The 57346-nt window shown below is 64.5% G+C and carries 51 protein-coding genes, 1 tRNA gene and 1 pseudogene (1 of these 53 cut by a window edge); 26 read left to right on the plus strand and 27 right to left on the minus strand.

The window, feature by feature from the left end:
* Nucleotides 1-540: 540 nt before the first annotated feature.
* A pseudogene (locus AC0L3A_RS25175) lies at nt 541-1022 on the minus strand (response regulator).
* Nucleotides 1023-1700: 678 nt separating this feature from the next.
* Between AC0L3A_RS25175 and AC0L3A_RS25180 the strand changes: the two are divergent.
* The 3 genes from AC0L3A_RS25180 (at nt 1701) to AC0L3A_RS25190 (ending at nt 3305) form a co-directional block, all read left to right on the plus strand.
* Complete coding sequence (locus AC0L3A_RS25180; protein ID WP_198288260.1) at nt 1701-2399, plus strand: Crp/Fnr family transcriptional regulator; 699 nt, start codon at nt 1701-1703, stop codon at nt 2397-2399.
* Between the two features lie 156 nt (nt 2400-2555).
* Complete coding sequence (locus tag AC0L3A_RS25185; RefSeq protein ID WP_035995376.1) at nt 2556-2933, plus strand: Hpt domain-containing protein; 378 nt, start codon at nt 2556-2558, stop codon at nt 2931-2933.
* Nucleotides 2934-3056: 123 nt separating this feature from the next.
* Nucleotides 3057-3305: a hypothetical protein gene (locus AC0L3A_RS25190; protein WP_007598946.1), complete on the plus strand. Its 249-nt coding sequence runs from the start codon at nt 3057-3059 to the stop codon at nt 3303-3305.
* Between the two features lie 83 nt (nt 3306-3388).
* On the opposite strand, the gene AC0L3A_RS25195 is transcribed toward AC0L3A_RS25190, so the two are convergent.
* Nucleotides 3389-4000: a LuxR C-terminal-related transcriptional regulator gene (locus AC0L3A_RS25195; RefSeq protein WP_007598945.1), complete on the minus strand. Its 612-nt coding sequence runs from the start codon at nt 3998-4000 to the stop codon at nt 3389-3391.
* Between the two features lie 340 nt (nt 4001-4340).
* Between AC0L3A_RS25195 and AC0L3A_RS25200 the strand changes: the two genes are divergently transcribed.
* A complete protein-coding gene (locus AC0L3A_RS25200; RefSeq protein ID WP_473255391.1) occupies nt 4341-5504 on the plus strand; it encodes a hypothetical protein in 1164 nt (387 codons plus the stop codon).
* A 545-nt stretch (nt 5505-6049) separates the two neighbouring features.
* Entirely contained in the window at nt 6050-7258 is a 1209-nt protein-coding gene (locus tag AC0L3A_RS25205; RefSeq protein WP_007598940.1) for an EAL domain-containing response regulator, read from the plus strand.
* A 20-nt stretch (nt 7259-7278) separates the two neighbouring features.
* On the opposite strand, the gene AC0L3A_RS25210 is transcribed toward AC0L3A_RS25205, so the two are convergent.
* Nucleotides 7279-8133 carry an NAD(P)H-dependent oxidoreductase gene (locus AC0L3A_RS25210; RefSeq protein WP_007598938.1) on the minus strand — a complete coding sequence of 285 codons (855 nt, stop codon included), beginning with the start codon at nt 8131-8133 and terminating at the stop codon, nt 7279-7281.
* Nucleotides 8134-8225: 92 nt separating this feature from the next.
* Here AC0L3A_RS25210 and AC0L3A_RS25215 point away from each other — a divergent pair, with 92 nt between their 5' ends.
* Complete coding sequence (locus AC0L3A_RS25215) at nt 8226-9161, plus strand: LysR family transcriptional regulator (protein WP_007598937.1); 936 nt, start codon at nt 8226-8228, stop codon at nt 9159-9161.
* 18 nt (nt 9162-9179) lie between these two features.
* Here the strand turns inward: AC0L3A_RS25215 and AC0L3A_RS25220 are convergent, their stop codons facing one another.
* From AC0L3A_RS25220 to AC0L3A_RS25230, 3 genes are all read right to left on the minus strand, one after another.
* The gene (locus AC0L3A_RS25220) at nt 9180-10040 is read right to left on the minus strand and encodes a DMT family transporter (RefSeq protein ID WP_007598935.1); all 861 of its coding nucleotides are present in this window, start codon (nt 10038-10040) and stop codon (nt 9180-9182) included.
* Between the two features lie 182 nt (nt 10041-10222).
* A complete protein-coding gene (locus tag AC0L3A_RS25225; RefSeq protein WP_007598933.1) occupies nt 10223-11203 on the minus strand; it encodes a Bug family tripartite tricarboxylate transporter substrate binding protein in 981 nt (326 codons plus the stop codon).
* Between the two features lie 94 nt (nt 11204-11297).
* On the minus strand, nt 11298-12938 hold the full coding sequence (locus AC0L3A_RS25230) for an FAD-dependent oxidoreductase (RefSeq protein WP_035995374.1): 1641 nt from the start codon (nt 12936-12938) through the stop codon (nt 11298-11300).
* A 113-nt stretch (nt 12939-13051) separates the two neighbouring features.
* Between AC0L3A_RS25230 and AC0L3A_RS25235 the strand changes: the two genes are divergently transcribed.
* On the plus strand, nt 13052-13963 hold the full coding sequence (locus tag AC0L3A_RS25235) for a LysR family transcriptional regulator (RefSeq protein WP_007598929.1): 912 nt from the start codon (nt 13052-13054) through the stop codon (nt 13961-13963).
* A gap of 44 nt (nt 13964-14007) precedes the next feature.
* Here the strand turns inward: AC0L3A_RS25235 and AC0L3A_RS25240 are convergent.
* Together AC0L3A_RS25240 and AC0L3A_RS25245 are read right to left on the minus strand one after the other, a co-directional pair.
* A tRNA-Ser gene (locus AC0L3A_RS25240) sits at nt 14008-14097 on the minus strand.
* Between the two features lie 490 nt (nt 14098-14587).
* Nucleotides 14588-15736 carry an ROK family protein gene (locus tag AC0L3A_RS25245; protein WP_007598928.1) on the minus strand — a complete coding sequence of 383 codons (1149 nt, stop codon included), beginning with the start codon at nt 15734-15736 and terminating at the stop codon, nt 14588-14590.
* 334 nt (nt 15737-16070) lie between these two features.
* On the opposite strand from AC0L3A_RS25245, the gene rplU reads away from it, so the two are divergent.
* The 3 genes from rplU (at nt 16071) to AC0L3A_RS25260 (ending at nt 17573) form a co-directional block, all read left to right on the plus strand.
* Nucleotides 16071-16460 (plus strand): 50S ribosomal protein L21, encoded by a 390-nt coding sequence (gene rplU / locus AC0L3A_RS25250; RefSeq protein WP_007598925.1) that lies wholly within the window; start codon nt 16071-16073, stop codon nt 16458-16460.
* A gap of 97 nt (nt 16461-16557) precedes the next feature.
* Nucleotides 16558-16827 carry a 50S ribosomal protein L27 gene (rpmA, locus tag AC0L3A_RS25255; protein WP_007598923.1) on the plus strand — a complete coding sequence of 90 codons (270 nt, stop codon included), beginning with the start codon at nt 16558-16560 and terminating at the stop codon, nt 16825-16827.
* Nucleotides 16828-16979: 152 nt separating this feature from the next.
* A complete protein-coding gene (locus AC0L3A_RS25260) occupies nt 16980-17573 on the plus strand; it encodes a GNAT family N-acetyltransferase (protein WP_007598921.1) in 594 nt (197 codons plus the stop codon).
* A gap of 169 nt (nt 17574-17742) precedes the next feature.
* On the opposite strand, the gene AC0L3A_RS25265 is transcribed toward AC0L3A_RS25260, so the two are convergent.
* The gene (locus AC0L3A_RS25265) at nt 17743-18657 is read right to left on the minus strand and encodes a DMT family transporter (RefSeq protein ID WP_007598919.1); all 915 of its coding nucleotides are present in this window, start codon (nt 18655-18657) and stop codon (nt 17743-17745) included.
* 273 nt (nt 18658-18930) lie between these two features.
* Here AC0L3A_RS25265 and AC0L3A_RS25270 point away from each other — a divergent pair, with 273 nt between their 5' ends.
* From AC0L3A_RS25270 to AC0L3A_RS25280, 3 genes are all read left to right on the plus strand, one after another.
* Nucleotides 18931-19410, plus strand: coding sequence for a MaoC family dehydratase (locus tag AC0L3A_RS25270; RefSeq protein ID WP_007598918.1), 480 nt, complete (start codon nt 18931-18933; stop codon nt 19408-19410).
* A 202-nt stretch (nt 19411-19612) separates the two neighbouring features.
* A complete protein-coding gene (gene obgE / locus AC0L3A_RS25275; protein WP_219681802.1) occupies nt 19613-20653 on the plus strand; it encodes a GTPase ObgE in 1041 nt (346 codons plus the stop codon).
* Between the two features lie 221 nt (nt 20654-20874).
* A complete protein-coding gene (locus AC0L3A_RS25280) occupies nt 20875-22509 on the plus strand; it encodes an alkaline phosphatase family protein (protein WP_007598913.1) in 1635 nt (544 codons plus the stop codon).
* A gap of 135 nt (nt 22510-22644) precedes the next feature.
* Here the strand turns inward: AC0L3A_RS25280 and AC0L3A_RS25285 are convergent, their stop codons facing one another.
* A complete protein-coding gene (locus tag AC0L3A_RS25285; RefSeq protein ID WP_473255392.1) occupies nt 22645-23610 on the minus strand; it encodes a Bug family tripartite tricarboxylate transporter substrate binding protein in 966 nt (321 codons plus the stop codon).
* Between the two features lie 161 nt (nt 23611-23771).
* Here AC0L3A_RS25285 and proB point away from each other — a divergent pair, with 161 nt between their 5' ends.
* The 10 genes from proB (at nt 23772) to AC0L3A_RS25335 (ending at nt 33425) form a co-directional block, all read left to right on the plus strand.
* Complete coding sequence (gene proB / locus AC0L3A_RS25290) at nt 23772-24893, plus strand: glutamate 5-kinase (protein WP_007598911.1); 1122 nt, start codon at nt 23772-23774, stop codon at nt 24891-24893.
* A 146-nt stretch (nt 24894-25039) separates the two neighbouring features.
* Nucleotides 25040-26335, plus strand: a complete 1296-nt coding sequence (locus AC0L3A_RS25295) for a glutamate-5-semialdehyde dehydrogenase (protein WP_007598910.1) — start codon at nt 25040-25042, stop codon at nt 26333-26335.
* A 20-nt stretch (nt 26336-26355) separates the two neighbouring features.
* On the plus strand, nt 26356-27000 hold the full coding sequence (locus AC0L3A_RS25300; protein ID WP_007598907.1) for a nicotinate-nucleotide adenylyltransferase: 645 nt from the start codon (nt 26356-26358) through the stop codon (nt 26998-27000).
* A 238-nt stretch (nt 27001-27238) separates the two neighbouring features.
* Nucleotides 27239-27595, plus strand: coding sequence for a ribosome silencing factor (gene rsfS / locus AC0L3A_RS25305; RefSeq protein WP_007598906.1), 357 nt, complete (start codon nt 27239-27241; stop codon nt 27593-27595).
* Nucleotides 27596-27691: 96 nt separating this feature from the next.
* Nucleotides 27692-28174: a 23S rRNA (pseudouridine(1915)-N(3))-methyltransferase RlmH gene (gene rlmH, locus AC0L3A_RS25310; protein WP_007598905.1), complete on the plus strand. Its 483-nt coding sequence runs from the start codon at nt 27692-27694 to the stop codon at nt 28172-28174.
* A 33-nt stretch (nt 28175-28207) separates the two neighbouring features.
* The gene (locus AC0L3A_RS25315) at nt 28208-29554 is read left to right on the plus strand and encodes a murein hydrolase activator EnvC family protein (protein WP_007598903.1); all 1347 of its coding nucleotides are present in this window, start codon (nt 28208-28210) and stop codon (nt 29552-29554) included.
* Entirely contained in the window at nt 29551-30906 is a 1356-nt protein-coding gene (locus AC0L3A_RS25320; RefSeq protein WP_007598902.1) for a S41 family peptidase, read from the plus strand. The genes AC0L3A_RS25315 and AC0L3A_RS25320 overlap by 4 nt, the downstream gene beginning before the upstream one ends.
* Before the next feature lie 143 nt (nt 30907-31049).
* The gene (locus tag AC0L3A_RS25325) at nt 31050-32282 is read left to right on the plus strand and encodes a divergent polysaccharide deacetylase family protein (RefSeq protein WP_007598901.1); all 1233 of its coding nucleotides are present in this window, start codon (nt 31050-31052) and stop codon (nt 32280-32282) included.
* Between the two features lie 75 nt (nt 32283-32357).
* On the plus strand, nt 32358-32861 hold the full coding sequence (locus tag AC0L3A_RS25330; protein ID WP_007598900.1) for an RNA pyrophosphohydrolase: 504 nt from the start codon (nt 32358-32360) through the stop codon (nt 32859-32861).
* Nucleotides 32862-32924: 63 nt separating this feature from the next.
* Nucleotides 32925-33425 (plus strand): RNA pyrophosphohydrolase, encoded by a 501-nt coding sequence (locus AC0L3A_RS25335; RefSeq protein WP_007598899.1) that lies wholly within the window; start codon nt 32925-32927, stop codon nt 33423-33425.
* Nucleotides 33426-33502: 77 nt separating this feature from the next.
* On the opposite strand, the gene AC0L3A_RS25340 is transcribed toward AC0L3A_RS25335, so the two are convergent.
* From AC0L3A_RS25340 to AC0L3A_RS25365, 6 genes are all read right to left on the minus strand, one after another.
* The gene (locus tag AC0L3A_RS25340; protein WP_007598898.1) at nt 33503-35134 is read right to left on the minus strand and encodes an adenylate/guanylate cyclase domain-containing protein; all 1632 of its coding nucleotides are present in this window, start codon (nt 35132-35134) and stop codon (nt 33503-33505) included.
* Nucleotides 35135-35286: 152 nt separating this feature from the next.
* A complete protein-coding gene (locus tag AC0L3A_RS25345; RefSeq protein WP_007598897.1) occupies nt 35287-35694 on the minus strand; it encodes a F0F1 ATP synthase subunit epsilon in 408 nt (135 codons plus the stop codon).
* 86 nt (nt 35695-35780) lie between these two features.
* Complete coding sequence (gene atpD / locus AC0L3A_RS25350) at nt 35781-37223, minus strand: F0F1 ATP synthase subunit beta (protein ID WP_007598896.1); 1443 nt, start codon at nt 37221-37223, stop codon at nt 35781-35783.
* 52 nt (nt 37224-37275) lie between these two features.
* Entirely contained in the window at nt 37276-38151 is an 876-nt protein-coding gene (locus AC0L3A_RS25355) for a F0F1 ATP synthase subunit gamma (protein ID WP_007598895.1), read from the minus strand.
* A gap of 153 nt (nt 38152-38304) precedes the next feature.
* Entirely contained in the window at nt 38305-39834 is a 1530-nt protein-coding gene (gene atpA / locus AC0L3A_RS25360) for a F0F1 ATP synthase subunit alpha (protein ID WP_007598893.1), read from the minus strand.
* Nucleotides 39834-40394, minus strand: a complete 561-nt coding sequence (locus AC0L3A_RS25365; protein ID WP_007598889.1) for a F0F1 ATP synthase subunit delta — start codon at nt 40392-40394, stop codon at nt 39834-39836. The genes atpA and AC0L3A_RS25365 overlap by 1 nt, the downstream gene beginning before the upstream one ends.
* Nucleotides 40395-41040: 646 nt before the next feature.
* Between AC0L3A_RS25365 and AC0L3A_RS25370 the strand changes: the two genes are divergently transcribed.
* Nucleotides 41041-41550 (plus strand): septal ring lytic transglycosylase RlpA family protein, encoded by a 510-nt coding sequence (locus tag AC0L3A_RS25370; RefSeq protein ID WP_007598887.1) that lies wholly within the window; start codon nt 41041-41043, stop codon nt 41548-41550.
* Nucleotides 41551-41575: 25 nt separating this feature from the next.
* On the opposite strand, the gene AC0L3A_RS25375 is transcribed toward AC0L3A_RS25370, so the two are convergent.
* Nucleotides 41576-43786, minus strand: coding sequence for a primosomal protein N' (locus tag AC0L3A_RS25375; RefSeq protein ID WP_007598886.1), 2211 nt, complete (start codon nt 43784-43786; stop codon nt 41576-41578).
* Between the two features lie 111 nt (nt 43787-43897).
* On the opposite strand from AC0L3A_RS25375, the gene AC0L3A_RS25380 reads away from it, so the two are divergent.
* Both AC0L3A_RS25380 and AC0L3A_RS25385 read left to right on the plus strand, forming a co-directional pair.
* Nucleotides 43898-44863, plus strand: coding sequence for a tyrosine recombinase XerC (locus AC0L3A_RS25380; protein ID WP_007598884.1), 966 nt, complete (start codon nt 43898-43900; stop codon nt 44861-44863).
* Nucleotides 44864-44963: 100 nt separating this feature from the next.
* The gene (locus AC0L3A_RS25385; protein WP_007598882.1) at nt 44964-45554 is read left to right on the plus strand and encodes a DUF4337 domain-containing protein; all 591 of its coding nucleotides are present in this window, start codon (nt 44964-44966) and stop codon (nt 45552-45554) included.
* 104 nt (nt 45555-45658) lie between these two features.
* On the opposite strand, the gene AC0L3A_RS25390 is transcribed toward AC0L3A_RS25385, so the two are convergent.
* The 10 genes from AC0L3A_RS25390 to zapE form a co-directional block, all read right to left on the minus strand.
* Entirely contained in the window at nt 45659-46189 is a 531-nt protein-coding gene (locus AC0L3A_RS25390) for a hypothetical protein (RefSeq protein ID WP_007598880.1), read from the minus strand.
* A gap of 33 nt (nt 46190-46222) precedes the next feature.
* Nucleotides 46223-47620 (minus strand): dihydrolipoyl dehydrogenase, encoded by a 1398-nt coding sequence (gene lpdA / locus AC0L3A_RS25395; RefSeq protein WP_007598879.1) that lies wholly within the window; start codon nt 47618-47620, stop codon nt 46223-46225.
* A 56-nt stretch (nt 47621-47676) separates the two neighbouring features.
* Entirely contained in the window at nt 47677-48438 is a 762-nt protein-coding gene (locus AC0L3A_RS25400; protein ID WP_088941101.1) for an SDR family oxidoreductase, read from the minus strand.
* A gap of 52 nt (nt 48439-48490) precedes the next feature.
* Nucleotides 48491-49735 (minus strand): 2-oxoglutarate dehydrogenase complex dihydrolipoyllysine-residue succinyltransferase, encoded by a 1245-nt coding sequence (gene odhB / locus AC0L3A_RS25405; protein ID WP_473255393.1) that lies wholly within the window; start codon nt 49733-49735, stop codon nt 48491-48493.
* A 182-nt stretch (nt 49736-49917) separates the two neighbouring features.
* Complete coding sequence (locus tag AC0L3A_RS25410; protein ID WP_473255394.1) at nt 49918-52887, minus strand: 2-oxoglutarate dehydrogenase E1 component; 2970 nt, start codon at nt 52885-52887, stop codon at nt 49918-49920.
* A gap of 137 nt (nt 52888-53024) precedes the next feature.
* Complete coding sequence (sucD, locus tag AC0L3A_RS25415) at nt 53025-53909, minus strand: succinate--CoA ligase subunit alpha (protein ID WP_354169817.1); 885 nt, start codon at nt 53907-53909, stop codon at nt 53025-53027.
* 34 nt (nt 53910-53943) lie between these two features.
* Nucleotides 53944-54423 (minus strand): DUF1579 family protein, encoded by a 480-nt coding sequence (locus AC0L3A_RS25420; protein ID WP_007598873.1) that lies wholly within the window; start codon nt 54421-54423, stop codon nt 53944-53946.
* Between the two features lie 4 nt (nt 54424-54427).
* A complete protein-coding gene (sucC, locus tag AC0L3A_RS25425; protein WP_007598871.1) occupies nt 54428-55624 on the minus strand; it encodes an ADP-forming succinate--CoA ligase subunit beta in 1197 nt (398 codons plus the stop codon).
* 217 nt (nt 55625-55841) lie between these two features.
* On the minus strand, nt 55842-56810 hold the full coding sequence (gene mdh / locus AC0L3A_RS25430) for a malate dehydrogenase (protein WP_007598869.1): 969 nt from the start codon (nt 56808-56810) through the stop codon (nt 55842-55844).
* Nucleotides 56811-57072: 262 nt separating this feature from the next.
* A protein-coding gene (zapE, locus tag AC0L3A_RS25435) for a cell division protein ZapE (protein WP_007598866.1) crosses the window boundary here: on the minus strand, nt 57073-57346 show its final stretch. 911 nt of this gene lie beyond the right edge of the window; only the last 274 of its 1185 coding nucleotides appear in the window; the start codon falls outside the window, past its right edge; its stop codon occupies nt 57073-57075.

Here is a 57346-nt window from a genome sequence, read left to right on the forward strand (position 1 = left end):
ATGTTATCCAGGATCTTGGCGTTGTTCGGCTCCTGCTCGAACTTCACCAGCTGATTGTCCACGGTGTCCAGGCTCTCGCTGGTTTCCGTCAAAAACTCCCGCAACAGATCATCCATGAGCTACGCCTTACTGACCTGGATCTGGACCTCGACACCCGAGCCGCGCTGGCATGAACGGAAGTCCCCACCTTGGATCGTTAGACATCCCCTTTCACGGTCCCGTTAATTTCATCCTCCGTGCTAATACGGATATTGAAGACAAGTTTGCCGTTCGACTGCAGGCGACAGCGTTTTTCGGCAAAACCGGCCCCACGCCGCAACCGCGAGACGCGTTAGGTGAACGTGCCGATAACAGCGGGACCAGGCGCGCGGGAAAGCCCTGCTCGTGAAGGACGATATGCGCGGTCTTCGCGGAATTGTATCGAGCCGCCTGCAAGCCGCGGCAGTCTCGCCACGTTCGCTTGGTGCTTTGCCGGGATACGCAAGACCCGCATTTGCGGTAAACGAACCGTTACCCGTGTCCACTGCGGCCGGTGCCGCGCTAACCCAGGCGCGCGGCCGAGGCAAGGTCGCCGTGGGGACGGTGCTCCGCCAGGCAATCGTTGATGGCGGCGAGCAGCGCGTGCGGCGTGAACGGCTTGCGCAGACAGCGCGCCGCACCGAGCTCCAGCGCCATCCGGAGGAAATCGGGGGCAGGCGAATTCAGATTTGCGAACGCGTAGCCGGACATCGCGATCAGCGGAACGGCTGGCGCCCGCTCGTGGAAGATCCTGACCGATTCGAACCCGCGCTTGTGCGGCATGAAAATATCGATGATCATCAGATCGAACTGCTCGTGTTCGAGCGCGCGAAGTCCGGCTTCCCCCCTTCGGCGATCGTCACCCGAAAATCGTTGCGCTGGAGATAGACCTCGATGGCCATGCAGACCATCGGGTCGTCGTCGACGACGAGAATATGGCGCAGACTTTCTGTCCCCGTTTGAGCTTCCCGATTCGGCGATTCAATAATTGAACCGTGGCGCACGCCTTTCTCCTTTGCTCGAGAAATGAACTGTTGAGAATGTCGTTGCCGGCGCGAGGAAGACGATGGACGCGGAATCTGCGGCCACGCGGCGCCAAGGTTCAAAACAATGTTTGAGAATTGCAGGCACTCGTCCGACCAACGAGGGTGCACGGGTCGACCGGCGTCCGATGGCAGCGCGGATGCAATGCTTCCGGCTCATGAAGGCCCCTTGCCGCTTTTACCTGCGCAACCCCTCGCAGATCGGTCCGCCGGCTCATCAGCGAATCAGCGTGCCATTCTCATTTCGGCCGCAAATGCACCAGCCTGTCTGCCCCCAACGGGTATACGCAGAGCGACACAACCATTATAATAAGGTTTTGCTGCCGCACAACCGGATGACGAACAGGAACATGGCGGCGATCACTTCGAAACGCGCCGGATCAACCATGACCGCGACCACCCTCCGAATGGATGCTCCAGTCGACGATCTGGATCTGCTGGGTTCCCAAATCGGTATCGTGGAAATGGTCAGGGAATCTGTCTTGGCGAGGGCGACGTGCAGCGGCGATCACCGGTCGGACAACTTGTCCCAATTGCCTATATATCCCGACGGGAAGATGATGGAACTTGCGCGGACGGCAAGCAGTTTCGCGTGCTGCGGCCCGCGGGTCCGAGAGACGGGAGGCTACTTTGGAAACGATGGTGCGTTCCTCCAACGGTTTCCTGTCCGCGCTGTCGGCAGACGATTATGAATTGATCCGCCCGCACCTGCGTACGGGCGATCTGCCGCATGACGCGGTGCTGGTCGAGACCGGCGAAACGCTCAAGCGCGCCTACTTTCCTCATCGCGGCGTCATCTCGTTGGTGGTCGAGCTCGCCAGGGGCGAGCACGTGCAAGTCGCCATGATCGGCCGCGACAGCCTGCTCGGAACGCTCTCGACCATGGGCGATTCCTGCGCGCTGAACACGGCCATCGTGCTGGTTCCCGGCTCCGCCTCGATGATGGACCTCGACCGGCTGCGCATCGCGGCCGACCAGAGCGGCACCCTGCGGACGCTGCTCACGCGTCACGGGCTCGCGGTCTACGCGCAGGTGCAGCAGACCGCGGGCTGCAACGCCGCCCATCCGGTGGAGGCACGGCTGTCGCGCTGCCTGCTGCACACCCATGACCTCTCCGGCGATTTCCGGCTGCTGCTGACCCAGGAGGCGATGGCGCAGATGATCGGTGCTCGGCGCAACAGCGTGTCGCTGGTCGCCAATACCTTGCAGCAGGCGAATTTCATTCACTACAGCCGCGGACACATCCAGATCCTCAACCTGGACGGCCTGCGCCAGACGGCGTGCGAATGCTACGCCACCGTGAAGGCGCAGTATGACCGGCTGCTCGGCCCACGCTGACGGTGCCGCGGCGTGGTAAACCGGCCGCTAATTCCGGCCCGCAAACACGGATTGTCCTGCTACCGGAACTGAAATCCGGATGCCGTAGACATGGACGTGACGCGCGCGCCTGTACGGGCCAGCGGCAAACCAACCGTGATCAAGGCAGGCCAAACCATGTTCGAAGTCACCGTCGCGCCTGCGCAGACAGCGCTTGATGCCGAGCCTGCGCGCGAGCCGGGCGCGTACCAGGCGCTGGTGCGCGAGATCGGCGAGGACGGTGCTTGCGAAGTGCGCGACGTGTTCTGGAGCGAGACCTGTGCGCGCCTGCAATTGTTCCGCACGCTCTCGCTCGCGCAGCACCACGGCAGGATCGCGCGCGAAGCGCATTCGCTGAAGAGCGCGGCCGGAACGTTCGGCTATGTCAGGCTCGCGGTGCTGGCGCTGCGGCTGGAGAAGACCGCGGAGAGGCTCGGCGACGCCGGATTTCGCGACCTCCTGGACCTGATGGACGCGGCCTATGCCGCCGGGCGCGCGCAGGAGCCGGAGGGCTGACGCGCGCGCTCGAAAACGCCGTAACCACTCACACGTGCATGCCCGCCGTACTTCTACGGCTTGGGATTTTCACAGATGGCTAATCATAGGCAGCGATAGTCGCCGGAAACCAGGAGGGTTTCCATGTTCACCTACGAGACCGCGGACCAGAAAGAAGTTCGTCGCTTCCGCATCGCACAGTTCAACGGCCGGATGGCGACGGTGGCCGCTGGCGAGGCGACGGTGACGGGCTTCGTGCGTTCGGTGCTGGAGCAGGAATCGAGCATGCCGCCCCGCTGGACCATCACGATCATTCCCAACGTGCCGAAGGAAGAGCTCAAGCCGCTGCGGCCCTCGTCGCGCGCGCGTCCCTTCGCCGAAGATTATTTCTGAGCACGATCGGAGCCGCGGGTCTTTCTCGAGAGATGTCTCACGCTTGGCCCTCGCCGCTGGCGGGCGGCCCGAGGCAAGAGCCTTCAGTCGATCGAATGCAGCAGCGCCGCACGGACGAGGTCCGCCGTGTTGCGCGCACCGAGCTTCCGCATCGCCTCGGCGCGATGGCTCTCGAAGGTGCGCGGGCTGATCTGCATCCGAAGCGCACCCTGCTTGTTCGAATATCCCTCGCTGATCAGCCTCAGCACCTCGCCCTCGCGCTTGGTCAGCCGCTTCTGGCCTGACAGGCCGAGGATCTCGCCGCTCGACACCCGCTGCGGCTGTGGCGCGCGCGTGAGCTTCGGTTCGGCCTCCGCGGTCGGCAGACCAGCCGTGGGAGAACCGGCAAGCTGTTTGACGAGGCCACAAACCCGCTCGGTCTGCACCAGCGCATTCTCCACGACCCGCTGCAAATAGGCACGGTCGCCCGTCACCGGCGCGAGCTGATCGCTGTGATGCTTGATCTCGCCCATGTAGAGCAGGAGCGCCGTGAGGGGACCGTTGAGCTCGCGGGCGATGGCGGCGGCCATTTCGTCGGCCGCCTTGGCGCGGGCGGCGTTCAGGCGGACGACATCGAGCTCTTCAGTTGGAGCAGCGTTGCTGTCGTACCATTCCGACGGCCGCGAATCAGTGGCCGTATCATTCTGTGACCCCATGTCACTCGTTTAGCGGAACCCAACGCGATCTGTGGTTAACTTTTTGCTCCGTAAGACTACGGTGAATTTGGCAGTTTTGTGCCGAAACCCCGACACAGGCACACTTTATGCTTGAGTAGCAACGTCCCTCAACATTCTTAGGTTGCTGAACCTGCCCAAATGGTAGGCGGGTCAACGGAAGCCTTCTTAACGATCCGACCCGCGCCGATTACCTGAGGCCCCGGATTTTACGGATATATTAACGGCGGCTTGCTTCTCTATGTCACAATTGAGAGCGCGCAAATGCCTCCATGCATGGGGCCGATAGGCCTGCTGGAATCGTTGCGGAAGATTGCGTGCAATGAACGAGATCGACCAGCTATCGAACTTCTTGCAGAAGCTGACGCCGCTGTCGCGCAGCTGCCTGCTCAGCGAGCTTGAACGGCTGGAGCTGTGCGGCATCGACATGCCGGGCTCGTCCGACCTCCAATCCCGGTTACGGGCCGAATTTCGCAAGGACGGATCGAGCCAGGCGCGCGCCACCAGTCCTTCGCGCCATTTCTTTGCGCCGCTCGAGCTGCTCCTGATCGACGGCGCGCCCGAGCATGCCAATATGGGGCGGATCTCACGCAACACCCTCACCCCGATCTGGGAATGGATCTGCCGCGACCTGCTGCCGACCATGGCGCGCGACTACATCAAGGCGATCAACGACCAGGTCGCCGCCAACAACCAGAAGGAAGTGCTGAAGATCGCATCGACCTTCCAGACCAAGGTCGTCAAGGTTCTCGAGAGCACCCTGGCCTCAGCGGAGAGCACCGAGTTCGCGCGCGGCAAGCTCGCGCAATATACGGCGTCGCGCACCGCCTTCGACGACGTGAAGAAGATGCAGCACGTGCTGCGCGCCGGCGCTGCGCTGCCGAAATTCAACGAAAAGCTGCCCGAGAAGATCGCGAAATTCGACGACGGCCTGGTCGATCAGATCACCGCACGATTGGACGCCTTCAAGAAGGCCCATCCCGAGGCGCTGCCGTTCGCACTGACGCTGGTGGCGAGGCGGCTGAAGACGTTCTGGCAACTGGTGCGCCTTGCCACCAAGGCCGCCGCGAGCAAGAGCGCCGCCGATGTCGCCGCCACGCGCTATGCCTGCGTCGTTCACATGGTGCTCGACCAGCTCGACGACAGGCGCCTCGCCTTGCGCATCGCGCTCCGGCACAACCGGGTGCTGATCGCACGCGACCTGCTCGCCGAGATCTACGACACCGAATATGCGCTCAAGGTGCGGGTCGACGGCATCGAGCATTGCGAATGGGGCATTCGGCTCCAGCAATTGATGGACGCGATCGCGGCGCTGGTGGCCGCCGAGGTGAGCCGCTTCCCCTCCAATGTCGGCCACATTCTCGGCTCGCGCCGGCTGCGCAGCCACGATACGCTCGGTAGAAAGCTGTCTTATCTGGCCTGGAAGGGACGCGATGCGATCGAGGACGGCGCGGCCGCGTTGCGCAAGCTGATCGGCCAAACCTGATCCCTCGCTAATGCGCGCGCGGCAGGCACAGGAAGCGATCGAGAAATCGCCCTGACAGCACGAACCTGAACCACCAATACATTATTCGCCGCGACGTCATTGCTGCGATCCTCGACAGCCCACCACCGGCTGCCCAGAGCAATAGCGCACGTGCAGCAATCCGCTTGTGATGTGCTTCACACGGGCGCCAGCGCGCACCGACGCATTGTCGCAGAACCGTCACGAGCGAACCGGGAAAAATGCGCGCATCGCGCGCAATTGAGGCACGCCATTATTCAATTGGGCGAGGCGCGCGCGGCTTGGTCCAATTGCAGGACAGTGCGCGTGCATGCAGCCTTACTGCGCGTCGCGGAATCTCCAGTGATTGCCGCAACCCTGCGCCCGATGCGCGGGCAGACGTAAAAACTTCTCGAACAAGACGCAGACAATTTTAGACGTGATGGGTGCTTTAACGTTACCCAGATAATTCGACAATCGACTGAAGCCTTCCATATTTGAAACTGCTCACGTCGCTAACACACCGGCACGGAACGGGAGTGCTTGCGATGAACGACGAAATTGTAGAACTCGCCGAACGAAGGCCGAAGACCTTCGGACGGCGAAAGATGAAGCCGCGCGCCTGCGTGGCCGACGGCAAGCGCCATCTGCGCGCGTTTCTCGCGGAAGTTCTGGAGGATCTCGGCTTCGTCACCACCGAATGCGCCAGCGCCGAGGAGCTGCAGAGCGTGCTGACGAGCGGATTGCCCGACCTGATCCTGCTCGGCATCGCTGCCGACGGCATCGAGCCCGGAAAATTTCTGGAGACGCTGGTGCGCGAGGCCTTTGACGGAAAGGTTCTGACGGTGGGCGCCCGCGAGTCGATCATCGTCAGGGCGGTGCAGCAGGTCGGCGAGGAATACGGCCTCAAGATGCTGCCGCCGCTGACCACGCCCTTTGCCGCGGAGACGCTGCGCGACCGCGTCGCGATGCTGTTGCCGGAGGAGCCGGCGCCGAGCCCGGCCGTGCATGTCGGCGAGGCCCTGCACGCCGGCTGGCTCGAGCTCTGGTACCAGCCCAAGATCGACGCGCGCACGCTGATCCGCAATAGCGCAGAGGCGTTGGTGCGGATGCGGCATCCGACCTGGGGCGTGGTGCCGCCGGCCTATTTCATCCCCGAAGAGCACGACCCGAATCTGCGCGACCTCTCCGAATTCGTGATCGAGCGCGCCATGCAGGACTGGCACTATCTGCTGGAGCAGCAGAGCCCGGTCGATCTCGCGATCAATCTGCCGGCGTCCTATCTGAAGGAGCCGCAAGCCGTGGGCGATCTCTGCCGCCGCATGCCGACGCATCCGGCGTTCGGCGGGCTCACGATCGAGATCGACAGCGAGGAGGCGATCCGCGACCTCGATCTCCTGGTCGAGGTCGCCCGCGAACTGCGTCTGCACAATATCGGCCTGTCGATCGACAATCTCGGCGCCAACTGGCCGTCGCTGATGGATCTCGGAAAAATTCCGTTCATCAAGCTGAAGGCCGACCGGCACTTCGTCACCGGCAGCGGCACTGATCGCCTCAAGCGCACGGTGTGCCGCCACATCGTCGAGCTTTCACATGGCTACGGCGTGCACGCCGTCGCCGAGGGCGTCGAGAGCCGCGCCGACCTCGTCGCCGCCAACGAGCTCGGCTTCGACCTCGTGCAGGGTTTTCTGTTCGGCAAGCCGATGCCGCTGAAGAAGTTTGCGCGGAGCACGCTGACCCGGACGGTGATGGGGTGATATCGTTCGCGGGCGACGGATTAGGCTATCGCCGCGCAACCATCCGTCGTCGAGCGCATGGAGCTCGCCTCACCATTCGGGCTGCGTGCCTCGGCCTGCTCGACGTGAAGCGCGAATCCGGTCGCGCCGGAATGCTCGAGCCCCGCGCGGAGCTGCATGCTCGGAATCAGGTAATCGCCGCCATTCTGGCGTCGGTAAGGAATCGGCGATGTCGTCGCAAGCGTTCGCATCCTCTCGCGCAACCGTTCGGCAGTCGCCTGGAAACCCGCTTCGTCGAGTTTGTCGGCCTTGTAGACAACGAACGGCGGAAGCACGTCATATCCCGGATAATAGAGGATGCCGTGATTGATCGGGAACAGCAGGTCGTCGATCGGCCCGTTGATCCCGCGCGCCGAATAATGCTCCTGCCAGCCGCCGGCGGTCACGATCAGCATCGCGCGTTTGCCCGCTAGCCTGCCTTCGCCGTAACGGTCGCCCCACCGCTTGTCGCTGTGCTCGCCGACGCCATACGCGAAACCGTAGGCGAACACGCGGTCGACCCAGCCCTTGAGGATGGCCGGCATGCTGAACCACCACAGCGGGAATTGCAGGATCAGAACGTCCGCCCACAGCAGCTTCTCGATCTCGGCCTTGACGTCCGCGGTGAGCGTGCCCGACTCGAACGCCTGCTTGGAGGCGGCGGCCGGCGCCAGCCGCGCGTCCGGCGGCAGCAGCGGAAAGTCGGCGCGGCCGATTTCGGATGTCCAGCCCTGGGCGTAAAGGTCTGACATCCGCACCTCGTGTCCCTGGGCCTCGAGTTCTCTGACGGCGATATCGCGGAGCGAGCCATTGAGGGAGCGCGGTTCGGGATGAGCGAAGACGATCAACACTTTCATGATCAGCACCTTGGTTGACGATTGCGAGCAGCAGGTAGCGCCTCCGACTGCAATCCGGTAGTTGTCGCCAATGGATAGGATCCTGCCGAAATATGGATAGATCGGACATTACGCTCGAACGCATGCGCAGCTTCGTGCGGGTCGCCGAGCGCGGAAGCCTGTCCGCGGTCGCGCGCGAGCTTGGCCTCGGCCAGTCGACAGTGACGCGGCATCTTCGGGAACTGGAGCAGGCCGTCGGCGTGCCGCTGCTCACGCGGACCACACGCAGCGTGACGATGACGGAGGAAGGACGCCGCTACTACGCCGACTGCGTGCAGATCCTGCGCCTGGTCGAACTCGCCGGCGACGAGGCGCGCAGCACACGCGGTGCGCCTGCCGGAACCGTGCGCGTCTCCTGCACCGCGGCCTTCGGCGTGCTCCACGTCAGTCGTTTGGTTTTCGCGTTCCAGGACCGCTATCCCGACGTGGCGGTTGATCTCAGCCTGACCGACGAGCGGATCGACCTTGTGCGGGAAGGTGTCGATATCGCCCTGCGTCTGGGGCCGCTCACCGACAGCTCGATGAAGCTCAGGCTGCTGGGTCAGTCGCGTCGGGTGCTTGTGGCCGCACCGGACTATCTGGCTTCGCGCGGCAGGCCCACGCGCCCGCAGGATCTCGCCAGCCACGAGGGTATCAGGATGTCGAACATCGCCGGCAGCGACGTGCTCGTGCTGCACGGGCGCCGCGGCGGCCGCCATGCGGTCCCGTTCGCAGGGCGGCTGCGGGTGGATCACGGGCTGGCCGCACGGGAGGCGCTCGCGGCCGGTCGTGGCATTGCGCCGGCCCATCTTTGGCTCGTCGACGACCTTCTTGCATCCGGCCAACTCGAGCGCGTGCTTCAAGACTACGCGCCGCCTTCCGTTCCGTTCAACATGCTGATCGTCCCGGAGCGGTCCGGCATCGCGCGGGTACGGCTGCTGATCGATTTTCTCGCCGAGGGAATCGCGCGGCTGCCGGGGATTGAAAAGGCGCAACCGGGCAAGAGGTGAGGCCGCGTCAATCCGGCCTCAGGCAAACCGCCGCGCGAAGAAGACGCAGGCGACCACCAGCGCGGTCGCCACGATCATGCTCCAGGCGACCGGTTCGTGCAGAAGCCAGCCTGCAAGCGCGAGACCGAAGAACGGCTGGAGCTGCTGCAACTGGCCGACACGGGCGATGCCGCCGATCGCGAGCCCGCGGTACCAGAAGATGAAGCCGACGAACATGCTGAAGACCGAGACATAGGCGAGCCCGATCCAGGCGGGCACATCGATGCCGCTCCATGTCGACGGCCAGGTTAGAATCGCGACCGGCAGCATCAGCGGCAGCGACAGCAGCAGCGCCCAGGAGATCACCTGCCAGCCGCCGAGCCGGCGCGACAGCGCGGCGCCTTCGGCATAGCCGAGCCCGCACAGCACGATCGCCGCGACCATCAGGAGATCGCCGGCGAGCGATGCGGTGCCGTCGTTGGAGAGGGCAAAGCCCGCGACGGTGGCGCTGCCCAGAATTGCGAACAGCCAGAACATCGGCTGCGGCCGCTCGCCGCCGCGCAGCACGCCGAAGATCGCGGTCGACAGCGGCAAGAGCCCGATGAAGACGATCGAATGCGCCGAGGTGATGTGCTGGAGCGCGAGCGCCGTCAGCAAGGGAAAACCGACCACGACGCCGATGGCGACGATCGCGAGCGAGACGAGATCCTTGCGCTGCGGCCGCGCCTGACGGAGCAGGCCGAGCACGGCCACACCGATCAGCGCCGCGATGACCGCGCGCACCGAGGTCAGAAACAGCGCGGAAAACCCGCCGACCGCCACCCGCGTCGCCGGCAGCGAGCCGCTGAAGATGATGACGCCAAGAAGCCCGTTGCTCCAGCCGGTGGCGGAAGAGTGCATGTCTGTCTCGTGTGTGGGGTGGTGGTCCGATCTGGAGGTGCCAGCCGGGGTGGCGTGACGATTACCATTAAGCCTTCCGGGGTCGGACAACAAAAAAGCGCGAAAACAACCCCATGCACAGTAGACGGGGACTGCAAGATCAATGGCTTACGCGGGGGCGGAATCGTCTGACTGGGCGACACTTAATTCGCCTTGATGCCCGCTTCACTGATTAGCTTGCCCCATTTCGCACTTTCGCTTTGGATGAAACGGCTGAACTGCTCGGGCGAGGTCGGTGCAGGCTCTGCGCCAAGCGTCCGGATCTTCTCGACCACCGACGGATCCTTCAGGGCTTTTCCGAAAGCTTCGTTCAACCGGCCGACGATATCGGCTGGCGTGCCGGCCGGAGCAACCAGCCCGAACCAGCCGACGGATTCGAAACCCGCAATACCGCTCTCGGCGAGTGTCGGCACATCGGGCAAGGACGACAGACGCTGCGCAGACGACACACCGATGGCGTTGAGCTTGCCTTCGAGGATCAGTTGCCTCGATGCGGGGATATCCAGTACCGCGAAGGGGACATGGCCTGCGAGAACGTCGACCGTCGCCGGTGCGGTCCCGCGATAGGGGACCAGCTCCATGGCGATCCCGGTCTTCTGCGTGAACAGTGCTGCGGTCAAGTGCATGGCCGTCGAATTGCCGCCATGCCCGATCGACAACGCGCCCGGCTTGGCCTTGGCAAGCGCGATCGCCTCCGCCGTCGTGTGCGCCGGCACGTCCGCCGAGGCGACGAGCACGAAGGGAATTTTCGCGAGCAGGGTGATCGGCGCAAGATCCTTCGGATCGAACGGCATCGACGAATTGAGGTGCGGATTGACCGTCAGGCTGCCTGCCGGCGCGACGCCGAGCGTATAGCCATCAGGCTTGGCCTGTGCCACGGCAGCCATGCCGATGTTGCCTCCAGCACCCGCGCGGTTCTCGATCACGAGACCCTGCTTGAGCTCGGCGGTGACCAGCGGTTCGAGCGCGCGGATGACGGTATCGGCGCTGCCGCCGGGCGGAAAGGTCACGATGATCTTGATCAATTGCTCGGGATAGGCCGCTCGGCCCGCCTCCAGCGGCAGCACGGCGAAACTCGCGGCCGTCAGCACGGCCAAAATGCGGCGGCTTGCAACGTGAAACACGTTTCCCTCCCCGGTACGTTCTTGTTTGTGAACCACGCCTTGGTGAACCACCTCCCGGCGGACTTCGCCGCGAGACCGTCGGCTTCAAATCGCCTTACGCCGAAGCGCCGATGATGCGCGTCAGCAAGCCTTGTGGGTCCGCGGGCGCGGCCTGCCCGCGCCAGGCGATGTGCTGATCGGGCCGAGCCAGCACCAGCTTCTCGGCATACGCGCCGTTCGCTTCGTCCGGCGCGATGTCGAGCAGCGCGAGCGGAATGCCGCGCTGCTCTGCGGCAGACTTCAATAGCGCCACATCGATCGCCGGATCGAACCGCAGCAAAGTGTAGCCGGCGCCGAAGGCATCGTAGAGCGATCGTCCGTCCCGCAGAAACAGGTGCGGCGCGCGAGCGCCGGGCACGGTGGAGGGCGTGAAGCTGCCCATCGCGTAGGCCGGCGGCGTCTCGCCGTCATAGGCAATGATCGGCGAGGCATCGTAATAGTAGCCGAAGTTCAATCCGGCACAGCAATATTGCTGCACGTTGAGATCGTAGGCCGCCTTGGCCAGCGCTGCACGCGCGGCGTGGCCGCGCGGCGTGTCGTCCTCGATCTCCGCGGAGACGCCGCCACGCTGCGCCATCATCTTCATCGCATGGTCCATGGCAAAGCGCGACACCTGTTCGGTGATGGGCTGACGCTCCGCCTCGTAGGCATCGAGGATCGAAGCCGGCGCCCACCCGTTCAGATGCGCCGCCACCTGCCAGCACAGGTCGACGGCGTCCGCAATGCCCGCATTCATGCCGTAGCCCGCATACGGCATCCACAGATGCGCGGCGTCGCCGCAGATGAAGACCCTGCGGTCGCGGAAGCGATCGGCGACAAGTCGACGCCCGACCCAGTCCTCCTTGCTGAGGACGCGGTATTCGAAGCGCTCGTCGACGCCGAGAATGGCGCGGATCGCCCAGTCCCGATCGACCGAATCAAATTCGGGCTCGTCTGGCTTCAGGTGATTGTGGATCAGCCAGCGGTCACGACCGTCGATCGCGACCGTCGTGCCTGAACGTCGCGGGTTGAGCGAGAGCACCATCCAGGCCGGCTTGTGCGCGCCCATCAGCTCCTTGAGCTGCGGCGCTTCGATGAAGGTCGATTGCACGCGCTGGATCACCGGCGTGCCGGACAGGTTGGCACCGATCGATTTGCGAACCAGCGAACGGCTGCCATCGCAACCGATCACAAAGGAAGCCTCGATGCGGAGCGAGCTTCCGCTGTCGAGGTCGCGCGCCAATGCGACCACATGGTCGTCATTCTGCTCGATGTCCGTGATTTCCGTGCGCGCCAGAATGGTGATGCGCGACTGGGCGGCGGCATGGCTGAACAGGATCGGCTCGAGATAGACTTGGTTGATCCGGTGCGGCGGCTCCGGCGTCGGCCACCAGGTATCGGGGCCGCCGGTGGCATTGTAGCGGCGTGCGCGCGAGGGAATGTCGATGCGACACAGCTCGATGCCGGTCGCCGTGGTCCGGTAGGAGCAGTCGTTCGGGAAATCTGCGGGCAGGCCTGCGTCGCGCAGCTTTGCGGCGACGCCGAGCCGGCGGAAGATCTCCATCGAACGCGCCGAGACGTGATTGCATTTGACGCTGGGCGGATCGCCGGCATGGCGGATCTCCGCGACCACGACGTCGATCCCACGGGAAGCCAGATCCATCGCCGCGGTCAATCCGATGGGCCCGGCGCCCACCACCAGCACCTGTGTCCTCATGTTCGTTTCCAATCCCTTGGCGATCGCGGCTTCACCGTCCACGGGATGCATTTTATTGCATGCTCGCTTATGTGATAAGCCGGAAAGAACTCATCAATTCATGAGCTTTGCCTATGAACGTCACCTTGCGGCAATTGCAGGCCTTCACCGGCGTGTACCGCACGCGCAGCATCACGCGGGCCGCGCGCGAGCTGGGGATCACGCAATCGGCGGCGAGCCTGTTGATCCAGCAGCTCGAAGCGCAGCTCGGCGTCAAACTGTTCGATCGCTCCACGCGTTCGGTGCAGCCGACGCTGGCCGCTGACGAGGCAGTTCATGTCGCCGAACGGATGCTGGGCGATGCGCTGGGCCTGTCGCGGCGCATGCGCGACCTGGCGCAAGCGCGCGCCGGCCGGGTCGCGTTTCTCGCCTCAGCCGGTACCGCATCGGCGCTGCTGCCCTCGGTGCTCGCAAAATTCCGGGCAGGCTATCCCGACATCGAAATCGACATGCGCGACGTCGCCGCCGACGATCTCGTTCCGCGTCTGATCGCGACGGATGCGGAGTTCGCGATCGGCAGTGTCGAGGGAGAATTCGCGGAGCTCACGATCGAGACGCTGACCCGCGGCCGCCTGAGCGCGATCGGCCGCCGCACCGCCGACTTCGCGGCACGGCGCTCGCTGACATGGGACGAGTTGGCTCAGATGCCGACGATCGCGATGCGGGGCGAGACGCGGATTCGCATGCAGATCGATCAGGCGCTGGGCACCCAGGGCAAGCACCTCAACCCAACCTATGAAGTGACGCTGATCAACACCGCGCTCGCCATGACGGCGCAGGGCCTCGGCCTCGCGATCCTTCCTGCGACGATGCTGCCGGCAGATCAATTTCCGACTCTGATCGCAAAGCCGCTGATACGCCCCGCCATTACCCGCCCGGTGTCGCTGCTGCAGCGCCAGGGTCGGACGTTGTCCCCGGCCGCGCAGGCGTTTGTGGCGACGGCGCGGACGGTGCTGGCGGAGCGAGGGCCCGCAAGATCGGACTGATCTGCCGCGCTTTCTGGAAGCCGTTTTATTGTGGCGGATGATATTGGCGGAGAGGGAGGGATTCGAACCCCCGATAGGCTTGCACCTATGCCGCATTTCGAGTGCGGTGCATTCGACCACTCTGCCACCTCTCCTGAAGGCGCCAAGTAAGGAGCAGGGCCCCTGTGGTTCGGGCGTTAATAGGCGAGGATGGCGGGCCAGACAAGGCTGGGAGCGCGAAAATCCGCTGCCTGTTTCGGCCCGGGCGCCCCTTCCCGGCACGAACGCGAGGGAAAGGCGGCCCCATTGCCGGTTTGACGCGTATTTGTCGGGCGCGAGGTGGAGTCCAATTCGCGACCCCAATGCGGAGACACCCTCTCCCCCCGCCCTCCCCCGCACGCGGGGGAGGGAGCGCACCACCGGTTGGGGCAGGCACTGAGATTCATCGCATGTTCGAAAAAAGGGGTGGGACCGCCAGACGCGGTAAACACTGGCGGTCCCGTGCCGCTCATTGAAATACTGGCTGGGAAGGGCGGCTTCGCCGGCCAGGTGAGGCGACGGTTCCACCGTAGCGTGTAACCCGTGCACCGCAACGCAATCCGTTTCTTAACCTAACCAGACAAGGTTACTCCTTGTCATTCTTTGTCATTCTTTGCCTTTTTTCTTCCCGTTCTCCGTGGAGTCCCGGTCTTTGCCATTATCTTTGCCGTTACCTTTGCCTTGGCCGTTGTCCTTGCGGCGATTGGTGAAGCGGGCATTGCCGAGGCCGGTGCCGATGGTGAGCACGCCCCAGCGATCGACGTCCTGCATGAACGGCACCTCGGAGAGGCCCTGAACCACGCCGTCATTGTGCATCAGGATCGCGGTATCGTGCTCGCCGATGGAAGGGATGCCCTCGAGCAGGCTCGCCGGCAGGTTGAACTTGCTGCTCTCCCAATTGCCCGGCAGGTTCTGCGCGCCTTTCTCGATCGAGCCGTCCGCGTTGATCACGCCGGGACAGGCAATGCCGATGAACGGCGCCAGCTTGTAGCCTTCCTTCTCGGCCTCGGTGATCAGCCCCTTCAGCATCTTGGTGAGCCGCTTCACCGCGCCTTCGCGCGTCGGCTCGTCGTCGGCATGGCGCCACAGCTCGGACTTCACGACCTTGGCTTTCGACAGGTCTTTTGCCTTTTTCCAGCTGGTCTCCACCAGGCCGCAGCGGATGTTGGTGCCGCCGATATCGACGGCGAGGATGCTGTCATGGGCCTCGAAGATCCAGGACGGCGCCAGATGCAGCGCGCCGATCAGGCCGGCTTCGTCGGGGTGATGGCGGATCGGCATCATGTCGATCTTGAAGTCCTCGGATTTGAGGATGATCTCCGCGCGCGCGATCGCGAGCTCGCCCAGCCGGGAATCGCGGAAACCGCCGCCGACCACGATGCGCTCGGTCTTGGCCCAGGCCTTGGACTTGAGGAAACGGCGGGTGACATAGGCGAGCTCCTGGGCAAAGTCCTCGATCGCGCTGTGCACCAGCGCGGAGGCCTCGGTGTCGTCGCCGACCAGGATGGCGTCCAGCGTCTTCTTGCTGATCTCATCCGACGGCTCCTTGCCGAAAGGGTCCTCGCCGGTCTTGCGCAGCGGCTTGCGCCAGCGATCGAGGATCTCGCGAAACGCGCCCTTGCTGGCGCGGTCGCCGAGAAACCCGTCCTCGTCCTTCATCTCGATGTTGAAGCTGTCGATGTCCACCGACGGCAACCGCTCCGCGCCGTGGGTGGCGATGCCCGTCGTCGTCTTGACCAGCTCGTCCGTTGCCATGGTAAGCCCCTTGCCCGTCTGACTGAATTCGCGGGGACAACGGCGGGGGAACCTGTTGGTTGCCGCGCGGGCCGAAATTCGCCTGCGGGGCCGGATCGGGCCCAAATGCTTCAAATCCGGGCCGTTTTCGCCGGCTTTTCCTTGACTCCGTGCTGTCAGCGGCTATAAATCCCGCAACCGGCGCGGGGCGTTTCTCGCGCCGCTTGTTTTTGCGTGGGTTTTCAAAGGGATAACTCCCGCCCGCACGAAACTCGCATAAACCCATAACGACTGACAAAAAGCCGGCCCCGACGATATGTCGCGAGGCCGGGAATGAACACGAAGGAAAACAACGATGTTCGCAGTCATCAAAACCGGCGGCCGGCAGTACCGCGTCGTTCCGGATGATGTCCTGGAAGTAGGCAAGATCGAAGGCGAAGTCGGCTCGATCGTGCAGCTCAATGAAGTTCTCCTGGTCGGCGGCGACACGCCGATCCTGGGTCTGCCCACGGTCGCAGGCGCCTCCGTTGCGGTCGAGGTGCTCGACCACAAGCGCGGTCCCAAGGTCATCGCTTTCAAGAAGCGCCGCCGCAAGAACTCGCGCCGCAAGCGCGGCTATCGCGACGAGATCACGGTGCTGCGCATCTCGGAGATCCTGACGGACGGCGCCAAGCCCACCAAGGGGCCGCGTCCGAAGCGGGAAAAGGTCGTCAAGGAAACGACCACCGAAGAGGCCGCCGCATAATTTGATCACGCGCCATCACGAATTGATGCGTGAGAAATTGTGAAATGATTCCGTCAAGGAATTGATCTAGACATACGTAGAATTTCGGAGACGAGCCATGGCTCACAAAAAAGCAGGCGGTTCATCGCGCAACGGTCGCGATTCCAAGGGCAAGCGCCTCGGTATCAAGGCGTTCGGCGGGGAAGTTGTGATTCCCGGCAACATCATTGCGCGTCAGCGCGGCACCACCTGGCATCCCGGCCTTAATGTCGGCATGGGCACGGACCACACCTTGTTCGCCAAGGTCGAGGGTCGCGTAACGTTCCAGGCCAAAGCCAACGGCCGCACCTTCATCTCGGTGCTCCCGCTCGCAGAGGCGGCTGAATAGACGGTGGATCAAATTTGGAGTCCGCCGGGTCCCAGACCGAACCGGCGGAGTCCTTGAGATCCTAGAGATCGAAGGCTCCAGGGGAGGCGGGAAACCGGCCTCCCCTTTCGTTTGCGTGCTCATTTCACTGAGTGACTTCGACGGAGCCGGACATGTTGCAGGATTTTTCGAGCGTGACCTTGCGGGAGGCGAGACCGAGCGTCGTCGCCACCGAACGGCTGACCTTGCGGCGGCCGACCCTCGCCGACGTCAGGACCATCGCCCTCCTCGCCAACGACCGCCGTGTCGCCGAAAACACAAGGCGCCTCCCGCATCCCTATTTGCAGGACGACGCTATCGCCTTCGTCCGCGCCACCGCCGCGCCCGGCGGCGAGACGGTGTTCCTGATCGAGCATGACAACGGCCCCGTCGGCGTGGTCGGCATCGACCGCTCGACGCCCGACAATGCCGAGCTCGGCTATTGGCTCGGCGTCGAGCATTGGGGCCGGGGCTTTGCCACCGAGGCCGCGCGCGGCGCGATCGACTTCTTCTTCGAGGAGTTCGAGGACGATCATCTCTATGCAGGCGCGCGCGTCACCAACCCGGCCTCGCGCAACGTGCTGGAGAAGTGCGGCTTCCAGTGGAGCGGCGTCCAGCTGCATCGCTTCCTGGCGCTGGGCTCGTCCACGCCCGTCGACTGCTTCCGCCTGTCACGCAGTGTGTGGGCGTCGCTGAAGAGCTGGAGCAGTGCGCGGAGGGTGAGGTAGGCGGAAGCGCCTCAATCACAATCGTCGTCCTGGCGGAAGCCAGGACCCATTACCCCAGGGTGAAGTCGTGGCGCGGACGACCAACCACGAATCTTCATCAAACTCCTCCCTGGGGTAATGGGTCCTGGATCTGCGCTCCGCTTGTCCAGGACGACGCCGATGACTGTGATTACGCCGGCGGATTCACATCCGCGTCCCCACGCCCGAGATCGCGCTCACGCAAGTAAATATAGAATCCGGCGCCGATGATGATGGCGGCGCCGACGATGGTGGCGATTTCGGGCACGTCGCCGAACACGACGAAGCCGAAGATCACCGCCCAGACGATCATCGAATATTGATAGGGCACGACGACGCTGGCCGGCGCGAGCTTAAGCGAGCGGTTGACGCAGAACAGCGCCGTGACCGAGACGCATCCCGCCAGCGCGAAGATCACGAGGCTGCCCGGTGTCGGCGGCACCCAGTGGAACGCCGACAGCACCGCACCCAGCAAGAACGTGCCGACGAATTGCGACGACGCCATCACGATATCGGGCGTCTTGCGCAGGCTGCGCGTGATCAGCATCAGCGTGGCGAAGGAAAGACTGCCGCCAAGCGCGATCAGCGCCGGCAGGCTCACCGTCTGTGCCGACGGCCGCAGCGCGATCAGCACGCCGCAGAAGCCGATCAGGATCGCCGTCCAGCGCCGCCAGCCGACCTTCTCGCCGAGAAAGACCGCCGACATCGCGGTGACGAAAATGGGCCCGGCGAGATAATAGGTGATGACGTCGGCGAGCGGCAGGTAGACCGTCGCAAGGAAGAAGGCCGCCACTTCCAGCGTCGACAGCACGACGCGAAAGAGCTGGAGGCCCGGCCGCTCCAGCTGCAGGAACTGGTGACGCTGCCGCCAGACCAGCGGCGATAGCAGCAGCAGCGCTGCGCAGGCGCGCAGGAACAGCAGCTGCCCCACCGAATAAGTCCCGACCAGGAACTTGCCCATGGCGTCGCCGAACGAGAACATGAAGATCGACAGCACCATGAGTGCGATCCCGGCGAGGCGCGCCGAGCGTTCGTCATAGGCCGAGAGATTCTTGAAGAGGGGCATTGCTGTCGTTCGTGGAAACTCGTCATTGCGAGGAGCTCTTGCGACGAAGCAATCCAGACTGTTGCCACGGAGACAGTCTGGATTTGCTTCGCTTCGCTCGCAATGACGAGCGGAGAGAGCGTCGGAACGGCGACCGGAGTCGCTTGCGGTCGTTTTAATGACGTGAGCGCCCGCGACAAGCCCACGCAAGACGAATTGAACGGATTGCCGCACTCTTCGCGTCGCGGTAGCGATAGGCGACACCGAACGAAAGAGCCAGGAAAGAGCTTAGCCATGACCGACTTCGACCCGGCCCGGCATCGCATGATCCCCGCGCAACGCTGGTTTGAGGATTTCGTGGTCGGCGAACGCTTCGTGCTGCCGAGCCGCACGCAGACGACGGCCGTGTTCACGGCGTTCCAGACCGCGAGCGGCGACACCCATCCGGTGCATTACGACGTGGAGTATTGCCGCAGCCGCGGCATGCCGCATCTGCTCGCCCACGGTTTCCAGACGCTGATCCACACCGCCCCCGGCGCCGGCCTGTTTCCGTTCATGGTCGAGGACTCCCTGGTCGGCTTCCTCGAGCAATCGAGCCGGTTCCTCAAACCGGTGTTCGCCGACGACACAATCTATCCCGCGCTCGAGGTCATCGAGCTGGCGCCGGGACGCTCGACCGGCGCGGTGACGCTCAAAAGCACCGTGTTCAACCAGCGCAAGGAGCTGGTGCTGGAGGGCACGCAGAAATTCCTGATCCGGCGCCGGCCATCCTAACCGCATGAAGACCAGTCCACTGCCGGTCTTCGCCAAACGCCTCCCTGTGGTTATGGGTCCCGGATCTGCGCTTCGCTTGTCCGGGACGACACGTAGGGGCCGCCGGCCAGTTGGTTAAGCAAGGCCACAAATCGCCGGGTTTCGGCCGATTTGCGGGTCTATCCGGGTTGCCGCGCGGGACCGGCTGGCCTACCTATGGCCCATGAAATTCCTAGACGAAGCAAAGGTCTATATCCGCTCCGGCGACGGCGGAAACGGCTGCGTGGCGTTCCGCCGCGAAAAATTCATTGAATTCGGTGGCCCCTCCGGCGGCAATGGCGGCCGCGGCGGCAATGTCATCATCGAGGTCGCAGACGGCCTGAACACGCTGATCGACTATCGCTACCAGCAGCACTTCAAGGCCCAGAAGGGCGAGAACGGCTCGGGGTCGGACCGCCACGGCGCCAATGGCAAGTCGATCGTGCTGAAGGTCCCCCTCGGCACGCAGATCTTCGACGAAGATCGCGAGACCATGATCCACGATTTCACCACGGTCGGCGAAAAGTTCGTGCTGGCCGAAGGCGGCAATGGCGGCTTCGGCAACGCCCATTTCAAGACCTCGACCAACCGCGCGCCGCGCAATGCCAATCCCGGCCAGCCCGGCGAGGAGCGCTGGATCTGGCTGCGGCTGAAGCTGATCGCGGATGCCGGCCTCGTCGGCCTGCCCAATGCCGGCAAATCGACCTTCCTCGCCAAGGTCAGCGCGGCCAAGCCGAAGATCGCCGACTATCCCTTCACCACGCTGCATCCGCAGCTTGGCGTCGTGAATGCCGACGGCCGCGAATTCGTGCTGGCTGATATCCCCGGCCTGATCGAAGGCGCGCATGAAGGCGTCGGTCTCGGCGACCGCTTCCTCGCCCATGTCGAGCGCTGCCGCGTGCTGCTGCATCTCATCGACGCGACCTGCGAGCATGCCGGCAAGGCCTACAAGACGGTGCGAACCGAGCTTGACGCCTATGCCGGGCAGCTCACCGACAAGATCGAGATCGTCGCGCTGAACAAGATCGACGCGGTCGAGCCGGACGAGTTGAAGAAGCAGAAGGACCGGCTGAAGCGCGCCGCCAAAAAGACCCCGCTGCTGCTCTCCGCCGCCACCGGCGATGGCGTGCAGGAAGCGTTGCGCGCTCTAGCGGATGTGATCGGCGAGAGCCCGGTCTCGGCGAAAGCCAAGAGCGCGGCCGAAGCGGAGCCTTGGTCGGTTTGAACAATCCGGCTTGAAGACCCTCATGGTGAGGAGCGCGGAACGCGCGTCTCGAACCATCAAGGCCCGGCTCTCGCCCGTGGCCATCCTTCGAGACGCCCGCTTGTCGCGGGCTCCTCAGGATGAGGTTCGTTGCTTGTGACGCAGCGGAATGGGACCCCCTGCTTGTCTTCGCGCCCTCGATAGCGCAGCATCGGCCAATCAAGAAACGGCAGGGATGATTCATGGCGCGCGCGAAGAACGTTCTCTGGATCATGTGCGACCAGCTTCGCTATGACTATCTCGGCTGCACCGGCCACCCCACGCTGAAGACACCGAACATCGACGCCATGGCGAAGCGCGGCGTGCTGTTCAGCAAGGCCTATGTGCAGTCGCCGATCTGCGGCCCGTCGCGCATGTCGTTCTACACCGGGCGCTACATGCGTTCGCACGGCTCGCACTGGAACGGCTGGCCGTTGCGCGTCGGCGAGCCCACCCTCGGCGATCACCTCAACAAGCTCGGCGTGCGCAACGTGCTGGTCGGCAAGACCCACATGGCGCCCGATCTCGAAGGCATGAAGGCGCTCGGCATCCCGCCGGAATCGATGATCGGCGTGCACGTCGCCGAATGCGGGTTCGAGCCCTATGAGCGCGACGACGGCCTGCATCCCACGGGGCGGCCGCGCCCGAAATACGACGAGTATCTGCGCCAGCAGGGCTTTGATGCGCCCAATCCCTGGGAACATTGGGCCAATTCAGGCGCGGCCGAGGACGGTTCGCTCCAGAACGGCTGGCTGCTCGTGCATGCCGACAAGGCCGCGCGCGTGCCGGACGAGCATTCCGAGACGCCCTACATGACGCGGCGCGCGATGGACTTCATCAGCGAGGCCGAGACCGACGGCAGGCCGTGGTGCCTGCATCTGTCCTACATCAAGCCGCACTGGCCCTACATCGCGCCCGAACCTTACGCCAGCATGTATTCGACATCGGACATGATCCCGGTGATCCGCTCCGAGCGCGAGCGCCAGAACCCGCATCCGGTGTTCGGCGCCTATATGGACATGCGCTACTCCCGCAACATGGCGCGCGACGATGCCCGCGAGAAGGTGATCCCGACCTATATGGGCCTGATCACCCAGATCGACGACCAGATGGGCGTGCTGATGAAATTCCTGGAGGAGCGCGATCTGCTGGACACTACCATGATCGTGTTCACCTCCGATCACGGCGATTATCTCGGCGATCACTGGATGGGCGAGAAGGATCTGTTCCACGAGCAGTCGGCAAAGATCCCGCTCATCATCATCGATCCCTCGAAGGAGGCGGATGCGACGCGCGGCACGCGCAACGATGCGCTGGTCGAAGCCATCGATCTCGCGCCGACCTTCGTGGATTATTTCGGCGGCAAGGTGCCGGGCCATATCCTCGAGGGACGCTCGCTGCTGCCGCTGATGCGCGGCGAGAGCCCGCCCGATTGGCGCAAGGTGGCGTTCTCCGAATACGACTATGTCATGCAGGACGTGCGGCTGAAGCTGAACCAGCCGATCGAACGCTGCCGCCTGTTCATGGTGTTCGACGGCCGCTGGAAATACATCCACGCGTCAGGCTTCCGCCCGATGCTGTATGACCTCGAAACCGATCCGGAAGAGTTTCTGGATCGCGGCGACGATCCAGAGTGCGCCGGCATCATCGCACGACTGCAAGCCGAATTGTTCGACTGGGCGCTGCATCCCAACGACCACATCACAACACCGCGCGAGAAGATCGCGGCCTATGCCGACAACCAGCTCCAGGTGAAGGGCGGGATTTTGATCGGCATCTGGGACGAAGCGGAGCTGGCGTCGATCAAGGACGGCATCGCGCAACGCGCGAAGCTCTAAGACCCTCATGGTGAGGAGGCGCGAAACGCCGTCTCGAACCATGCAGGCCGCGCTGTGGCAGTCGGGCCTTTCATCCTTCGAGACGCGCGCAAGAGCGCGCTCCTCAGGATGAGGGAACAGAGTGAGGCGCCTGGGTCAATTCTCGATCTTGTATCCCGTCGCCTTCACGATCGGTTGCCAGAACGCCGTGTTGGCGGCGAGCTCCTTGGCCAGACCTTCCGCGCTGCTGCCGACCGGAATCAGCCCGATCGCGGTCAGCTTTTCCTTCACCTCGGGCTTGGCGAGCGCGGCGCTTGCGGCTGCGCCGAGCTTGCTCGCGAATTCCGGCGGGCTGCCGGCGGGAAGCCACATGCCGTACCAGGCGTCGGCGACGAGATCGATGCCGCTCTCCTTCAAGGTCGGTACCTCCAAGGCAAACGGCGAACGTTCGGCGCTCGCGACCGCGATGATCTTCACGCCCTTGGCGCGATGCTGCGGCAGCGCATCGGCCAAAGTGACGATGCCGAAGGAGATGTGACCGCCGATGATGTCGTTGAGGATGGGCGCACTGCCGCGATAGGGCACGCGCGTCATGGGAATGCCGAGGTCCTTCTCGAGCTTGGAGTCCATGAAATGCGGGATGGTGCCGTTGCTCGGCACACCGAACGATGCCTTGTCCGGATGCGCCTTCAGCCAGGCGACGAATCCCTTGAAATCCGCGGCATCGATCGTCGGACTGATCACGACGGCGAACTCAAACCGCGCCAGCAGCGAGACCGGGACGAAATCTCTTGCGGTGTCGAAGCTCGGGGTCGTCTCCACCATCGGCAGCAGGTACATCGTGGGCCCGGTGGTCACCAGCACCATACTGCCGTCGGGGCTGCCCCCTTTCACCGCCTTGATGCCGATCAGGCCGTCTCCGCCGGTGCGGTTCTCGACCACGATGGTCCGCTGCAGCGCCGGCGCCATCTCCTGCGCGATCAGCCGGCACAGCGTGTCGCCGCCCGCGCCCGCCGCGAACGGGAAGATCATTTTTGTCAGCCCGGTCTGTGCTTGCGAACCGCCCACCTGCGCCAACAACGGCAACCCGAGGCATCCGGCGATGAAGTTGCGGCGATCCATTGGCTTCCTCTTTGAGCCCATTATGGTTGGCGACAATTAGAGCCAGACGAGCGTTCCGGACAAGCGCCGTTTACCGGGCCTGCCGCCTTGCGCCGGCCATCGTCCTGCTGCAAAAGCAGGCCGGCGCCGCTCTCCAGCACATACACACACCACATACACACATGGCCAGCCCCGAACTCAGTCAATTCCGCCGCATCGTCGTCAAGGTCGGCTCTGCGCTGCTGGTCGATTCCGACAAGGGCGAGGTGCGGGCGTCCTGGCTTGCCGCGCTCGCCGACGACATGGCCAAGCTGCATCGCGAGGGACGTGACGTTCTCGTCGTCTCCTCCGGCTCGATCGCGCTCGGCCGCAGCCGCCTGAAATTACCGCGCGGCCCGCTGAAGCTGGAGGAGAGCCAGGCGGCCGCCGCCGTCGGTCAGATCGCGCTGGCGCGGATCTGGTCGGAGGTCCTTGGCGCCCACGGCATCGGCGCCGGCCAGATCCTGGTGACACTGCAGGACACCGAGGAGCGCCGCCGCTATCTCAACGCGCGCTCCACCATCGGCAAGCTGCTGGAGTGGCGCGCGATCCCCGTGATCAACGAGAACGACACGGTCGCCACCAACGAGATCCGCTACGGCGACAATGACCGCCTCGCCGCGCGCGTCGCCACCATGGCGAGCGCGGACCTGCTGGTGCTGTTGTCCGACATCGACGGGCTCTACGACGCCCCGCCGAAGAACAACCCGAACGCCAAGCTCATTCCCGTCGTCGACAGCATCTCCTCGGAGATCGAGGCCGTTGCAGGCGACGCCGAGTCCGAGCTCTCGCGCGGCGGCATGCGCACCAAGGTCGAAGCCGCAAAAATCGCGACCACCGGCGGCACGCATATGCTGATCGCCTCGGGCAAGATCGAGCATCCCCTTCAAGCGGTCGCCGATGGCGGCCGCTGCACCTGGTTCCTGACGCCGGCCAATCCCATTACGTCGCGAAAACGCTGGATCGCGGGCTCGCTGGAGCCGAAGGGCACGCTGACCATCGACGCCGGCGCGGTCGCGGCGCTGCGCGCCGGCGCCAGCCTGCTGCCGGCCGGCGTGATCAAGGTCGAGGGCCAGTTCGCCCGCGGCGACGCCGTGATCGTGCGCGGCCCCGACACCAGCGAAGTCGGCCGCGGCCTGATCGCCTACGACGTCGACGATGCCGAGCGGATCAAGGGCCGCTCCTCCCCGGATGTGATGGCGATTCTCGGGATCAGCGGGAGGTCCGAGATGATCCACCGCGATGATCTGGTGATGGGCGGGTAGCGGCCGCAGCGGTCCTTTTCCGAGGAAGTTGGTAGGCCAAAGACCTAGCCCGGTGCGGCCGGGGAGACCTGCCATACCCGTCCCGCCCTTCGCAAAAGCGGGATTTCCGTGCTAGGACACCGCCTTAGCAGAAGGTTGAACTCCCCATGGCCGCCCCCCTCAAAGCCGTCGACGGCAATGCCGATCTTCAGGCGCTGATGACCGATCTCGGTACCCGTGCCCGCGCTGCCGCGCGCGTGCTCGCGCTGGCGCCGCCGGAGCAGAAGAACCGGGCGCTCGAGGCCATGGAGCGGGCGATCCGCAACAATGCAGCTACGATCCTTGCTGCCAATGCCGAGGACGTCACCGAGGCCCGCGCCTCCGGCAACGCCACCTCGTCCTTCATCGACCGCCTGACGCTGACGCCGGCGCGGGTCGAGGGCATGGCCGAGGGCATCGGCATCGTGCGCGGCATTGCCGATCCGGTCGGCATCGTCACCGAGAGTTGGCAACGGCCGAATGGCATGACCATCGAGCGCGTGCGCGTGCCGCTCGGCGTCGTCGGCGTGATCTTTGAGAGCCGGCCAAACGTTGCGGCGGACGCCGGCGTGCTGTGCCTGAAGTCCGGCAATGCCGTGATCCTGCGCGGCGGCTCCGACAGTTTCCGCTCCTGCCGCGCGATCCACGAATGCCTGGTGCAGGGCCTGCGCGAAGCGGGCCTCCCCGAGGCCGCGATCACGCTGGTGCCGACCCGCGACCGTGCGGCGGTCGGCCAGATGCTGTCGGGGTTGAACGGCGCCGTCGACGTGATCGTGCCGCGCGGAGGCAAGAGCCTCGTCGCGCGCGTCGAGCAGGAAGCGCGCGTGCCGGTGTTCGCGCATCTCGAAGGCGTCAATCACGTCTACGTCGACGGCAGCGCCGACCTCGCCATGGCGAAATCGATCGTGCTCAACGCCAAGATGCGGCGCACCGGCGTCTGCGGCGCCGCCGAGACGCTGCTGGTTGATCGCGCTGCTGCCGGTAAAAACCTGAAGCCGCTGATCGAGATGCTGATCGAGGCCGGCTGCGAAGTGCGCGGCGACGACGCCGTGCAAAAGACCGATGCCCGCGTCAAACCCGCGAGCGCGGACGATTGGGACACTGAATATCTCGATGCGATCATCGCAGCGAAGGTGGTGGACGGCGTCGACGGCGCGATTGCGCATATCCAGAACCACGGCTCGCACCATACCGATGCGATCGTGAGCGCCGATGAGACCGCTGCGAAGAAATTCCTGAGCGAGGTCGATTCCGCGATCGTGCTGCACAACGTCTCGACGCAGTTCGCCGACGGCGGCGAGTTCGGCTTCGGCGCCGAGATCGGCATCGCCACCGGCAGATTCCATGCCCGCGGCCCGGTTGGCGCCGAGCAGCTGACGAGCTTCAAATATCGCGTTCACGGCACCGGGCAGACGCGGCCGTAGACGACGCAGGGCGCGGGGCATTGAGCAACAATTTCGTCGCGCCACGTTTCTTCGCGCAGGCCATACCAAGCCACACTTCGGGCATGCGCATCGGCCTGCTCGGCGGCTCGTTCAATCCGCCGCACCAGGCCCATCGCGCGATCAGCCAGTTCGCGCTGAAACGTCTCCAGCTCGATCGCGTGTGGTGGCTGGTGACGCCAGGCAATCCGCTGAAGGAGAACGGCGCGTTGCACGAGCTCGGCGAGCGCATGCAGGCGGCGCGCGACGTGGCCGACGACCCCAGGATCGAGGTGAGCTGTCTCGAATCCGTCATTCGCACGCGCTATACTATCGACACGATCAACACCTTGCGCCGCCGCCTCTCGGGCTTGCGCTTTGTCTGGATCATGGGCGCCGACAACCTCGCTCAATTCCATCGTTGGCAGCACTGGCGGCGCATCGCCGGTCAGGTGCCGATCGCGGTCATCGATCGCCCGCCGCAGAGCTTTCGTGCCCTCGCCTCTCCCGCCGCCCAGGCGCTCAGGCGCTACCGCTTGCCGGAGAATGAGGCGCCATTGCTTGCCGATCGGGCCGCCCCGGCCTGGGTATTCCTGACCGGTATGAAGCTGAATCTCTCGTCGACCGGCTTACGGAACCCGGACGGAAGCTGGAAAGGTACGAAGTGAGTCGGATTTGTGCGAACGCCATGCGGCCTTCGGCTCTCTGGCATATTGAAACCCTTAACCCCACATGATGTAGTGTAACCAGTGAGCGCCGGATTCGGCGTTCGCGATACAGTGAAAGGAATGGTCCCTGACCACATCTGTATTGTCCAAGACAGCATCACCCAAGACGGCTTCACCGAAGTCTGTTTTACCCAAGGTTGCCAAGCCGACGCGTAAAACATCGACCAAAGCTGCGGCCTTGAAGGCGCAACCCGACGCCGACAAGACGCTGAGCCTGATCCTCTCCCGCCTCGACGACATGAAGGCGGAAGAGACGGTTACCATCGACCTTCGCGGCAAATCGGCCTACTCCGACTACATGATCGTCACGACCGGCCGGGTGAACCGGCACGTCGGCGCGATCGCGGAGAACGTCGCCAAAGGCCTCAAGGAAAACGGCATCAAGAACATCCACGTCGAGGGCTTGCCCAATTGCGACTGGGTGCTGATCGATTCCGGCGATGTGATCGTGCACGTGTTCAGACCCGAGGTCCGCGAGTTCTACAGTCTCGAGAGATTGTACACGCAGGGCCCAGGGGCGGCGAAGGCGATCTGAGAGGCTGCTGGCCGATTTCGAATCGGCTGACGCGCATGCTAGCGTCGTGCGCGCGCATATCGCGCGCGGTCCAGAAAACGCGACCCTGAACATATTATGCGCATAGCCGTCATTGCGGTGGGCCGGCTGAAGCAGGGCCCCGAACGGGAGCTTGCCGACCGCTATTTCGAGCGGTTCGACGAGGCCGGCCGCAAGCTCGGATTCCGCGAGCTCGCCATCCACGAATTGCCCGAAAGCCGTGCGCGCGATACCGCGACGCGGATGGCCGAAGAGGCCGCGGCGATCTCGGCGCATATTCCCGAAAAATCGGTTCTGGTGGCGCTGGACGAGCGCGGCCAGAATCTGGATTCGACCGTATTCGCACGGCATCTCGGCCGCTGGCGCGACGAGGGTGCCGGTCACACTATCTTCATGATCGGAGGGGCGGACGGACTTTCGCCCGAATTGCGCCGTAAGGCCAAGCTCGCGATCGCGTTCGGCTCTGCGACCTGGCCGCATCAAATGGTCCGCGTCATGCTTCTGGAACAGCTTTATCGGGCCGCCACCATTCTGGCCGGCCACCCCTATCACCGCGCGTGATCCGCGCCACAACGAGCACCTTTGCCTAAAGCGATGCGAGCGCCTGTCCTCAACCTGCTGCTGATCGCCGGCATGACCGGCGCAAGTATTTTGGGCGCAAGCCTTGCGCAAGCTCAGACGCCTGCACCGCAGACTGCGGCCGTCGCGCCCGATGCGATCAAGCAGCGCGAGCAGGAGCTCGAAGCCGCGCGCGCCAGCAAGAAGAGCGCGGAGGAAGCGCAGGCCAAGCTCAAGGCCGAGATCACCTCGCTCGGCCAGGACCGCACCCAGCTCAATCAACAGTTGATCGACACCGCCGCCAATGTGCGCACCGTCGAGACCAAGATCGACGAAGCCGAAGCGCGGCTGCGATCGCTGAACGGCCGCGAGCAGGCGATGCGCAGCTCGCTCGATTCGCGCCGCGCCGACATCGTCGAGGTGCTGGCGGCCTTGCAGCGCGCCGGAAGGCGGACGCCGCCGGCGCTGTTGGTAAGGCCCGAGGATGCCCTGAAATCGCTGCGCACGGCGATGCTGCTCGGTGCCGTGGTGCCGGAATTGCGCGGGCGCGCCGAGAAGATCGCAAGCGAGCTCGGCGAGCTCGTGGCCTTGCGCAAGACCATCGCGACCGAGCGCGACCAGCTTGCCTCCGACCGCGACAAGGTCCGCAACGACCAGACCCGGCTCGCAGCTCTGGTCGACGAGCGGCAGCGCCAGCAGGCGTCGCGCGAAAAGGACCTCGACGCCGAGAATGCGCGCGCCGTCGCGCTCTCACGACAGGTCGGCGATCTCCAGGGGCTGATCGCCAAGATGGAGCAGGATCTGCAAAGTGCCGCCAAGGCGGCCGAGAAGGCGGCTGAGGCCGCCAAGCAGGCTGAGGCAAAGGCCGCTGCAAACGCGGCCGCCAGCGCCAAGACCGGCCCTGGCGCTTTCAAGGATCGTTCCCGGACCACCCCTGCGATGGCCTTCGCTGCGGCCAAGGGCCTGCTGCCTCTTCCGGTTAACGGTAACAAGATCAGGGATTTCGGCGGTTCGGACGGGCTCGGCGGGGTCCAGAAGGGCATTTCGCTGGCGACCCGGCCCGGCTCCCAGGTCACGACGCCGTGTGATGGCTGGGTAGTCTATGCCGGCCCCTTCCGCAGCTATGGACAACTCTTGATCCTCAATGCCGGGGGCGGGTATCATGTGCTGATCGCCGGGATGGAGCGCATTTCGGTCAACATCGGTCAGTTTGTGCTCACGGGGGAGCCTGTCGCGACCATGGGGTCGACTTCTCAAGTCGCCTCCATTCTCGCCACGAACGCGAGTCAACCTGTGCTCTATGTCGAGTTCCGCAAAGACGGCACTCCAATCGATCCAGGCCCATGGTGGGCCGCAAATGAAGGCGAGAAGGTTCGCGGATGATGCGCAAGACTTCAGTTATCCTCCTCAGCGCGGCCACCGGTGCGGCGCTGACGCTGTTCGTGACGCAACCGCGCGCAGTCTTCATGGGCTCCAGCGCGCGAGCCGCCACCGCGGACACCTATCGCCAGCTCAATTTGTTCGGCGACGTCTTCGAGCGCGTGCGCTCGGACTATGTCGAGAAGCCCGACGACACCAAGCTGATCGAATCCGCGATCAGCGGCATGCTCACCGGTCTCGATCCGCATTCGAGCTACATGGACGCCAAGAGCTTCCGCGACATGCAGGTGCAGACCCGCGGTGAGTTCGGCGGCCTCGGCATCGAAGTCACGATGGAAGACGGCCTGATCAAGGTGGTCTCGCCGATCGACGACACCCCGGCCTCGCGCGCCGGCGTCATGGCCAACGACATCATCACCAATCTCGACGACGAAGCGGTGCAGGGGCTGACCCTGAACCAGGCAGTCGAGAAGATGCGCGGCCCCGTCAACACCAAGATCAAGCTCAAGATCATCCGCAAGGGCCAGGACAATCCGATCGACGTCACGCTGGTGCGCGACAACATCCGCGTCCGTTCGGTGCGCGCCCGCATCGAGGCCGACGACATCGCCTATATCCGCATCACCACCTTCAACGAGCAGACCACCGAAGGCCTGAAGCGCGAGGTCGCCAACCTCTCGAATCAGATCGGCGACAAGCTGAAGGGCTACGTCATCGACCTCCGCAACAACCCGGGCGGGCTGCTCGAGGAAGCGGTCACCGTCTCCGACTCCTTCCTGGAGAAGGGCGAGATCGTCTCGACCCGCGGCCGTAATGCCGAGGAGACCCAGCGCCGTACCGCGCATACGGGCGACCTCACCAAGGGCAAGCCGGTCATTGTGCTGGTCAACGGCGGCTCGGCTTCGGCGTCGGAGATCGTCGCCGGCGCGCTGCAGGACCACAAGCGCGCGACCATCGTCGGCACGCGTTCGTTCGGCAAGGGCTCGGTGCAGACCATCATTCCGCTCGGCTCCGGCAACGGCGCGCTGCGTCTGACCACGGCGCGCTACTACACGCCGTCGGGCAAGTCGATCCAGGCCAAGGGCATCGTGCCCGACATCGAAGTGCTGCAGGACGTGCCGGACGAGCTGAAGTCGCGCACCGACACCAAGGGCGAAGCTTCGCTGCGCGGCCATCTCAAGAACGACGGCGACGAGAAGACCGGCTCGCAGTCCTACGTTCCGCCGGACGCCAAGGACGACAAGGCGCTCAAGCTCGCCGACGATTTGCTCCACGGCATCAAGAACAGCGCCTCCGCGGCGCCCACCCCGGGCGGCGACAAGGCCACGACCGACAAGCCCAAAGCGGCGAACTAAGTCGGCGCATCGCGATCTGACGAAAAGGGCGGCTCCCGGAGCCGCCCTTTTTGCTTGGAATTCCTGATATCCCCGGCCTATCCCGGCCTGCCGCCGCTTGACCTCGGCGTGGTATCGTCGTCTCGAGTGATTCGGGATCGCGCATGACTGAAACGGCCGATGATCTGAGCGCCCCGCTCGGACGGGACAAGCCGCGCCGGAAACGCCGGCTGCGGCTGCCGTTCACCGCCATGCAGCTGCTCGCAGTCCTGCTCGGCCTGTTCCTGGTCACCTTTGCCGGCTTCGCCATCTTCAACAAGGATCCGCTCGGCGGCGAGCCGATGACGCGGCTCGCGATCCGCGAGCCCAGTGCCGCAGACAAGACCGGCGACGACAAGCCGGCCGCCGCCAGCCACGGCCAGGACAGCAAGCAGGAAAGCAAGCAAGAGACCAGGGACGCACCGAAGCAGGCGGGCGAGCAGAAGACCGTCACCATGATCGACGGTTCCACCGGCACCCGCCACGACGTGGTGATCGGCGGCGATGCCGCCGGCAAAAGCGAGGCGGCCTCGGCCTCCGCACCGCCGCCCGTCATGGCCGGGATCGACCCAAAACTCCTTGAGAAATCGCGCTACGGCATGATCCCGGCGATGTCCGGGGATCTGAAGCCGTTCAACGTCTATGCGGCGGATGCCGATCGCTCCAAGGCCGCCAAGATGCCGGTGGTCGCGATCCTGATCGGCGGCCTCGGCGTCGGCGCCGCCAAGACCACCGATGCCATCATGCGGCTGCCACCGGCGGTGACGCTGGCCTTCACGCCTTATGGGTCCGATCCAGGAAAACTCGCCGAGCGCGCCCGCGCCCAGCGCCACGAGATCTTCCTCCAGATTCCGATGGAGCCCTACGACTTCCCAGACAACGATCCGGGACCGCAGACGCTGCTGACTTCGCTGAGCGCCGACCAGAACATGGACCGCCTGTACTGGCATCTGAGCCGGATGCAGGGCTATGCCGGCCTCACCAATTTCATGGGCGCCCGCTTCATCGCAACGGAGCCGGCGATGCAGCCGATCATTCGCGAGGCGGCCAGGCGCGGCCTCGGCTTCTTCGACGACGGCTCATCGCCCCGCAGCATCGCACCGCAGGCCGCCGGCAGCCTGGCGATGCCGTTCGGCAAGGGCGATATCGCGATCGACGCAGTGCCGACCCCGGCCGAGATCGACCGCGCCCTGACCAAGCTCGAAGCGGCGGCGCGCGAGCGCGGCGTGGCCGTAGGCACCGCCTCCGCCCTCCCGGTCTCGATCGAGCGCATTGGCGTCTGGACCAAGACATTGGGCGACCGAGGTATCCTTTTGGTGCCATTGACAACCGCGATGCTGAAATCAAAATCCAGCTAAATCAACGGATTGGTACGGCACAGGCCCGCGGGGCCTGCTTCAGCCTTACCGACGGCATGCGAGAGGTCTGGCGGAATGGCGCGTTACGAGGATCTGCCCTACCGGACCTGCGTCGGCGTGATGTTGCTCAACAAGGACGGACTGGTGTTCATCGGCCGCCGCGCCGGTGGCATCGAGCATGTCGACGACACCCATGTCTGGCAGATGCCGCAGGGCGGCGTCGATCCCGGCGAGGATAATTGGGAGGCCGCCAAGCGCGAGCTCTATGAGGAGACCAGCGTGCGCTCGGTCGAGCGGCTCGGCGAGGTTCCGGACTGGCTCACTTACGACATTCCGCGCACGGTTGCCGGGCGCGCCTGGAAGGGCCGCTACCGCGGCCAGCGCCAGAAATGGTTCGCGGTCCGCTTCACCGGCAAGGACAGCGAGATCAACGTCGAAAAGCCCGGCGGCGGCCACAAGGCCGAGTTCGTGAGCTGGCGCTGGGAACCGATGAAGAACCTGACCGGGCTGATCATCCCGTTCAAGCGTCCGGTCTACGAGCGGGTGGTGAAGGAATTTTCCGCGCTGGCGCGGGATTAGTTCAGGTCGCCATTCCAGCTTGATGCTAATGCATCGCCTGAAATGACGACGAGAGATCCACGCGTGACCCATGAAAAGCCTTACCGTCCCAATGTCGGAATCGCGCTGTTCAACGCCGATGGCCGCGTGCTGATCGGGCACCGCTTCAAGGGCGACGGACCCGAGATCATCCTGCCGGGCCTCGACTGGCAGATGCCGCAGGGCGGCGTCGACGAGGGCGAGGATTTGCGCGATGCCGCGCTGCGCGAGCTCTGGGAAGAGACCAGCGTCAAGAGCGCAACCTATCTCGGCGAGACCGACTGGCTGACTTACGAATTTCCGCCCTATGACGGGCCGCAGACGCATCGGCTGGCGAAATTCCGCGGTCAGCGCCAGAAATGGTTCGCGCTGCGCTTCACCGGCAAGGATGACGAGATCGATCCGCTGACGCCGCGCAACGGGCAGCCCGCCGAGTTCGACGCCTGGCGCTGGGAGCGGCTCGACCGCGTCCCCGATGTCGTGGTGCCGTTCCGCCGCCACGTCTACAGCGCAGTGGCGCAGCAGTTTGCGCCCTTCGCCAACTAAAAACGCGAAAACAACCCCATGCACAGTAGAACGGGGTTGAAATCATTAGAGAACTTTCGCCGGAAATTTGCGCGAGCCTAATTGATCGGTCCCACCGTGAACGGGCCGATCGCGATGACGTGGCAGTCGCTGTCGCGCTTGGCGCAGTCGGCGAGCGCGGAATTGACGGCGGTCTGCTCGTCCGCGGCCTTGAGGCCGAGGCCCGGCCGGCCCGCGGTGCCGACCGCGACGGCGTTCCAGCCCATGCCGTCGGCGAGCTTGCGCACGACCTCGTCGCGCGCATCTGCGACGATCGAGGCGTTGGACGCCGCGTGGAAGAAGCCGGTGATCCTCAGCAGGGTCGGGATCGGCACGACGAAATTCTCGTCGACCGCAACGACCAGGCAAGCGACGCCGGCGATCGCGCCGCACGATTCCAGCGAACGCCGCGCGGCATCGTCGGCGGATGATGCGCCCATCACCATGAAATATTGACCGCCCGGGCCGAGCGCGACCGCGCGGGATTTTGCAGCGGGCACGAACATGTTCTCGAGGCGGACTTTCGCGGGATCGCGCACCATCGGAAAGTCTTTGGAGGCAAAGGCGCGCTCGGTCATGGCATCATGCCGGACGAATGGCTGCGGCGGCATCGGCGGCTTGCCGTGCGTGTAGACAATGTTGTTGCCGACCGCATAGAGCTCGCAGCGCCGCGGCGACTGCGCGGCATCGGCGCGCTTCTGACACTGATCGAGTGCGGCGTTGCGCGCGGCTTCCTCGTTCGGCTGATTCAACGACGCGCCGGTGAACCCGCCGACATTGAGCGCGAACGCCTTGTAGTTGCCGGCAGCGGAATAGTCGCCAGCCAGGTAGTTGCGGATGCGCTCGTTGATGAAGGGGACGCTGTCGGCGGGAAACTTGCCGGCCATCGGTGAAGCCGATGGTGCCGGCATGGGCATCGGCGCTTTCGCTGCCATGGTGGCTGACGGGCTTGGCGCTGCTGCCGCAGCCGCGCTGGGCATCGGACTTGATGCAGAGCTTGGCGCAATCGCTGCAACCGCCGGCGCCCTGGTGGTCTCGAGCTTGGTGAAATAGAGGAAGCCACCGACGCCGATGGCGACGACGGAGACGACACCGACCACCAGCGGCCACATCCAGTTCGGCGCGGCCGCAGCCTTCGCCACCTTCTTGATCTGCGGCGTCGCGTAGCTGCCGTCCCCGCGCCGCATTGCCACCATGTAGGCGTGCACCGGCGTCGGGATGTTCTTGACCTCCTGCGCGCCGATATCGGCGAACTGCACCGACAGCTTGTTGGCGACCTGCTCGTGCACGGCGCGGGAGACGCAGATGCCGCCGACCTCGGCGAGGCCCTCGAGCCGGGCGGCGATATTGACGCCGTCACCGAGCAGATCGCCGTCGCGCTCGACCACGTCGCCGATGGTGATGCCGATGCGGAACGACATCAGCCGGCTTTGCGGATAGGCCATGTTGCGGGTTCGCAGGGATTCCTGAATGTCGATCGCGCAGCGCACCGCATCGACTGCGCTTGGAAATTCCGCGAGCACGGCGTCACCCGCAGTGTTGAAGATGCGTCCGCCCGCCTTGGCAATGAAATCGTCGACAACCTCGCGATAGGAGGCGAGACGCCGCAGCGTCTCCTCTTCGTCTTCCGCGACCAGTCGTGAATAGCCGGCAATATCGGCTGCGAAAATCGCTGCGATCTTGCGTTTCATTTTGCGGCCGGCCCCCGGAACAAAGTTCGCGAGTGCAGAATGGCGCGATCGGCGGCGCGGTGCAACAAAGTTTCAGCGCCCGCCACTTCCGTGACGAGCGCTGAACTTATTCAGGAATTTTCAGTTCGGGCCCCGGCGCGATGCACCGGGGCTTAGTGCATAGCCGTGCTGCTGAGCTGCTGCTGGATGCTCTTGAAGTGGTCGAGCCGCGCGATGGCTTGATCGAGCTCGTTGCCTTCGTGCTCCTTCAATCCCTCTTCCATCTCCGAGATAGTCGCGGCGAACTGGGCGCGATCGAGCTCGGCCAGCGAGGTCGCGACGTCGGCGAGTACCGTCAGGCCCTTGTCGGAAACTTCGGCGATACCGCCGAGCACGATGATCTTCTCGTGCTTGCCGCCGGTGGTCACGGTGAGAATGCCGGGCCGGATCGCGGCCACGACAGGAGCGTGTCCCGCCAGCACGCCGAAATCACCTTCGACGCCGGGGATATCGACCTGGTCGACCTCGCCCGAGAAGGCGAGCTTTTCCGGCGAGACGAGATCGAAGTGGAAGGTGGCCATTGGAAACCTGCGAATGGTGAGTAGCGAATTGCGAATGGAGCGGGAGCAGCGCGACTATTCGCTACTCCCTGCTCGCCCTTCGCAGCTTAGGCCGCCTCGGCCGCCAGCTTCTTGCCCTTCTCGATCGCCTCTTCGATGGTGCCGACCATGTAGAAGGCGGCTTCCGGCAGGTGATCGTACTTGCCTTCGCAGAGGCCGCGGAAGCCCTTGATGGTGTCCGCGAGGTCGACGAACTTGCCGGGCGAGCCGGTGAAGATTTCGGCGACGTGGAACGGCTGCGACAGGAAGCGCTCGATCTTGCGGGCGCGGGCCACCGTCAGCTTGTCCTCTTCCGAAAGCTCGTCCATGCCGAGAATGGCGATGATGTCCTGCAGCGACTTGTAGCGCTGCAGCACCTGCTGGACCTGACGCGCGGTGTCGTAGTGCTCCTGGCCGACGACGAGCGGCGAGAGCATGCGCGAGGTCGAGTCGAGCGGATCCACCGCCGGATAGATGCCCTTTTCCGAGATCGCGCGGTTCAACACCGTGGTGGCGTCCAAATGCGCGAACGAGGTCGCGGGCGCCGGGTCGGTCAAGTCGTCGGCCGGAACGTAAATGGCCTGCACCGAAGTGATCGAACCCTTCTGCGTGGTGGTGATGCGCTCCTGCAGCGCGCCCATGTCGGTGGCAAGCGTCGGCTGGTAACCCACGGCGCTCGGGATACGACCGAGCAGCGCCGACACTTCAGAACCGGCCTGGGTGAAGCGGAAGATGTTGTCGACGAAGAACAGCACGTCCTGGCCCTGGTCGCGGAAGTGCTCGGCGACGGTCAGACCGGTGAGGCCGACTCGGGCGCGGGCGCCGGGCGGCTCGTTCATCTGGCCGAACACCAGCGCGCACTTCGACTTGACGCTCGGATCCGGATTGTGCGGATCGGCGTTGACCTTGGACTCGATGAACTCGTGATAGAGGTCGTTGCCCTCGCGGGTACGCTCACCGACGCCGGCGAACACGGAGTAACCACCGTGGGCCTTCGCGACGTTGTTGATCAGCTCCTGAATCAGCACGGTCTTGCCGACGCCGGCGCCGCCGAACAGGCCGATCTTGCCGCCCTTGGCGTAGGGCGCGAGCAAGTCGACGACCTTGATGCCTGTGACGAGAATTTCAGCTTCGGTCGACTGGTCGGTGTAGCTCGGCGCTTCCTGGTGGATGGCGCGCATGCCTTCGGACTGGATCGGGCCGGCTTCGTCGATCGGCTCGCCGATCACGTTCATGATGCGGCCGAGCGTGCCCGCGCCGACGGGAACCGAGATCGGCTGACCGGTGTCGGTCACTTCCTGGCCGCGGACCAGACCTTCGGTCACGTCCATCGCGATCGTGCGCACGGTGGACTCACCGAGATGCTGCGCAACTTCCAGCACGAGGCGGATGTTGCCGTTCCTGGTTTCCAACGAATTCAGAATGGCCGGCAGATGGCCTTCGAACTGAACGTCGACGACGGCGCCCATGACCTGGGTGACACGACCGACCTGGGTAGCTGCTGTAGCCATGAAGCTCTCCTTCGAAATTCTTTACTTGAACGACCGTCGTTTGGTTCGTGCGTCAGACCGCCTCGGCGCCGGAGATGATCTCGATCAGCTCCTTGGTGATCTGGGCTTGACGGGTTCGGTTGTAGATCTGGGTTTGCTTGCGGATCATTTCGCCCGCGTTGCGGGTGGCGTTGTCCATCGAGCTCATCTGCGCGCCGTAGAACGAGGCGTTGTTTTCCAGCAGCGCGCGGAAAATCTGCACCGCGATATTCCGCGGCAACAGGCCGGAGAGGAGTTCGTCTTCCTCCGGCTCGTAGTCGTAGGACGTCGACGGCGCGTTCGCCGCCTTTTCTTCCACGGTCAACGGAATGATCTGCTGCGCGGTCGGGACCTGGGCGATCACCGACTTGAACTGCGCGTAGAACAGCGTGCAGACGTCGAATTCGCCGTTGTCGAAGCGGGCCAAGACCTTCTTGGCGATGTCCTCGGCGTTGAGGAAGCCGAGCTGACGAACGCCGCGCAGGTCGAGGTGCTCGATGATCTGCTTGTCGTACAGGCGGCGGAGCTGCTCGTAGCCCTTGCGACCGACGCAGAAGAATTTGACTTCCTTGCCCTGCGCGATCAGCGCCTGGGCGCGCTCGCGCGCGAGACGCACGATCGAGGAGTTGAAGGCGCCGGACAGACCACGCTCGCCGGTGCAGACCAGCAGCAGGTGAACCTGATCCTTGCCGGTGCCGCCCAGCAGCACCGGAGCGCCGGGCGAACCGGCGGCAGCGCTGGCGATGTTGGAGATCACCGCGCTCATCTTGTCGGCATATGGCCGCGCCGCCTCGGCCGCCTGCTGGGCGCGGCGCAACCGGGACGCCGCGACCATCTGCATGGCCTTGGTGATCTTCTGCGTCGCCTTGGTGGAGGCGATGCGGACGCGCATGTCTTTAAGTGACGCCATTCTTCGTTCACCCCGGCGGTTCGACCCCTTGGATCAAGCCGCTAGCCTATCCCAGTCGTCATGCCCGGGCGTGTCCCGGGCATCCACGTCTTCGTTTCCATGCAGTGAGGCACGGAAGGCCGGGACACGAAGCCCGGCCTTGCGACCGTTCTCTTATGCGAAGCTCTTGGCGAAACCTTCGACCACCGACTTCAGCTTGGCGGCACTGTCGTCGGAGAGATCGCGGCTATCGCGGATCGCGTTGAGGATATCGACGTTCTTGCCGCGCAGCAGCGACAACAGACCGTCCTCGAACGCGCGCACCTTGTTGACCGGAAGCGGATCGAGATAGCCGTTGGTGCCGGCCCAGATCACGCAGACCTGCTCTTCCATCTTCAGCGGCGCGAACTGCGGCTGCTTCAGGAGCTCGGTGAGACGCGAGCCGCGGTTGAGCAGGCGCTGGGTCGAGGCGTCGAGGTCGGAGCCGAACTGCGCGAACGCCGCCATTTCGCGGTACTGCGCCAGCTCGCCCTTGATCTTGCCGGCGACCTTCTTGGTGGCCTTGGTCTGCGCCGAGGAGCCGACGCGCGACACCGACAGACCGACGTTCACCGCGGGGCGGATGCCCTGGAAGAACAGGTCGGTTTCCAGGAAGATCTGGCCGTCGGTGATCGAGATGACGTTGGTCGGAATGTAGGCCGACACGTCGTTGGCCTGGGTTTCGATGACCGGCAGCGCCGTCAGCGAGCCCGAGCCCTGGTCCTTGTTCAGCTTCGCCGCGCGCTCGAGCAGGCGGGAATGCAGATAGAACACGTCGCCCGGATAGGCTTCGCGGCCCGGCGGGCGGCGCAGCAGGAGCGACATCTGGCGGTAGGCGACGGCCTGCTTGGACAAATCGTCATAGATGATGACGGCGTGCATGCCGTTGTCGCGGAAGTACTCGCCCATGGTGCAGCCGGTGAACGGCGCGATGTACTGCATCGGTGCCGGATCCGACGCGGTAGCGGCCACGATGATCGAATATTCGAGCGCGCCCTGCTCTTCCAGCACCTTCACGAACTGGGCAACGGTCGAGCGCTTCTGGCCGATCGCGACGTAGACGCAATACAGCTTGATGTTCTCGTCCGGCTGCGCGTTGAGCGGCTTCTGGTTGAGGATGGTGTCGAGCGCGATCGCGGTCTTGCCGGTCTGACGGTCGCCGATGATCAGCTCGCGCTGGCCGCGGCCGATCGGGATCAGGGCGTCGATCGCCTTGAGGCCGGTCGCCATCGGCTCGTTCACCGATTTGCGCGGAATGATGCCGGGTGCCTTGACGTCGACGCGCATGCGCTTGTCGGCCTGGATCGGGCCCTTGCCGTCGATCGGATTGCCGAGCGCGTCGACGACGCGGCCGAGCAGGCCCTTGCCGACCGGCGCGTCCACGATGGCGCGGGTGCGCTTGACGGTCTGGCCTTCCTTGATCTCGCGGTCGGCGCCGAAAATGACGATACCGACGTTGTCGGTCTCGAGGTTCAGCGCCATGCCGCGGGTGCCGTTCTCGAACTCGACCATTTCACCGGCCTGGACGTTATCCAGACCGTAAACGCGGGCGATACCGTCGCCGACGGACAGCACCTGTCCGACTTCGGAGACTTCAGCTTCCTGGCCGAAATTCTTGATCTGGTCCTTGAGGATCGCGGAAATTTCCGCGGCGCGGATGTCCATCAGCCTGCCTCTTTCATCGCGTGCTTGATCGAATTGAGTTTGGTGCGAAGCGAGCTATCGATCATCCGGCTGCCAAGCTTGACCACGAGGCCACCGATGATCGAGGGATCGATCTTCACGTTGAGCGCGACGTCCTTGCCGGTCACCGACTTCAGGGCAACCTTGAGGGCGTCGAGATTCTTGTCCGAGAGCGCCTCCGCCACGGTGACGTCGGCCGTCGCCTCGCCCTTGAACCTGGCGACCAGGGCGCGATAGGCGCGGATGACGTCAGCCACCGCGAACAGGCGGCGGTTGGCGGTCAGCACTTTCAGGAAATTGGCGGAGATGCCGGCGATGCCCGCCTTGTCCAAAACGGCCGAGAGGGCCCTGGACTGGGCATCGGCCGCGAACACAGGGCTGCGGACGAGGCGCTTCAGATCGGCGCTTTCGTTCAGCATGCCCTCGAATTTTTCGAGATCGGCTTTGACCTCGTCGACCACTTTCTGGTCGCGGGCCAGTTCAAACAAGGCCGTTGCATAACGGCCCGACACACCGGAAACGGACGTATCTTCTGCAGCCACAGACGTGCTCTTTTTGCTGTCAAACTCGCAAGGGAAAAACCGTCGCCACAAAGCGGCGCCTAGCGATCCAAGCCCTTGGAATTCAAGCGGGACTTCGATTTTCGACCCCGCACGGAAGTGCCGGGCTCGTTAAAATCGCGGCTTTGCTAACATAGCAGGCGCGCACGTGCAACATGACGCCAAATTAAAGGCATGACGTTCTGTCGCCAGTTCGTCGCACTCCACGACGACGCGACGACGACCTGCCATGCCGCGGAATTGCCACAGCCCCTAAGCCCACCCCCGAGCCGATGCCGGCCATTGGTTCCTGCCCTCAGCGCATAGCGGCCATGAACACGGATCGCTGAGGCGTGATTCCGGCGCATCCAGCTTCACTCGCCGAATACTTTCCGAATTCTAAATGCGGAAAGCGATGACTTCGTTTTACAGTATTCGCGAGTAATTTAGAGGTTAACGAATCGTTAAATTCCAATATTACGGAATGTCGGCTGAATATCTCCGCCGGTAACAAGATATTACACGGCGACACAGAACGGATTTACTGCCCAATTCACGCCTCATTAGGAATCGAAACGCGGTCCCGCTCGCAAACTTACGGGGGCTCCACTTGCCACATATGTGGCAATACTAGCTTAGGGACCAATATATGCTTTGTTTGAAGACGCTGGGCTCAGTGACCCGGCCGCGTACGGCGATCGCTTTTGTTGCCGCAACTCTTCTCATCGGGGGAACTGCCACCGAAGCTTCCGCCAAATCCCGGCATCACCATCGGTATTCCCACCATCATCACCGCCACCAGGCCCAGAACGATGCCAACACGTCCTCCGATTGGCGTAACGCTAATGCGTCGATGACGCCGTCGCAGGGCACCGGACGTGCCTTCTCCGGCATGGCTTCCTTTTACGGGAACGAGTCCGGCAGCAGGACTGCCTCGGGCCAGCGCTTCAACCAGAACGCCATGACCGCGGCGCACCGTTCGCTGCCGTTCGGCACCAAGCTGCGGGTCACCCATGGCGGCTCCAGCGTCATCGTCACCATCAACGACCGTGGCCCGTTCGTTCGCGGCCGTGTCCTCGACCTCTCCACGGGCGCTGCCCGCGCTATCGGCCTCACCGGCGCCGGCGTCGGCCGCGTCACCGCGGAAGTCGTCTCCTAAAGCGCGCGCCCCGGAATGACAGCGGCTACAAAAAGCTCTGCGGATCGACGTCGACCTCGAGCTTTTGATTGCCCTTCGGCTTCGGGCATACGGCAAGCCAGTTGCGCAGATAATCCGACAGGTCGAAGCCGCGCGCCGATTTCACCAGGATGCGGAAGCGGTAGCGGCCCTTGATGACGGCGAGCGGGGCTTCCGCTGGGCCCAGCACCACCACCCGCTCGTCGCGCGGCGCGAGCGCAACGAGGTGGCGGCCGAAGCCTTCGGCGCTCGGCCGGTCGCCGGCGGAAATGATCAGGCTCGCGAGCCGCCCGAACGGCGGATACAGCGTGCGTTCGCGCAAATCGATCTCGCTGTCGTAGAACGCTTCACGGTCGCAGGCGATCAGCGCCTTCATCACGGGATGGTCGGGCTGGTGGGTCTGGAGATAGCCGACGCCGCGGCCCTGCTCGCGCCCGGCGCGGCCGATCACCTGGTTGAGCAATTGCCAGGTGCGCTCGGAGGCGCGCGGATCGCCATTGGACAGGCCGAGATCCGCATCGACCACGCCGACAAGATTGAGCCGCGGGAAATTGTGGCCCTTGGCGACGAGCTGGGTGCCGATGATGACGTCGACGCGGCCCTCCGCGATGTCATTCAGCTCGGAGCGCATCGTCTCGATCGAGGTGATGAGATCGCTCGACAGCACCATGGTGCGCGCCTCCGGGAACAGCGCGGCCGCCTCTTCCTGCAAGCGCTCGACGCCGGGCCCGACCGCGACCAGCGATTCCTCCGCCGCGCAATGCGGGCAGGTTTGCGGACGCGGCATCGAGAAGCCGCAATGGTGACAGACGAGGCGCTGGCGGAAGCGGTGATCGACCAACCAGGCATCGCAGATGGTGCAGGCAAAGCGATGGCCGCAGGCGCGGCACAGCGTCAACGGCGCATAGCCGCGGCGATTGAGGAACAATAGCGCCTGCTCGCGCCGCTCGATCGCGGTCCTGATCTCGGACGCCAGCCGCGGCGAGATGAAGCGGCCGCGCGCCGGCGGCTCGCGGCGCATGTCGATGGCCTCGATATGCGGCATGTGCTGGCCGCCGAAGCGTGACGGCAGCGCGATGCGCTGATAGCGGTTCTTGCGCGCATTGACCTCGGACTCGACCGACGGCGTCGCCGATGCCAGCACGATCGGAACCTTCGCGATATGCGCGCGCACCACCGCCATGTCGCGGGCGTGATAATGCACGCCCTCGTCCTGCTTGTAGGCCTGGTCGTGCTCTTCATCGACCACGATGAGGCCGAGATTGGCGTAGGGCAGAAACAGCGCCGAGCGCGCGCCGACCACGACCGGCGCGCTGCCCTCGGAGATCGCCGCCCAATTGCGTGCGCGGGTGCGCGGCGTCAGCTCGGAATGCCATTCCAAGGGACGCACGCCAAAACGCTGCGCGAAGCGATCGAGGAACTGGCCGGTGAGCGCGATCTCCGGCATCAGGATCAGCGACTGTTTTCCGCGGCGGATCGCCTCGGCCACGGCTTCGAAGTAAACCTCGGTCTTGCCCGAGCCGGTGACACCGTCGAGCAGCGCGACGTGAAAGCTGCCGTTGGCCGCGAGCGCGCGCATCGCATCAACTCCGGCGCGCTGGAGCGGCGAAAAATCCGGCCGGCTGAAATCCGGATCGGGCGGCGGCGGCGGTGGAGGCGGCGGCATCGGCTCGACCGTGAGCGTGCCTTCGTCGACGAGGCCGTCGATCACGCCGGCCGAAACGCCGGCCTCCTTGGCCGCCTCGGACTTGCCGTGCAGCAGCCGGTCCGACAGCACCTCGATCAGGCGCTGCCGCGCCGGCGTCAGTCGCCGCGGGAGATCGCCGGTCAGGCGCACGCCGGCGCGCACCCGCTCGGGGCCGAGGTTCTCGCCCATCCGCAGGCACATGCGCAGCACCATGCCGCGCGGGCTCAGCGTGTAATTGGCGATCCAGTCCACGACTGCACGCAGCTCGGGCTTCAGCGGCGGGATGTCGAGCTTTTCGCTGACCTCCTTGAGGCGGTTGTGCAGGCGCGGATCCGGATTGGCGTTTTCGGCCCAAACCACGGCGAGCACCTCGCGCGGGCCGAGCGGCACGCCAATAATGTCGCCCGCCTTCAGCTCCATCCCACGCGGCACCTTGTACGAATAGGTCTGGTCGAGCGCGACCGGCACCAGCACGTCGACCATGCGGGTCGCGTTGGCGGAGACGGCGTTGCTGCGCGACGTGTGGTCCATGGAGGGGAATCGGAACCCGGGGTCTTCAAGGCTAGCGCCCTGAGGCGGCCTTAGCGAACGATAAACGAGTGTGATGCGATATACTGAGTGGAATCACCACGTCCAGAGCGCATGAGCAAAGCGGCCGCCCCACAGATCGAGCTCGCCAGCGCCGATCCTGACATCGCGCAGGAGATGACGCGCTGGCTGTCGCATCTCGGCGCGGAGCGACGGCTGTCGCCGAAGACGCTGGAAGCCTATGCCCGCGATCTGCGGCAGTGCCTGAATTTCCTCTGCGGCCATTGGGGCGAGCGTGTGACGCTGAAGCGTTTCGCCGCACTGGAGGCCACCGATATCAGGGCCTTCATGGCGATGCGCCGCGCCGACGATATTGCCGGGCGCTCGCTGATGCGCGCACTGGCGGGCCTGCGTTCGTTCGGCCGCTTCCTCGAGCGCGAAGGCAAGGGCAAGGTCGGCGCGCTCTCGGCGATCCGCGCGCCGAAAGTCGCAAGGAGCCTGCCAAAGCCGTTGCCGATGGCGTCGGCCAAACGTCTTGCGGACGCCGACGAGCGCGCCGGCGAGGATCGCGAGACCTGGATTTTGGCGCGCGATGCCGCGGTGATGGCACTCCTCTACGGCTCGGGCCTGCGCATCTCCGAAGCGCTGGGGCTGACGCGCCGCGAGGTGCCGCGTCCCGGTGAAGGCGACGTGCTGATCGTGACAGGCAAAGGCAACAAGACCCGCATGGTGCCGGTGCTCCAGAACGTGCTCGAACTGGTGCAGGAGTATGTCGCGATGTGCCCGTATCCGCTGCCGGCCGAAGGCCCGATCTTCGTCGGCGCACGCGGCGGGCCGTTGAGCCCGCGCATCATCCAGCTCGCGATGGAGCGGCTGCGCGGCGCGCTCGGCCTGCCCGACAGCGCCACGCCGCACGCGCTCCGGCATTCCTTCGCCACGCATCTGTTGTCACGCGGCGGCGATTTGCGCGCGATCCAGGAATTGCTCGGCCATGCCTCGCTCTCGACCACGCAGATCTATACCGGCATCGATGCCGAGCGGCTGCTGGAAGTCTATGCCAGCGCGCATCCGCGGCGCTGATGCTGACATGAAGCTGTCATAGCAAGCCTCGCGGCGCGCATGCCTCTTGCGCGGCGCCCGCGGTTCGGTCAATCGTGGGGAACCGAGCCAGGAGGAATTTATGAGCGCACATGAAAGCATGGAGCATGCCGAGCACGCCGAACACGCGTCCGGCTCGAACAAGAAGATCGCGCTCCTGATCGCGGTCCTGGCGCTGTTCCTGGCGATCTCCGAGACGCTCGGCAAGGGCGCCCAGACCGAATCGATCAGCAAGAACGTCGAGGCCTCCAACCTCTGGGCCTTCTTCCAGGCCAAGAGCATCCGCCGCACCGTGGTGCAGACCATGGCCGACCAGGGCAAGCTCATCCTCGGCGCGGCGAGCGACGAGGCCAACAAGGTGGCCGTGCAGAAGCAGATCGAGGACTGGCAGAAGACCGCGCAGCGCTACCGCTCCGAGCCCGAGACCGGCGAAGGCACCGAGCAGCTGGCCGAAAAGGCCAAGCACGCCGAGCATGAACGCGACGAGGCGACTGCGAAATATCATCACTTCGAGCTGGCGTCCGCCGCCTTCCAGATCGGCATCGTCCTGGCCTCGGCGACGATCATCACCGGCATGCTACCGCTCGCCTGGATCGCGGGCCTGCTGTCGCTTGCCGGACTTGGAATGACCGTGCTCGGCGCATGGTCGCCGCATCTGCTGCATCTGCATTGAGGCTCGTAACCCGCATGAGCGCAGCGACATGCGGGGAGCCACAATAAGGAATCCCGGATATCGCTTTGCTCATCCGGGCTACGCGACGCTCATTGCGTCGGCGCTCAACGCGCTTCGTGCACGCTCTTGCGAAAACGCTGGATCAGGCGGAGCGTGCGGGAGGACCAGCCTTCGCCGTTGCCGGCGATCAGCTCCTTGATGCGCCGCTTGACCGGATCGACCAGCTCGGCGGCCTTGGCACGCAGCTTCAGCACCAGATCGTACAGCCGCTCGAACCAGTGCATCTCCATCAGCTTGTCGCGCGTCACATCGAACACGAAGGCGGTGACGCCGACCCCGAGCAGCTTTGCGAACACGATGGTGAAGACCGCGCTGGTCCAGTATTCGTGCGTGAGCAGCCACAGGCCGACCAGCTTGAGCGGAAACAGCGGGACGATCGGTACAGCGAACACGATCAGCGTCATCGCCGGCGACAGCGCATCGACGCGGTCCGACATCCATTGCTTGAAGCGGGCGAGCGGGACGATTGCGACAACCCGCGCGACGATCGGTTCGAGATGGTCCCACAGCCAGGCTTCGATCAGGAAGATGATCGCAAGCAGGACCCAGACCGGTTGAAGCAGGCGGCGTAGCATGTGTTTCCCGCCCGATTCGGCGCTGGGCGCCACCTACATATGGATGGCCCGCTTGCCGACTGCAAGCGCGGCTTCCTTGATGGCCTCGGAGCGGGTCGGGTGCGCGTGGCAGGTGCGCGCGAGATCCTCCGCGCTGCCGCCAAACTCCATGAGAACGGCCGCCTCATGGATCATTTCCCCGGCCTCAATGCCGATAATGTGCACGCCGAGCACGCGATCGGTCTTCGCATCTGCGAGAATCTTCACAAAGCCGTCGGTGGTCTGGTTGACCTTGGAGCGGCCGTTGGCGGTAAAGGGAAACTTTCCGACCGTATATGCCACGCCCGCCTGCTTCAGCTCCTCCTCGGTCTTGCCGACGGAGGATACTTCCGGCGTGGTATACACGACGCCTGGGATAACATCGTAGTTCACGTGGCCGGCCTGCCCCGCGATGATCTCGGCAACCGCGACGCCTTCATCCTCGGCCTTGTGCGCGAGCATCGGACCCGCGACGACGTCGCCGATGGCATAGACGCCCTTCACGCTGGTGGCGAAGTGCGGATCGATCTGCACGCGGCCGCGATTGTCGAGCGCAACGCCGGCTTCCTTCAAGCCCAGCCCATCCGTGTACGGCACACGGCCGATACAGACGAGAACGACATCGGCTTCCAGCGTCTCGGCAGCGCCGCCGGCGGCGGGCTCGACCGTCGCCTTCAGCGCCTTGCCGGAGGTGTCCACGCCCGTGACCTTGGCACCCAGCTTGAACGCAAAGCCCTGCTTCTCCAGGATGCGCTGGAATTGCTTGGCGATCTCCCCGTCCATGCCGGGCAGGATGCGGTCGAGGAATTCGACGACGACGACTTCGGCGCCGAGACGCTTCCACACTGAGCCGAGCTCGAGGCCGATCACGCCGGCGCCGACGATCAAGAGCTTGCCGGGGACCTTGTCCAGCGACAGCGCGCCGGTCGACGACACGATGCGCGTCTCGTCGATCTCGATGCCCTTCAGACGCGCGATGTCCGAGCCGGTGGCGATCACGATGCTCTTGGTCTCGACCACCTGCGACTTGCCGTCGGCGGAGATCTCGACCTTGCCGGTGCCGAGAATCTTGCCGGCGCCCTTGAGCACGTCGATCTTGTTCTTCTTCATCAGGAACTCGACCCCCTTGACGTTGCCGTCGATGCCCTGCTGCTTGAAGTTCATCATCGCAGGCAAATCGAGCTTCGGCGCGGAAACGCTGACGCCCATCTTGGCGAAGGAATGCCCGGCCTCCTCGAACATTTCGGAGGCGTGCAACAGCGCCTTCGACGGCATGCAGCCGACATTGAGGCAGGTGCCGCCGAGCGTCGCGTTCTTTTCCACCACGGCGACTTTCATGCCGAGCTGCGCTGCACGCACCGCGCAGACATAACCGCCCGGTCCGGTGCCGATGACGACGAGATCGTATGCCATGAGAGAAAGTCCCGTAAGTTTAGCGTTGAGGGATGTGTCAGCGTCCGCGCGGCGCGTCAGCGTCCGCCGGACACATCGAGAATGGCTGAGGTGACGTAGGAGGCCTCGTCCGACATCAGCCAGACGATGGCATTGGCGACTTCATCGGCAGTACCGACGCGCTTCATAGGCACCATATGGGCCAGACGATGGGCGCGGTCGGGCTCACCGCCGGCAGCGTGGATTTCGGTGTCGATCAGGCCGGGCCGGATGCCCGCGACACGAATGCCCTCGCCGGCAACCTCATGGCCGAGGCCGACGGTGAAGGAATCGATCGCGCCCTTGGACGCGGCATAGTCGACATAGGTGTTCGGCGCGCCGAGCTTGGCAGCAACCGACGACAGATTGACGATGACGCCGCCCTGGCCGCCGTGCCTGGTCGACATCCGCTTCACCGCTTCGCGCGCGCAGAGGATGGAGCCGGTGACATTGACCGCCATCACGCGCTGGATGCGCTCGGCCGACATCTCGTCGACGCGCACGCCGCTGGTCCCGACAATACCGCCATTGTTGACAAGCGCCCCGAGCGTGCCGAACGCGTCCGCGGCCTTGAACAGCGCCAGGATATCGCTTTCCTCGGCAACATCGCATTTCACCGCGATGGCCTTGCCGTTGCTGGCCGCGATCTCGGCGACCACCTCGTCGGCGGCGGTCTTGTTGCTGGCATAGCCGACCACGACGCGAAAGCCGCGCGCGGCCGCCGCAATCGCGGTCGCCCGCCCGATGCCGCGGCTGCCGCCGGTGATGACAACGACTTTATCCGTCACGCGCGTCTCCATGGTTCGACACGCGCCGTCGCGTAAGGCGACGGCGCTCGCAGAGCATCAGCGATCAGAGATCGAGCACCAGGCGCGCCGGATCTTCCAGGCTCTCCTTGACGCGAACAAGGAAGGTCACGGCTTCCTTGCCGTCGATGACGCGGTGATCGTAGGACAGCGCCAGATACATCATCGGGCGGACCTCGATCTTGCCGCCGACGACCATCGGCCGCTCCTGGATCTTGTGCATGCCGAGAATGCCGGACTGCGGCGCGTTCAGGATCGGGGTCGACATCAGCGAGCCGTAGATGCCGCCGTTCGTGATGGTGAAGGTGCCGCCCTGCATCTCGTCGATCTTGAGCTGGCCGTCACGGGCGCGGCGGCCGAAATCGGCGATGCCCTTCTCGATGTCCGCGATCGACTTGTTGTCGCAGTCGCGCACCACGGGCACGACGAGGCCCTTGTCGGTGCCGACGGCGACGCCGATGTGGTAGTAGTTCTTGTAGATCAGGTCGGTGCCGTCGATCTCGGCGTTGACGGCCGGGATGTCCTTCAGCCCCTGCACGACGGCCTTGGTGAAGAAGCCCATGAAGCCGAGCTTCGAGCCGTGCTTCTTCTCGAACGCATCCTTGTAGTGCGCACGCAGCGCCATGACGTTGGTCATGTCGACCTCGTTGAAGGTCGTGAGCATGGCGGCGGTGTTCTGCACGTCCTTGAGGCGGCGCGCGATGGTCTGGCGCAGCCGGGTCATCTTGACGCGCTCTTCGCGGGCTGCGTCGTCGGCCGGCGAGGGTGCGCGAACCTGGACCGCTGCGGCCGGCTGGTTGACCGGGGTCGGCGCCGAGGCCGCACGCTCGATCGCGGCGAGCATGTCGCCCTTGGTGACACGGCCGTCCTTGCCGGAGCCGGGAACGGTCGAGGCGTCGATGCCGGTCTCGGCCGAGAGCTTTCGCACGGAGGGCGCGAGCGGCGAGTCGGCCGGCGGTGCTTTCGACGCGGCCGGGGCGGCGGATGGAGCCGCCGCGGCGGGAGCAGGCGCGGGCGCGGCAGCCGGCTTGGCGGGCGTCTTTGCGACGCCGGCCGTGCCCTCGGTGATCTGTCCGAGCAGCGCACCGACCGCAACGGTCGTGCCATCTGCGGCGATGATCTCGCTCAGCGTGCCCGCGGACGGCGCCGGGACTTCGATGGTGACCTTGTCGGTCTCGAGCTCCACCAAGGGCTCGTCGACGGCGACGGGATCGCCGGCCTTCTTGAACCAGCGGCCGATGGTGGCCTCGGTGACGGATTCGCCGAGGGTCGGCACACGAATTTCAGTCATGGTCTTTTCCTTAAGGAGATCGCCAATGCGGTCGGGAATTTTCAGGTGTCATCGGCCTGCGAAAAGCAGGCCATCCAGCAAGCCGAAACGTTCGCATTCACGACGGACGCCACGGTTTGCCGGATGCCCCGCTCCAGTGCGCCATGGCACACAAGGCGGGGCATAACGCAGCTCGAAAAAGTTCAGCTCAATGCTTCGTCCAGGAACGCCTTCAGCTGCGCCTGATGCTTCGACATCAGACCTGTGGCGGTCGCGGCGGAGGCGGCGCGGCCGACGTAACGCGGACGCCGGCTCGCACCGTTCACCTGGTTCAGCACCCATTCCAGATAGGGCTCGATGAAGTGCCAGGCACCCATGTTGCGGGGCTCTTCCTGGCACCACACCACTTCGGCCTTCTTGAAGCGCGACAGCTCGGCCACCAGCGCCTTGAGCGGCACCGGATAGAGCTGCTCGATGCGCATCAGGTAGATGTCGTCCATCCCGCGCTTCTCGCGCTCCTCGTAGAGGTCGTAATAGACCTTGCCCGAGCAGAGCACGATGCGGCGGATCTTCTCGTCGGGCACGAGCTTGACCGCTTCGCCCGGCAGCATCTGGGCGTCGTCATACAGGATGCGGTGGAAGGTCGTTCCCTTCGCGAGCTCCTCGAGGCGCGACACCGCCCGCTTGTGACGCAGCAGCGACTTCGGCGTCATCACGATCAGCGGCTTGCGGATCTCGCGATGGAGCTGCCTACGCAGCACGTGGAAGTAGTTCGCCGGCGTGGTCGGATAGACCACCTGCATGTTGTCTTCAGCGCACATCTGGAGATAACGCTCCAGACGCGCCGAGGAATGCTCCGGTCCCTGGCCCTCATAGCCGTGCGGCAGGAGGCAGACGAGGCCGGACATGCGCAGCCATTTGCGCTCACCCGAGGAGATGAACTGGTCGAACACGACCTGCGCGCCGTTGGCGAAGTCGCCGAACTGCGCTTCCCACAGAGTCAACGTGTTCGGCTCGGCGAGCGAGTAGCCGTATTCGAAGCCGAGCACGGCTTCTTCCGACAGCAGCGAGTTGATGACCTCGTAATGGCCCTGCTCGTGACCGAGATGGTTGAACGGCGTGTAGCGGCTCTCGTCTTCCTGGTCGATCAGGACCGAGTGGCGCTGCGAGAAGGTGCCGCGCTCCGAATCCTGCCCTGACAGGCGGACATGATGGTTCTCGTTGAGCAGCGTGCAGAACGCCAGCGCCTCGCCGGTCGCCCAGTCGATGCCCGTGCCGCCGTCGATCGCCTTGGCGCGGTTTTCGAGGAAACGCTGGATGGTGCGGTGGACGCGGAAACCGTCCGGCACCTTGGTAATCTTGCGACCGATGTCCTTCAGTGCGGCGATGTCGACGCCGGTAACGCCACGCCGCGCGTCTTCTTCCTGATCCGCGATCTTGAAGCCGGCCCATTTGCCGTCGAGCCAGTCGGCCTTGTTGGGCTTGTAGCCGGAGCCGGCTTCGAGCTCGGCATCGAGCCGCGCGCGCCAGTCGGCCTTGGCCTTCTCGACCTCGCCCTCGGTCAGCACGCCTTCGCTGATGAGGCGGCGGGCGTAGAGCTCGAGCGTCGACGGATGGGCCGCGATCTTCTTGTACATCACCGGCTGGGTGAAAGCCGGCTCGTCGCCCTCGTTATGGCCATGCCTGCGGTAGCAGAACATGTCGATGACGACGGGCTTGTGGAATTTCTGCCGGAACTCGGTCGCGACCTTGGCCGCGAACACGACGGCTTCCGGATCGTCGCCGTTGACGTGGAAGATCGGCGCGTCGATCATCTTCGCCACGTCCGACGGATACGGCGACGAACGGGAATAACGCGGATAGGTGGTGAAGCCGATCTGGTTGTTGACGATGAAGTGCACGGATCCGCCGGTGCGGTAGCCCTTCAGGTCCGACAGGCCGAAACATTCCGCGACCACGCCCTGGCCGGCGAACGCGGCGTCGCCATGCATCAGCAGCGGCATCACCGAGATGCGCATATCCGGCGGATCGCCGTGCTGATCCTGCTTGGCGCGGACTTTTCCGAGCACCACGGGATCGACGATCTCGAGATGCGAGGGGTTGGCGGTCAGCGACAGATGGATGCGGTTGCCGTCGAACTCGCGATCCGAGGACGCGCCGAGGTGATATTTGACGTCGCCCGAGCCTTCGACCGCATCAGGATTGGCCGAACCGCCCTTGAACTCGTGGAACAGCGCGCGGTGCGGCTTGCCCATCACCTGGGTCAGCACGTTGAGGCGGCCGCGATGCGGCATGCCCAGCACGACTTCTTTCACGCCGAGATTGCCGCCACGCTTGATGATCTGCTCGAGCGCGGGAATCAGCGATTCGGCACCGTCCAGGCCGAAGCGCTTGGTGCCGGTGAACTTGGTGTCGCAGAACTTCTCGAAGCCTTCGGCCTCGACCAGCTTCATCAGGATGGCGCGGCGGCCTTCGCGGGTGAAGGAGATTTCCTTGTCCGGCCCCTCGATCCGCTCCTGAATCCACGCCTTCTGCGCCGCGTTGGTGATGTGCATGAACTCGACACCGAGCGTCTGGCAATAGGTGCGCTCGCAGATCGCTGTGATTTCGCGCAAGCTGGCGTATTCGAGACCGAGCACATGGTCGAGGAAGATCTTGCGGTCGAAATCGGCTTCGCTGAAGCCGTAGGTCCGCGGATCGAGCTCTTCGCGATTGCGCTGGGCTTCGATGCCGAGCGGATCGAGCTTGGCGTGGAAGTGGCCGCGCATGCGGTAGGACCGGATCAGCATCAGGGCCCGGACCGAGTCGCGGGTGGCCTGGAGCAAATCGGCGGAGGAGAGGCCGCCGCCCTTGTCGCCACCCTTGGCCTGCGCTTTGGCCGCGATCTTGGCGCCGACCGTCTTCTCGACTTCCGCCCAATTGCCGTCGAGCGCGGAGGTCAGATCGTCCTGCGGGGTCAGCGGCCAATTGGCGCGCTCCCAGGACGGTCCTTGGGCGTTCTTGCTGATGTCACCCGGCTGGTCGTTGAGGCTCTTGAAGAAGTCCTGCCACTCGGCATCCACCGAGGACGGGTCCTTCTCGTAGCGGGCGTAGATTTCGTCGATGTAGGTGGCGTTGGTGCCCTGCAAAAAGGAGGAGAGGGCAAAGGCTGCGTTCGCGTCTTGGCGAGACATACTTGAGTTCCTGGCGATTTCGGTTCGCGCATAACAAACGGCGCTGGCGCTGGGCTCCCCGGCAGAGGACCAGCGCGACAGGCACCATTTACCCTATTTGCTGCGAAACTTCGCCCGGAAAATTACGAAGGTGTGAATCAGGCTTTCAATTTTTCGGCAAGCGTGTGGCCGAGGCGAGCGGGAGATGGCGACACTGTAATTCCAGCCGATTTCATCGCGTCGGTCTTGGAACCGGCGTCACCCTTGCCGCCCGAAATGATCGCGCCGGCGTGGCCCATGCGGCGGCCGGGAGGGGCCGTGACACCGGCGATGAAGCCGACCATCGGCTTCGTGCGGCCGCGCTTGGCCTCGTCCTTGAGGAACTGGGCGGCGTCTTCCTCGGCGGAACCGCCGATCTCGCCGATCATGATGATCGACTCGGTCTTGGGGTCGCCGAGCAGCATTTCCAGCACGTCGATGAACTCGGTTCCCTTGACCGGATCGCCGCCGATGCCGACCGCGGTGGTCTGGCCGAGGCCTTCCTGGGTGGTCTGGAACACGGCTTCGTAGGTCAGGGTCCCCGAGCGCGAGACGATGCCGACGCTGCCGGTCTTGAAGATGTTGGCCGGCATGATGCCGATCTTGCACTCGCCGGCGGTCATGACGCCCGGGCAGTTCGGCCCGATCAGGCGCGACTTGGAGCCGGCCAGCGAGCGCTTCACGCGGACCATGTCGATGACCGGGATACCTTCCGTGATGCAGACGATCAGCGGGATCTCGGCATCGATGGCTTCGCAGATCGCATCGGCCGCGCCCGGCGGCGGCACATAGATCACTGATGCATCGGCGCCGGTCTTCTCACGCGCCTCGCGCACGGTGTCGAACACCGGCAGGCCGAGATGCGTCGCGCCGCCTTTGCCCGGCGAAGTGCCGCCGACCATCTTGGTGCCATAGGCAATCGCGGCCTCCGAGTGGAAGGTGCCGTTCTTGCCAGTAAAGCCCTGGCAGATGACCTTGGTGTTCTTGTCGATCAGGATGGACATGAGGTCTGCTTTCGCGAAACTAACGAGTGAGAGGTCAGTGGATGCGGCGGTAGACGCCGGTGAGCACGTCGGCCCAGCCTTCCGCGTCCGGCGAGAACTGGATCTTCAACGAATAGGAATCGTCGTCGATGATTTCATAGACGTGGCGCGCATTGCCGCGGAGCGAGCCGCGCACCAGCGTCAGGGTCTTGCCGACCCACCCGCCGGAGGCGGGCGAGGGCGGCGTGTAGCCGAGCGAATCGTACCAGAACAATTTGTAGGTCCGGTCTTCGCGGTCGAAGGTGAAGATGCCGTGGGTGGCGAAGCTCTGCTTGCCGTCGCGGGTCTGGACCGAGTCCTGGATCAGATAGAAGCCATTGAGATCCATGTGGGCCACGACGTGAGAGGTCGCCGTCCCGCCCTCCGTCCAGCGCGACGGAAAGACCACCTCTTCGCCATTCCATTCACCGGCGAACGCGGCAAGACGCGCGTGCTCCGGCAGCGGGGATGATGCAGCGAGATGGTCCTGGGTCATGGCCTCAGCCTTCCTTGACGGCCTTCACGATTTTCTGCGCGGCGTCGTCGAGATTGTCGGCCGGCACCACGTTCAGGCCGGATTCACGGATGATCTTCTTGCCCAGCTCGACATTGGTGCCTTCGAGGCGAACCACCAGCGGCACGCTGAGGCCGACCTCGCGCACGGCGGCCGTGACGCCCTCGGCGATCACGTCGCACTTCATGATGCCACCGAAGATGTTGACCAGGATGCCCTTCACGTTGGGATCCGCTGTGATGATCTTGAAGGCGGCCGCGACCTTCTCCTTGCTGGCGCTGCCGCCGACGTCGAGGAAGTTCGCCGGCGCCATGCCGTAGAGCTTGATGATGTCCATCGTCGCCATCGCGAGGCCGGCGCCGTTGACCATGCAGCCGATATTGCCGTCGAGGGTGACGTAGTTGAGGTCGTGTTTCGACGCTTCGATTTCCTTGGCGTCTTCCTCGGTCTCGTCGCGCAGCGCGAGCACCTCGGGGTGACGGAACAGGGCGTTGTCGTCGAACGACACCTTGGCGTCGAGCACGCGGAGCTGGCCCTGCTTGGTCACGACCAGCGGGTTGATCTCCAGCATCGACATGTCCTTGGCGACGAACGCCGCGTAGAGCTGCGCGGTGAGCTTCTCGGCCTGCTTGGCGAGATCGCCGGAGAGTTTCAGCGCGTTCGCGACGGTGCGGCCGTGATGGCCCATGATGCCGGTCGCGGGATCGATCGAGAAGGTCACGATCTTCTCAGGCGTGTTATGCGCGACGTCCTCGATGTTGACGCCGCCCTCGGTCGACACCACGAACGAGACGCGAGAGGTCTCGCGGTCGACCAGGATCGAAAGGTAGAATTCCTTGTCGATGTCGGAGCCGTCCTCGATGTAGAGGCGGTTGACCTGCTTGCCGGCGGGGCCGGTCTGGATGGTGACGAGCGTGGCGCCGAGCATCTGCTTGGCGAATTCGGAAACCTCCGCGGCCGACTTGGCGATGCGGACGCCGCCCTTGTCGCCGGCCGAGGCTTCCTTGAACTTGCCCTTGCCGCGGCCGCCGGCGTGGATCTGACTCTTCACAACCCAGACCGGGCCCGGGAGTGCCTTTGCCGCCGCGTCCGCATCGGCCGCCTTCAGGACCGGAACGCCCTTGGAGATCGCGACGCCGAACTCGTTCAGCAGCGCTTTGGCCTGATATTCATGGATATTCATATGGTCGCTCCCTGAACCCGCGGGCGGTGACCTCGTAGGCCCACCTCAGTCTTGTGGCTGGCATACCATATACCACAGGAACTGCAACCCGGATTCTCTGACATCGATCTCTGGACTTGCGGACCAGGACCCGCCCCAACCTTAAACAAGGTTTGGCGGACCCCGGAAATGAAACCGCCGAAGACCGGTTTTCGATCTTCGGCGGAATGTTTCGACCTTAGCGGCCCAGAAGATCGGGTGCGATCTTCTTGCAGGCATCAACCAGACCCTGCACCGCGCCGACCGACTTGTCGAAGGCTTCGCGATCCTTGCCGACGAGCTCGATCTCGACGACGCGCTCAACGCCCTTGGAGCCGATCACGACGGGCACGCCGACATACATGTCCTTCACGCCGTATTCGCCGTTCAGGTAGGCGGCCGAGGCCAGCACGCGCTTCTTGTCACGCAGATAGCTCTCGGCCATCGCGATCGCGGAAGCCGCCGGCGCGTAGAAGGCCGAGCCGGTCTTGAGGAGGTTGACGATCTCGGCGCCGCCGTTGCGGGTACGGTCGACGATCTCGTCGAGGCGCGCCTGCGAGGTCCAGCCCATCTTGACGAGATCGGGCAGCGGGATGCCGGCGACCGTGGAGTATTTTACCAGCGGCACCATGGTGTCGCCATGGCCGCCCAGCACGAAGGCGGTGACGTCTTCGACCGAAACGTTGAACTCGTCGGCCAGGAAGTAGCGGAAGCGCGACGAATCCAGCACGCCGGCCATGCCGACGACCTTCTTGTGCGGCAGGCCGCTAGCCTTCTGCAGCGCCCAGACCATCGCGTCGAGCGGGTTGGTGATGCAGATGACGAAAGCGTCGGGGGCGTATTTCTTGATGCCGGCGCCGACCTGTTCCATGACCTTGAGGTTGATCGAGAGGAGGTCGTCGCGGCTCATGCCGGGCTTGCGCGGCACGCCGGCGGTGACGATGCAGACTTTTGCGTTGTCGAGCGCCTCGTAGGAGTTGGCGCCGGTGTAGTGCGCGTCAAAGCCGTCGACCGGCGAGGACTGCGCGATGTCGAGCGCCTTGCCCTGCGGCACGCCCTCGGCGATGTCGAACATCACCACGTCGCCCAGCTCTTTCAGGCCGATGAGATGAGCCAGCGTTCCGCCGATCTGACCGGAGCCAATCAAAGCAATCTTGTCGCGCGCCATGTGAACCTGTCCTTTAGACACGTAAGGAGGGGAAAACTGAGACGGGTGGTTATCCCTTTCGCCTCCCCCGTTCAAGTCACGGGTTGCCCAATTGTCGGGCTTGCCGGGATAGCAGCCAGAATACCCAGGCTGTCATTCCGGGATGCGCCAACAGGCGCAGGCCCGGAATCCATGAGGCGGTAGAGTCGGCGGCAGGATGGATTCCGGGCTCGCGACTTCGTCGCGCCCCGGAATGACGCCGGAGAAGATGGTGAAATAGGACTTAAGTCTCCACCAACCCCTTGGTCGAACCGCTGGCGGTGGAATCCTTGCGACCGTGGGGCAGTGCCAGATAGGATTCCGAGCTCATTTCGATCAGGCGCGAGGCGGTGCGCTTGAACTCGTTGGCCTCGTTGCCCTCATTGGCGAGATAGAGCGAGATCGGGTTGGCATCGGCCGAGGCCATCAGCTTCACGGCATTGTCATAGAGCGTGTCGATCAGCGTAATGAAACGCTTGGCGGCGTTGCGCTGGGAGAAATCCATCACTGGAATATGG

Source organism: Bradyrhizobium sp. MI1.3, assembly GCF_055811695.1.

Bases quoted from the DNA above. Each gene is read 5' to 3' on its own strand.
- AC0L3A_RS25180 (WP_198288260.1), top strand. From the start codon at position 1,701: ATGGTGCGTTCCTCCAACGGTTTCCTGTCCGCGCTGTCGGCAGACGAT.
- AC0L3A_RS25185 (WP_035995376.1), top strand. From the start codon at position 2,556: ATGTTCGAAGTCACCGTCGCGCCTGCGCAGACAGCGCTTGATGCCGAG.
- AC0L3A_RS25190 (WP_007598946.1), top strand. From the start codon at position 3,057: ATGTTCACCTACGAGACCGCGGACCAGAAAGAAGTTCGTCGCTTCCGC.
- AC0L3A_RS25195 (WP_007598945.1), bottom strand. From the start codon at position 4,000: ATGGGGTCACAGAATGATACGGCCACTGATTCGCGGCCGTCGGAATGG.
- AC0L3A_RS25200 (WP_473255391.1), top strand. From the start codon at position 4,341: ATGAACGAGATCGACCAGCTATCGAACTTCTTGCAGAAGCTGACGCCG.
- AC0L3A_RS25205 (WP_007598940.1), top strand. From the start codon at position 6,050: ATGAACGACGAAATTGTAGAACTCGCCGAACGAAGGCCGAAGACCTTC.
- AC0L3A_RS25210 (WP_007598938.1), bottom strand. From the start codon at position 8,133: ATGAAAGTGTTGATCGTCTTCGCTCATCCCGAACCGCGCTCCCTCAAT.
- AC0L3A_RS25215 (WP_007598937.1), top strand. From the start codon at position 8,226: ATGGATAGATCGGACATTACGCTCGAACGCATGCGCAGCTTCGTGCGG.
- AC0L3A_RS25220 (WP_007598935.1), bottom strand. From the start codon at position 10,040: ATGCACTCTTCCGCCACCGGCTGGAGCAACGGGCTTCTTGGCGTCATC.
- AC0L3A_RS25230 (WP_035995374.1), bottom strand. From the start codon at position 12,938: ATGAGGACACAGGTGCTGGTGGTGGGCGCCGGGCCCATCGGATTGACC.
- AC0L3A_RS25235 (WP_007598929.1), top strand. From the start codon at position 13,052: ATGAACGTCACCTTGCGGCAATTGCAGGCCTTCACCGGCGTGTACCGC.
- AC0L3A_RS25245 (WP_007598928.1), bottom strand. From the start codon at position 15,736: ATGGCAACGGACGAGCTGGTCAAGACGACGACGGGCATCGCCACCCAC.
- rplU (WP_007598925.1), top strand. From the start codon at position 16,071: ATGTTCGCAGTCATCAAAACCGGCGGCCGGCAGTACCGCGTCGTTCCG.
- rpmA (WP_007598923.1), top strand. From the start codon at position 16,558: ATGGCTCACAAAAAAGCAGGCGGTTCATCGCGCAACGGTCGCGATTCC.
- AC0L3A_RS25260 (WP_007598921.1), top strand. From the start codon at position 16,980: ATGTTGCAGGATTTTTCGAGCGTGACCTTGCGGGAGGCGAGACCGAGC.
- AC0L3A_RS25265 (WP_007598919.1), bottom strand. From the start codon at position 18,657: ATGCCCCTCTTCAAGAATCTCTCGGCCTATGACGAACGCTCGGCGCGC.
- AC0L3A_RS25270 (WP_007598918.1), top strand. From the start codon at position 18,931: ATGACCGACTTCGACCCGGCCCGGCATCGCATGATCCCCGCGCAACGC.
- obgE (WP_219681802.1), top strand. From the start codon at position 19,613: ATGAAATTCCTAGACGAAGCAAAGGTCTATATCCGCTCCGGCGACGGC.
- AC0L3A_RS25280 (WP_007598913.1), top strand. From the start codon at position 20,875: ATGGCGCGCGCGAAGAACGTTCTCTGGATCATGTGCGACCAGCTTCGC.
- AC0L3A_RS25285 (WP_473255392.1), bottom strand. From the start codon at position 23,610: ATGGATCGCCGCAACTTCATCGCCGGATGCCTCGGGTTGCCGTTGTTG.
- proB (WP_007598911.1), top strand. From the start codon at position 23,772: ATGGCCAGCCCCGAACTCAGTCAATTCCGCCGCATCGTCGTCAAGGTC.
- AC0L3A_RS25295 (WP_007598910.1), top strand. From the start codon at position 25,040: ATGGCCGCCCCCCTCAAAGCCGTCGACGGCAATGCCGATCTTCAGGCG.
- rlmH (WP_007598905.1), top strand. From the start codon at position 27,692: ATGCGCATAGCCGTCATTGCGGTGGGCCGGCTGAAGCAGGGCCCCGAA.
- AC0L3A_RS25315 (WP_007598903.1), top strand. From the start codon at position 28,208: ATGCGAGCGCCTGTCCTCAACCTGCTGCTGATCGCCGGCATGACCGGC.
- AC0L3A_RS25320 (WP_007598902.1), top strand. From the start codon at position 29,551: ATGATGCGCAAGACTTCAGTTATCCTCCTCAGCGCGGCCACCGGTGCG.
- AC0L3A_RS25325 (WP_007598901.1), top strand. From the start codon at position 31,050: ATGACTGAAACGGCCGATGATCTGAGCGCCCCGCTCGGACGGGACAAG.
- AC0L3A_RS25330 (WP_007598900.1), top strand. From the start codon at position 32,358: ATGGCGCGTTACGAGGATCTGCCCTACCGGACCTGCGTCGGCGTGATG.
- AC0L3A_RS25340 (WP_007598898.1), bottom strand. From the start codon at position 35,134: ATGAAACGCAAGATCGCAGCGATTTTCGCAGCCGATATTGCCGGCTAT.
- AC0L3A_RS25345 (WP_007598897.1), bottom strand. From the start codon at position 35,694: ATGGCCACCTTCCACTTCGATCTCGTCTCGCCGGAAAAGCTCGCCTTC.
- atpD (WP_007598896.1), bottom strand. From the start codon at position 37,223: ATGGCTACAGCAGCTACCCAGGTCGGTCGTGTCACCCAGGTCATGGGC.
- AC0L3A_RS25355 (WP_007598895.1), bottom strand. From the start codon at position 38,151: ATGGCGTCACTTAAAGACATGCGCGTCCGCATCGCCTCCACCAAGGCG.
- atpA (WP_007598893.1), bottom strand. From the start codon at position 39,834: ATGGACATCCGCGCCGCGGAAATTTCCGCGATCCTCAAGGACCAGATC.
- AC0L3A_RS25370 (WP_007598887.1), top strand. From the start codon at position 41,041: ATGCTTTGTTTGAAGACGCTGGGCTCAGTGACCCGGCCGCGTACGGCG.
- AC0L3A_RS25375 (WP_007598886.1), bottom strand. From the start codon at position 43,786: ATGGACCACACGTCGCGCAGCAACGCCGTCTCCGCCAACGCGACCCGC.
- AC0L3A_RS25380 (WP_007598884.1), top strand. From the start codon at position 43,898: ATGAGCAAAGCGGCCGCCCCACAGATCGAGCTCGCCAGCGCCGATCCT.
- AC0L3A_RS25385 (WP_007598882.1), top strand. From the start codon at position 44,964: ATGAGCGCACATGAAAGCATGGAGCATGCCGAGCACGCCGAACACGCG.
- AC0L3A_RS25390 (WP_007598880.1), bottom strand. From the start codon at position 46,189: ATGCTACGCCGCCTGCTTCAACCGGTCTGGGTCCTGCTTGCGATCATC.
- lpdA (WP_007598879.1), bottom strand. From the start codon at position 47,620: ATGGCATACGATCTCGTCGTCATCGGCACCGGACCGGGCGGTTATGTC.
- AC0L3A_RS25400 (WP_088941101.1), bottom strand. From the start codon at position 48,438: ATGGAGACGCGCGTGACGGATAAAGTCGTTGTCATCACCGGCGGCAGC.
- odhB (WP_473255393.1), bottom strand. From the start codon at position 49,735: ATGACTGAAATTCGTGTGCCGACCCTCGGCGAATCCGTCACCGAGGCC.
- AC0L3A_RS25410 (WP_473255394.1), bottom strand. From the start codon at position 52,887: ATGTCTCGCCAAGACGCGAACGCAGCCTTTGCCCTCTCCTCCTTTTTG.
- sucD (WP_354169817.1), bottom strand. From the start codon at position 53,909: ATGTCCATCCTGATCGACAAGAACACCAAGGTCATCTGCCAGGGCTTT.
- AC0L3A_RS25420 (WP_007598873.1), bottom strand. From the start codon at position 54,423: ATGACCCAGGACCATCTCGCTGCATCATCCCCGCTGCCGGAGCACGCG.
- sucC (WP_007598871.1), bottom strand. From the start codon at position 55,624: ATGAATATCCATGAATATCAGGCCAAAGCGCTGCTGAACGAGTTCGGC.
- mdh (WP_007598869.1), bottom strand. From the start codon at position 56,810: ATGGCGCGCGACAAGATTGCTTTGATTGGCTCCGGTCAGATCGGCGGA.